This window comes from Brenneria sp. g21c3, from assembly GCF_040240345.1.
Taxonomy (GTDB): Bacteria; Pseudomonadota; Gammaproteobacteria; order Enterobacterales; family Enterobacteriaceae; genus Brenneria.
Genome location: NZ_JBEIAB010000027.1, coordinates 1 through 46,164 on the forward strand (window position 1 = coordinate 1; position 46,164 = coordinate 46,164).

The 46,164-nt window shown below is 53.5% G+C and carries 47 protein-coding genes and 2 pseudogenes; 12 read left to right on the forward strand and 37 right to left on the reverse strand.

The window, feature by feature from the left end:
* The 15 genes and pseudogenes from ABRZ28_RS22785 to fkpA all read right to left on the reverse strand — a co-directional run.
* Positions 1-687 (reverse strand): GTP-binding protein (locus ABRZ28_RS22785; RefSeq protein WP_319611851.1); only part of this gene is annotated, 687 nt, incomplete at its 3' end.
* A 67-nt stretch (positions 688-754) separates the two neighbouring features.
* Positions 755-2,863: an elongation factor G gene (gene fusA, locus ABRZ28_RS22790; protein WP_319606386.1), complete on the reverse strand. Its 2,109-nt coding sequence runs from the start codon at positions 2,861-2,863 to the stop codon at positions 755-757.
* A gap of 95 nt (positions 2,864-2,958) precedes the next feature.
* Positions 2,959-3,429, reverse strand: coding sequence for a 30S ribosomal protein S7 (rpsG, locus tag ABRZ28_RS22795; RefSeq protein ID WP_009111198.1), 471 nt, complete (start codon positions 3,427-3,429; stop codon positions 2,959-2,961).
* 96 nt (positions 3,430-3,525) lie between these two features.
* The gene (gene rpsL, locus ABRZ28_RS22800) at positions 3,526-3,900 is read right to left on the reverse strand and encodes a 30S ribosomal protein S12 (RefSeq protein ID WP_009111197.1); all 375 of its coding nucleotides are present in this window, start codon (positions 3,898-3,900) and stop codon (positions 3,526-3,528) included.
* Positions 3,901-4,031: 131 nt separating this feature from the next.
* A complete protein-coding gene (gene tusB / locus ABRZ28_RS22805) occupies positions 4,032-4,319 on the reverse strand; it encodes a sulfurtransferase complex subunit TusB (protein ID WP_319606385.1) in 288 nt (95 codons plus the stop codon).
* Between the two features lie 17 nt (positions 4,320-4,336).
* Positions 4,337-4,696: a sulfurtransferase complex subunit TusC gene (gene tusC, locus ABRZ28_RS22810; RefSeq protein WP_319606384.1), complete on the reverse strand. Its 360-nt coding sequence runs from the start codon at positions 4,694-4,696 to the stop codon at positions 4,337-4,339.
* Positions 4,697-4,701: 5 nt separating this feature from the next.
* Positions 4,702-5,022: pseudogene (locus ABRZ28_RS22815) on the reverse strand (GTP-binding protein); the annotation flags it as partial.
* A gap of 67 nt (positions 5,023-5,089) precedes the next feature.
* Positions 5,090-7,198: an elongation factor G gene (gene fusA, locus ABRZ28_RS22820; protein WP_319606386.1), complete on the reverse strand. Its 2,109-nt coding sequence runs from the start codon at positions 7,196-7,198 to the stop codon at positions 5,090-5,092.
* Positions 7,199-7,293: 95 nt separating this feature from the next.
* Positions 7,294-7,764, reverse strand: coding sequence for a 30S ribosomal protein S7 (gene rpsG / locus ABRZ28_RS22825; RefSeq protein ID WP_009111198.1), 471 nt, complete (start codon positions 7,762-7,764; stop codon positions 7,294-7,296).
* Positions 7,765-7,860: 96 nt separating this feature from the next.
* Complete coding sequence (gene rpsL / locus ABRZ28_RS22830; RefSeq protein WP_009111197.1) at positions 7,861-8,235, reverse strand: 30S ribosomal protein S12; 375 nt, start codon at positions 8,233-8,235, stop codon at positions 7,861-7,863.
* A 131-nt stretch (positions 8,236-8,366) separates the two neighbouring features.
* Entirely contained in the window at positions 8,367-8,654 is a 288-nt protein-coding gene (tusB, locus tag ABRZ28_RS22835) for a sulfurtransferase complex subunit TusB (RefSeq protein ID WP_319606385.1), read from the reverse strand.
* 17 nt (positions 8,655-8,671) lie between these two features.
* On the reverse strand, positions 8,672-9,031 hold the full coding sequence (tusC, locus tag ABRZ28_RS22840) for a sulfurtransferase complex subunit TusC (protein ID WP_319606384.1): 360 nt from the start codon (positions 9,029-9,031) through the stop codon (positions 8,672-8,674).
* A 20-nt stretch (positions 9,032-9,051) separates the two neighbouring features.
* Positions 9,052-9,441, reverse strand: coding sequence for a sulfurtransferase complex subunit TusD (gene tusD / locus ABRZ28_RS22845; protein ID WP_319606383.1), 390 nt, complete (start codon positions 9,439-9,441; stop codon positions 9,052-9,054).
* Positions 9,441-10,163: a helix-turn-helix transcriptional regulator gene (locus ABRZ28_RS22850; protein ID WP_319606381.1), complete on the reverse strand. Its 723-nt coding sequence runs from the start codon at positions 10,161-10,163 to the stop codon at positions 9,441-9,443. Before ABRZ28_RS22850 ends, tusD begins: the two co-directional genes overlap by 1 nt.
* Positions 10,164-10,354: 191 nt before the next feature.
* Entirely contained in the window at positions 10,355-11,173 is an 819-nt protein-coding gene (gene fkpA, locus ABRZ28_RS22855; RefSeq protein WP_319606380.1) for an FKBP-type peptidyl-prolyl cis-trans isomerase, read from the reverse strand.
* A 305-nt stretch (positions 11,174-11,478) separates the two neighbouring features.
* Here fkpA and ABRZ28_RS22860 point away from each other — a divergent pair, with 305 nt between their 5' ends.
* On the forward strand, positions 11,479-11,697 hold the full coding sequence (locus ABRZ28_RS22860) for a SlyX family protein (protein ID WP_319606379.1): 219 nt from the start codon (positions 11,479-11,481) through the stop codon (positions 11,695-11,697).
* Positions 11,698-11,837: 140 nt separating this feature from the next.
* Here the strand turns inward: ABRZ28_RS22860 and slyD are convergent, their stop codons facing one another.
* The 4 genes from slyD to kefG all read right to left on the reverse strand — a co-directional run bounded on the left by slyD (position 11,838) and on the right by kefG (position 15,140).
* Positions 11,838-12,359 (reverse strand): peptidylprolyl isomerase, encoded by a 522-nt coding sequence (slyD, locus tag ABRZ28_RS22865; protein WP_330521641.1) that lies wholly within the window; start codon positions 12,357-12,359, stop codon positions 11,838-11,840.
* Between the two features lie 196 nt (positions 12,360-12,555).
* Positions 12,556-12,750, reverse strand: coding sequence for a YheV family putative zinc ribbon protein (locus tag ABRZ28_RS22870; protein ID WP_330521642.1), 195 nt, complete (start codon positions 12,748-12,750; stop codon positions 12,556-12,558).
* Between the two features lie 28 nt (positions 12,751-12,778).
* A complete protein-coding gene (gene kefB / locus ABRZ28_RS22875) occupies positions 12,779-14,587 on the reverse strand; it encodes a glutathione-regulated potassium-efflux system protein KefB (RefSeq protein WP_330521643.1) in 1,809 nt (602 codons plus the stop codon).
* Position 14,588: 1 nt separating this feature from the next.
* On the reverse strand, positions 14,589-15,140 hold the full coding sequence (kefG, locus tag ABRZ28_RS22880; RefSeq protein WP_330521677.1) for a glutathione-regulated potassium-efflux system ancillary protein KefG: 552 nt from the start codon (positions 15,138-15,140) through the stop codon (positions 14,589-14,591).
* A gap of 129 nt (positions 15,141-15,269) precedes the next feature.
* On the opposite strand from kefG, the gene ABRZ28_RS22885 reads away from it, so the two are divergent.
* A complete protein-coding gene (locus ABRZ28_RS22885; RefSeq protein ID WP_319606375.1) occupies positions 15,270-17,183 on the forward strand; it encodes an ABC transporter ATP-binding protein in 1,914 nt (637 codons plus the stop codon).
* A gap of 50 nt (positions 17,184-17,233) precedes the next feature.
* Here the strand turns inward: ABRZ28_RS22885 and ABRZ28_RS22890 are convergent, their stop codons facing one another.
* The gene (locus ABRZ28_RS22890; RefSeq protein ID WP_319606374.1) at positions 17,234-17,836 is read right to left on the reverse strand and encodes a LysE family translocator; all 603 of its coding nucleotides are present in this window, start codon (positions 17,834-17,836) and stop codon (positions 17,234-17,236) included.
* A 205-nt stretch (positions 17,837-18,041) separates the two neighbouring features.
* Between ABRZ28_RS22890 and ABRZ28_RS22895 the strand changes: the two genes are divergently transcribed.
* Positions 18,042-18,278, forward strand: a complete 237-nt coding sequence (locus tag ABRZ28_RS22895; RefSeq protein ID WP_319606373.1) for a YheU family protein — start codon at positions 18,042-18,044, stop codon at positions 18,276-18,278.
* A gap of 224 nt (positions 18,279-18,502) precedes the next feature.
* Complete coding sequence (locus ABRZ28_RS22900) at positions 18,503-19,372, forward strand: phosphoribulokinase (protein ID WP_319606372.1); 870 nt, start codon at positions 18,503-18,505, stop codon at positions 19,370-19,372.
* A 65-nt stretch (positions 19,373-19,437) separates the two neighbouring features.
* Here the strand turns inward: ABRZ28_RS22900 and ABRZ28_RS22905 are convergent, their stop codons facing one another.
* Entirely contained in the window at positions 19,438-19,845 is a 408-nt protein-coding gene (locus ABRZ28_RS22905; protein ID WP_319606371.1) for an OsmC family protein, read from the reverse strand.
* Positions 19,846-20,164: 319 nt separating this feature from the next.
* Here ABRZ28_RS22905 and crp point away from each other — a divergent pair, with 319 nt between their 5' ends.
* Positions 20,165-20,797: a cAMP-activated global transcriptional regulator CRP gene (gene crp / locus ABRZ28_RS22910; protein WP_004090925.1), complete on the forward strand. Its 633-nt coding sequence runs from the start codon at positions 20,165-20,167 to the stop codon at positions 20,795-20,797.
* A 171-nt stretch (positions 20,798-20,968) separates the two neighbouring features.
* Here crp and ppiA read toward each other — a convergent pair whose 3' ends face one another.
* On the reverse strand, positions 20,969-21,538 hold the full coding sequence (ppiA, locus tag ABRZ28_RS22915; RefSeq protein ID WP_319606370.1) for a peptidylprolyl isomerase A: 570 nt from the start codon (positions 21,536-21,538) through the stop codon (positions 20,969-20,971).
* A gap of 505 nt (positions 21,539-22,043) precedes the next feature.
* On the opposite strand from ppiA, the gene cysG reads away from it, so the two are divergent.
* Complete coding sequence (gene cysG, locus ABRZ28_RS22920) at positions 22,044-23,423, forward strand: siroheme synthase CysG (protein WP_330521667.1); 1,380 nt, start codon at positions 22,044-22,046, stop codon at positions 23,421-23,423.
* A gap of 105 nt (positions 23,424-23,528) precedes the next feature.
* On the opposite strand, the gene trpS is transcribed toward cysG, so the two are convergent.
* From trpS to pilM, 12 genes are all read right to left on the reverse strand, one after another.
* Positions 23,529-24,533, reverse strand: coding sequence for a tryptophan--tRNA ligase (trpS, locus tag ABRZ28_RS22925; protein ID WP_330521668.1), 1,005 nt, complete (start codon positions 24,531-24,533; stop codon positions 23,529-23,531).
* Complete coding sequence (locus ABRZ28_RS22930; protein ID WP_330521669.1) at positions 24,530-25,234, reverse strand: phosphoglycolate phosphatase; 705 nt, start codon at positions 25,232-25,234, stop codon at positions 24,530-24,532. The genes trpS and ABRZ28_RS22930 overlap by 4 nt, the downstream gene beginning before the upstream one ends.
* Positions 25,227-25,904 carry a ribulose-phosphate 3-epimerase gene (gene rpe, locus ABRZ28_RS22935; RefSeq protein WP_330521670.1) on the reverse strand — a complete coding sequence of 226 codons (678 nt, stop codon included), beginning with the start codon at positions 25,902-25,904 and terminating at the stop codon, positions 25,227-25,229. Before rpe ends, ABRZ28_RS22930 begins: the two co-directional genes overlap by 8 nt.
* Positions 25,905-26,164: 260 nt before the next feature.
* The gene (gene dam / locus ABRZ28_RS22940; protein ID WP_319606365.1) at positions 26,165-26,977 is read right to left on the reverse strand and encodes an adenine-specific DNA-methyltransferase; all 813 of its coding nucleotides are present in this window, start codon (positions 26,975-26,977) and stop codon (positions 26,165-26,167) included.
* Between the two features lie 79 nt (positions 26,978-27,056).
* Positions 27,057-28,028, reverse strand: coding sequence for an SPOR domain-containing protein (locus ABRZ28_RS22945; RefSeq protein WP_330521671.1), 972 nt, complete (start codon positions 28,026-28,028; stop codon positions 27,057-27,059).
* A 147-nt stretch (positions 28,029-28,175) separates the two neighbouring features.
* On the reverse strand, positions 28,176-29,261 hold the full coding sequence (gene aroB / locus ABRZ28_RS22950) for a 3-dehydroquinate synthase (protein ID WP_319606363.1): 1,086 nt from the start codon (positions 29,259-29,261) through the stop codon (positions 28,176-28,178).
* 52 nt (positions 29,262-29,313) lie between these two features.
* Positions 29,314-29,835: a shikimate kinase AroK gene (gene aroK / locus ABRZ28_RS22955; RefSeq protein WP_239784401.1), complete on the reverse strand. Its 522-nt coding sequence runs from the start codon at positions 29,833-29,835 to the stop codon at positions 29,314-29,316.
* Between the two features lie 458 nt (positions 29,836-30,293).
* Positions 30,294-31,541 carry a DNA uptake porin HofQ gene (gene hofQ, locus ABRZ28_RS22960; protein ID WP_413556403.1) on the reverse strand — a complete coding sequence of 416 codons (1,248 nt, stop codon included), beginning with the start codon at positions 31,539-31,541 and terminating at the stop codon, positions 30,294-30,296.
* Between the two features lie 47 nt (positions 31,542-31,588).
* The gene (locus ABRZ28_RS22965; RefSeq protein ID WP_330521672.1) at positions 31,589-32,116 is read right to left on the reverse strand and encodes a HofP DNA utilization family protein; all 528 of its coding nucleotides are present in this window, start codon (positions 32,114-32,116) and stop codon (positions 31,589-31,591) included.
* Positions 32,109-32,660, reverse strand: coding sequence for a hypothetical protein (locus tag ABRZ28_RS22970; RefSeq protein ID WP_330521673.1), 552 nt, complete (start codon positions 32,658-32,660; stop codon positions 32,109-32,111). Before ABRZ28_RS22970 ends, ABRZ28_RS22965 begins: the two co-directional genes overlap by 8 nt.
* Positions 32,650-33,216 carry a PilN domain-containing protein gene (locus ABRZ28_RS22975; RefSeq protein ID WP_319606359.1) on the reverse strand — a complete coding sequence of 189 codons (567 nt, stop codon included), beginning with the start codon at positions 33,214-33,216 and terminating at the stop codon, positions 32,650-32,652. Before ABRZ28_RS22975 ends, ABRZ28_RS22970 begins: the two co-directional genes overlap by 11 nt.
* A 2-nt stretch (positions 33,217-33,218) precedes the next feature.
* On the reverse strand, positions 33,219-34,070 hold the full coding sequence (gene pilM, locus ABRZ28_RS22980; RefSeq protein ID WP_319606358.1) for a pilus assembly protein PilM: 852 nt from the start codon (positions 34,068-34,070) through the stop codon (positions 33,219-33,221).
* A 115-nt stretch (positions 34,071-34,185) separates the two neighbouring features.
* Between pilM and mrcA the strand changes: the two genes are divergently transcribed.
* Positions 34,186-36,744, forward strand: coding sequence for a peptidoglycan glycosyltransferase/peptidoglycan DD-transpeptidase MrcA (gene mrcA, locus ABRZ28_RS22985; protein WP_319606357.1), 2,559 nt, complete (start codon positions 34,186-34,188; stop codon positions 36,742-36,744).
* A gap of 54 nt (positions 36,745-36,798) precedes the next feature.
* On the opposite strand, the gene nudE is transcribed toward mrcA, so the two are convergent.
* A complete protein-coding gene (gene nudE, locus ABRZ28_RS22990) occupies positions 36,799-37,356 on the reverse strand; it encodes an ADP compounds hydrolase NudE (protein WP_319606356.1) in 558 nt (185 codons plus the stop codon).
* 464 nt (positions 37,357-37,820) lie between these two features.
* Between nudE and ABRZ28_RS22995 the strand changes: the two genes are divergently transcribed.
* From ABRZ28_RS22995 to pckA, 5 genes are all read left to right on the forward strand, one after another.
* Positions 37,821-39,968 (forward strand): intracellular growth attenuator family protein, encoded by a 2,148-nt coding sequence (locus ABRZ28_RS22995; protein WP_319606355.1) that lies wholly within the window; start codon positions 37,821-37,823, stop codon positions 39,966-39,968.
* 178 nt (positions 39,969-40,146) lie between these two features.
* The gene (yrfG, locus tag ABRZ28_RS23000) at positions 40,147-40,833 is read left to right on the forward strand and encodes a GMP/IMP nucleotidase (protein WP_330521675.1); all 687 of its coding nucleotides are present in this window, start codon (positions 40,147-40,149) and stop codon (positions 40,831-40,833) included.
* A 12-nt stretch (positions 40,834-40,845) separates the two neighbouring features.
* Positions 40,846-41,256 carry a ribosome-associated heat shock protein Hsp15 gene (gene hslR, locus ABRZ28_RS23005; protein WP_319606353.1) on the forward strand — a complete coding sequence of 137 codons (411 nt, stop codon included), beginning with the start codon at positions 40,846-40,848 and terminating at the stop codon, positions 41,254-41,256.
* 86 nt (positions 41,257-41,342) lie between these two features.
* Entirely contained in the window at positions 41,343-42,215 is an 873-nt protein-coding gene (hslO, locus tag ABRZ28_RS23010) for an Hsp33 family molecular chaperone HslO (RefSeq protein ID WP_319606352.1), read from the forward strand.
* Positions 42,216-42,606: 391 nt separating this feature from the next.
* The gene (gene pckA, locus ABRZ28_RS23015) at positions 42,607-44,226 is read left to right on the forward strand and encodes a phosphoenolpyruvate carboxykinase (ATP) (RefSeq protein ID WP_319606351.1); all 1,620 of its coding nucleotides are present in this window, start codon (positions 42,607-42,609) and stop codon (positions 44,224-44,226) included.
* A gap of 56 nt (positions 44,227-44,282) precedes the next feature.
* Here the strand turns inward: pckA and ABRZ28_RS23020 are convergent, their stop codons facing one another.
* Both ABRZ28_RS23020 and ABRZ28_RS23025 read right to left on the reverse strand, forming a co-directional pair.
* Positions 44,283-45,344, reverse strand: coding sequence for a hypothetical protein (locus tag ABRZ28_RS23020; protein WP_330521676.1), 1,062 nt, complete (start codon positions 45,342-45,344; stop codon positions 44,283-44,285).
* A gap of 5 nt (positions 45,345-45,349) precedes the next feature.
* Positions 45,350-46,164, reverse strand: a pseudogene (locus ABRZ28_RS23025) (hypothetical protein); the annotation flags it as partial.

Here is a 46,164-nt window from a genome sequence, read left to right on the forward strand (position 1 = left end):
GGTCACAACGGTACCACGACCGGAGATGGAGAATACGTCTTCGATAGGCAGCAGGAACGGTTTGTCAATCGCACGCTCCGGTTCCGGGATATAAGAATCCAGCGCTTCAGCCAGTTCGATGATTTTCGCTTCCCACTCAGCTTCGCCTTCCAGCGCTTTCAGCGCGGAACCACGAATGATTGGCGTATCATCGCCCGGGAAATCGTACTGAGACAGCAGTTCACGCACTTCCATCTCAACCAGTTCCAGCAGTTCTTCATCATCAACCATGTCGCATTTGTTCAGGAACACGATGATGTAAGGAACGCCAACCTGGCGGCCCAGCAGGATGTGCTCACGGGTCTGCGGCATCGGGCCGTCAGTCGCGGCAACAACCAGGATCGCGCCGTCCATCTGCGCGGCGCCGGTGATCATGTTTTTCACATAGTCGGCGTGTCCCGGGCAGTCAACGTGCGCGTAGTGGCGAGTCGGGGTATCGTATTCAACGTGAGAAGTGTTGATGGTGATACCACGGGCTTTTTCTTCCGGCGCGTTATCGATCTGATCGAATGCACGGGCGGCGCCGCCGTAGGTTTTAGCCAGAACGGTAGTAATGGCGGCAGTCAGCGTTGTTTTACCATGGTCAACGTGGCCGATAGTACCGACGTTGAGATGGGGTTTTGTACGTTCAAATTTTTCTTTAGACACGGCGATATTCCTTACTCTAATGCTCTCCCCCTATGGAGAGAGCACGGTTCAATGTGTTAAACCCGGATTATTTACCACGGGCTTCAATAACGGCCTGAGCCACGTTGTTCGGCGCTTCAGCGTACTTCAGGAACTCCATGGAGTAAGAAGCACGACCCTGAGTCTGCGAACGCAGATCGGTAGCATACCCAAACATTTCGGATAACGGTACCTGGGCACGAATAGTCTTACCTGTCGCAGTATCTTCCATACCTTCGATGATACCGCGGCGACGGTTCAAGTCACCAATTACGTCGCCCATGTAGTCTTCAGGCGTTTCAACTTCAACTTTCATGACGGGTTCCAGCAGAACCGGCTTAGCGCGTTTAAATGCTTCTTTAAACGCGATAGACGCTGCCAATTTAAACGCCAATTCAGAGGAGTCGACATCGTGGTAAGAACCAAAATGCAAACGTACGCCCAAGTCTACAACCGGATAACCCGCCAGCGGGCCTGATTTCAACTGTTCCTGAACGCCTTTGTCAACAGCCGGGATGTATTCGCCAGGAATTACGCCGCCCTTGATTTCGTTGACAAATTCGTAGCCGGCACCGCCCGGTTCCAGCGGATACATGTCGATAACGACATGACCATACTGACCGCGACCACCAGACTGTTTCGCATGTTTCCCTTCCACGTCCTTAACGGTATCGCGGATGGTTTCACGGTAAGCAACCTGAGGTTTACCGATGTTGGCTTCAACGTTGAACTCACGACGCATACGGTCAACGATGATTTCCAGGTGCAGTTCGCCCATACCGGCGATGATGGTCTGGTTGGATTCTTCGTCGGTCCATACGCGGAAAGACGGGTCTTCTTTTGCCAGACGCCCCAGAGCCAGACCCATTTTTTCCTGGTCGGCTTTGGTTTTCGGTTCTACCGCGATGGAAATAACCGGTTCAGGGAATTCCATACGTTCCAGAATGATCGCATTATCCGGATTACACAGCGTGTCGCCGGTGGTCACATCTTTCAGGCCGATTGCCGCGGCAATATCGCCTGCGCGAACTTCTTTGATTTCTTCACGTTTGTTGGCGTGCATCTGAACGATACGGCCAAAACGCTCGCGCGCGGATTTCACGGAGTTCAGCACCGTGTCGCCAGAGTTCACCACGCCAGAGTAAACGCGGAAGAACGTCAGGTTACCCACGAACGGGTCGGTGGCGATTTTAAATGCCAACGCAGCAAACGGTTCTTTATCGTCGGAATGACGCACCGCCGGCGTATCTTTACCATCGTCCAGAATACCGCTGATTGGCGGAACTTCGGTCGGCGACGGCAGATATTCGATTACGGCATCCAGCAATGCCTGCACGCCTTTGTTCTTGAACGCGGAACCACAGGTAACCAGAATGATTTCGTTGTTCAGAACGCGCTGACGCAATGCTTTTTTGATTTCTTCTTCGGACAGTTCTTCACCGCCCAGGTATTTGTCCATCAGCTCTTCTGAAGCTTCAGCTGCGGACTCAACCAGGTTCTGATGCCATTCTTCAGCCAGATCCTGCATATCAGCCGGGATATCTTCATAAGTGAAGGTGATGCCCTGATCGGCTTCATTCCAGTTGATCGCTTTCATTTTCACCAGATCGACAACGCCGGTGAAATGTTCTTCAGCGCCAATAGCTAACTGAAGCGGTACCGGATTCGCACCCAGACGGGTTTTGATCTGGCTTACCACTTTCAGGAAGTTCGCGCCCATGCGGTCCATTTTGTTAACGAACGCAATGCGCGGCACTTTGTATTTGTTCGCCTGACGCCATACGGTTTCAGACTGCGGCTGAACACCACCAACAGCACAGTAAACCATGACTGCGCCGTCAAGAACACGCATGGAACGTTCTACTTCGATCGTGAAGTCAACGTGTCCCGGGGTGTCGATGATGTTGATACGATGGGGTTCATACTGCTTGGCCATACCTGACCAGAAAGCAGTTGTCGCAGCAGAAGTAATGGTGATCCCACGCTCCTGCTCCTGCGCCATCCAGTCCATGGTGGCCGCGCCGTCATGAACTTCACCGATTTTATGGTTCACACCGGTATAGAACAGAATACGTTCTGTCGTGGTGGTTTTACCGGCATCGATGTGTGCACTGATACCGATATTACGGTAGCGTGCAATAGGTGTTGTACGAGCCATTTGTTTCCTCTATATCCTAGGGCGTTCAATTAGTTAAGCCAAGCGGGTTGGCTTTTTGAAGCGCCCGCCTGGTTAGCATAACTACAGCGAAGGGATTACCAACGGTAGTGAGCGAACGCCTTGTTGGCTTCAGCCATACGGTGAACGTCTTCACGTTTCTTGACAGCAGTACCTTTGTTTTCCGCTGCATCAGAAAGTTCGTTCGCCAGGCGCAAAGCCATGGATTTATCACCGCGTTTACGAGCAGCTTCAACGATCCAACGCATTGCCAGGGCATTACGACGAACCGGACGGACTTCAACTGGTACCTGATAAGTAGAACCACCAACGCGGCGAGACTTAACTTCGACAGTCGGACGAACGTTGTCCAGCGCTACTTCAAAAGCTTCCAGGTGGTCTTTACCTGAACGCTGAGCCAGGGTCTCAAGCGCGGTATAGACGATTGCTTCGGCGGTAGATTTTTTGCCATCTACCATCAGGATATTTACAAATTTGGCCAACAGCTCTGATCCGAACTTAGGATCCGGCAGGATTTTACGTTGACCAATGACGCGACGACGTGGCATGGAAATACTCCGTTGTTAATTCAGGATTGTCCAAAACTCTACGAGTTTAGTTTGACATTTAAGTTAAAACGTTTGGCCTTACTTAACGGAGAACCATTAAGCCTTTGGCTTCTTCACGCCGTATTTGGAACGGGATTGCTTACGGTCTTTAACACCAGAGCAGTCCAGCGCGCCACGAACGGTGTGGTAACGAACACCTGGCAGGTCTTTAACACGACCGCCACGGATCAGGATCACGGAGTGTTCCTGTAGGTTATGACCTTCACCGCCAATATAGGAGGTAACTTCAAAACCGTTGGTTAAACGAACACGGCATACTTTACGCAGCGCGGAGTTCGGTTTTTTCGGGGTGGTGGTATATACGCGAGTACATACGCCACGTTTCTGCGGGCATGCTTCCAGCGCCGGAACGTTGCTTTTAACAACCTTCAGGGCGCGTGGCTTGCGTACCAGCTGGTTAATTGTTGCCATTCAAAAAGCTCCTGGTTTTTGCTTCGTAAACACGTAATAAATCATCTCGTACTTGCGCAGGGCAAAGTATGAGGACGCAGAATTTTAGGGCTGGCCGTGGAAGGAGTCAAGAAATATACAAAAATTCAGCGTTACCACGCCAGCTGTTGCGAATATTGCACCGTCAGTTGAACAAATTGATTATAGCTAATCAATGAAAAGTTGTTTGAAATTTGTGCAGCCAAGCCTCTGGCGTCGGCATCATTTTGCAAAACATACAATGGGATCGACGTATTAAGGAGACGGCTTGCCGTTTCGCTATTCGCCAGCGCGGCGATAACGCCGTCCTGCAACAGCACCAAGGCGTCTTCCGGTCCTAAACAACGTAAAAGCGCATCAATGTCGCAATGATAAGGAGAATGGGAAAGCGTATGCAACATGGGTAAAACACTCGCCGCTAAAATGAAAGTACGGCATGGTAATTCGCCAGCCGCTGTCTTAATGCCTCGGGGGGCAGGAGCGCCACATCCAGAACCCAATCGGTATCTAAAGCAATCCCCCGTTGCTGGAGAGATTCGGCGCAGACATAGCAGTGTTCGATGTCATACAGCGGCAGCACGCCAAACGTCGAAATATAGTCGCGCATTAAAATCTTTTCCGGCTGCTGCCCCGGCAGTAATTGCAATACGCCGTCGCCGATAAAGAAAACGCCGATATCTTCTGTCAACGCGGACATCGCAAGGAGCGCGTCCAGCCCTTCCCGACCGGACGCGCTACCATGAGGCGAGTGAGTAAAAACAAAAGCGACATGCTTCATGACTCGGCAACAACCAGGATCGCGCCGTCCATCTGCGCGGCGCCGGTGATCATGTTTTTCACATAGTCGGCGTGTCCCGGGCAGTCAACGTGCGCGTAGTGGCGAGTCGGGGTATCGTATTCAACGTGAGAAGTGTTGATGGTGATACCACGGGCTTTTTCTTCCGGCGCGTTATCGATCTGATCGAATGCACGGGCGGCGCCGCCGTAGGTTTTAGCCAGAACGGTAGTAATGGCGGCAGTCAGCGTTGTTTTACCATGGTCAACGTGGCCGATAGTACCGACGTTGAGATGGGGTTTTGTACGTTCAAATTTTTCTTTAGACACGGCGATATTCCTTACTCTAATGCTCTCCCCCTATGGAGAGAGCACGGTTCAATGTGTTAAACCCGGATTATTTACCACGGGCTTCAATAACGGCCTGAGCCACGTTGTTCGGCGCTTCAGCGTACTTCAGGAACTCCATGGAGTAAGAAGCACGACCCTGAGTCTGCGAACGCAGATCGGTAGCATACCCAAACATTTCGGATAACGGTACCTGGGCACGAATAGTCTTACCTGTCGCAGTATCTTCCATACCTTCGATGATACCGCGGCGACGGTTCAAGTCACCAATTACGTCGCCCATGTAGTCTTCAGGCGTTTCAACTTCAACTTTCATGACGGGTTCCAGCAGAACCGGCTTAGCGCGTTTAAATGCTTCTTTAAACGCGATAGACGCTGCCAATTTAAACGCCAATTCAGAGGAGTCGACATCGTGGTAAGAACCAAAATGCAAACGTACGCCCAAGTCTACAACCGGATAACCCGCCAGCGGGCCTGATTTCAACTGTTCCTGAACGCCTTTGTCAACAGCCGGGATGTATTCGCCAGGAATTACGCCGCCCTTGATTTCGTTGACAAATTCGTAGCCGGCACCGCCCGGTTCCAGCGGATACATGTCGATAACGACATGACCATACTGACCGCGACCACCAGACTGTTTCGCATGTTTCCCTTCCACGTCCTTAACGGTATCGCGGATGGTTTCACGGTAAGCAACCTGAGGTTTACCGATGTTGGCTTCAACGTTGAACTCACGACGCATACGGTCAACGATGATTTCCAGGTGCAGTTCGCCCATACCGGCGATGATGGTCTGGTTGGATTCTTCGTCGGTCCATACGCGGAAAGACGGGTCTTCTTTTGCCAGACGCCCCAGAGCCAGACCCATTTTTTCCTGGTCGGCTTTGGTTTTCGGTTCTACCGCGATGGAAATAACCGGTTCAGGGAATTCCATACGTTCCAGAATGATCGCATTATCCGGATTACACAGCGTGTCGCCGGTGGTCACATCTTTCAGGCCGATTGCCGCGGCAATATCGCCTGCGCGAACTTCTTTGATTTCTTCACGTTTGTTGGCGTGCATCTGAACGATACGGCCAAAACGCTCGCGCGCGGATTTCACGGAGTTCAGCACCGTGTCGCCAGAGTTCACCACGCCAGAGTAAACGCGGAAGAACGTCAGGTTACCCACGAACGGGTCGGTGGCGATTTTAAATGCCAACGCAGCAAACGGTTCTTTATCGTCGGAATGACGCACCGCCGGCGTATCTTTACCATCGTCCAGAATACCGCTGATTGGCGGAACTTCGGTCGGCGACGGCAGATATTCGATTACGGCATCCAGCAATGCCTGCACGCCTTTGTTCTTGAACGCGGAACCACAGGTAACCAGAATGATTTCGTTGTTCAGAACGCGCTGACGCAATGCTTTTTTGATTTCTTCTTCGGACAGTTCTTCACCGCCCAGGTATTTGTCCATCAGCTCTTCTGAAGCTTCAGCTGCGGACTCAACCAGGTTCTGATGCCATTCTTCAGCCAGATCCTGCATATCAGCCGGGATATCTTCATAAGTGAAGGTGATGCCCTGATCGGCTTCATTCCAGTTGATCGCTTTCATTTTCACCAGATCGACAACGCCGGTGAAATGTTCTTCAGCGCCAATAGCTAACTGAAGCGGTACCGGATTCGCACCCAGACGGGTTTTGATCTGGCTTACCACTTTCAGGAAGTTCGCGCCCATGCGGTCCATTTTGTTAACGAACGCAATGCGCGGCACTTTGTATTTGTTCGCCTGACGCCATACGGTTTCAGACTGCGGCTGAACACCACCAACAGCACAGTAAACCATGACTGCGCCGTCAAGAACACGCATGGAACGTTCTACTTCGATCGTGAAGTCAACGTGTCCCGGGGTGTCGATGATGTTGATACGATGGGGTTCATACTGCTTGGCCATACCTGACCAGAAAGCAGTTGTCGCAGCAGAAGTAATGGTGATCCCACGCTCCTGCTCCTGCGCCATCCAGTCCATGGTGGCCGCGCCGTCATGAACTTCACCGATTTTATGGTTCACACCGGTATAGAACAGAATACGTTCTGTCGTGGTGGTTTTACCGGCATCGATGTGTGCACTGATACCGATATTACGGTAGCGTGCAATAGGTGTTGTACGAGCCATTTGTTTCCTCTATATCCTAGGGCGTTCAATTAGTTAAGCCAAGCGGGTTGGCTTTTTGAAGCGCCCGCCTGGTTAGCATAACTACAGCGAAGGGATTACCAACGGTAGTGAGCGAACGCCTTGTTGGCTTCAGCCATACGGTGAACGTCTTCACGTTTCTTGACAGCAGTACCTTTGTTTTCCGCTGCATCAGAAAGTTCGTTCGCCAGGCGCAAAGCCATGGATTTATCACCGCGTTTACGAGCAGCTTCAACGATCCAACGCATTGCCAGGGCATTACGACGAACCGGACGGACTTCAACTGGTACCTGATAAGTAGAACCACCAACGCGGCGAGACTTAACTTCGACAGTCGGACGAACGTTGTCCAGCGCTACTTCAAAAGCTTCCAGGTGGTCTTTACCTGAACGCTGAGCCAGGGTCTCAAGCGCGGTATAGACGATTGCTTCGGCGGTAGATTTTTTGCCATCTACCATCAGGATATTTACAAATTTGGCCAACAGCTCTGATCCGAACTTAGGATCCGGCAGGATTTTACGTTGACCAATGACGCGACGACGTGGCATGGAAATACTCCGTTGTTAATTCAGGATTGTCCAAAACTCTACGAGTTTAGTTTGACATTTAAGTTAAAACGTTTGGCCTTACTTAACGGAGAACCATTAAGCCTTTGGCTTCTTCACGCCGTATTTGGAACGGGATTGCTTACGGTCTTTAACACCAGAGCAGTCCAGCGCGCCACGAACGGTGTGGTAACGAACACCTGGCAGGTCTTTAACACGACCGCCACGGATCAGGATCACGGAGTGTTCCTGTAGGTTATGACCTTCACCGCCAATATAGGAGGTAACTTCAAAACCGTTGGTTAAACGAACACGGCATACTTTACGCAGCGCGGAGTTCGGTTTTTTCGGGGTGGTGGTATATACGCGAGTACATACGCCACGTTTCTGCGGGCATGCTTCCAGCGCCGGAACGTTGCTTTTAACAACCTTCAGGGCGCGTGGCTTGCGTACCAGCTGGTTAATTGTTGCCATTCAAAAAGCTCCTGGTTTTTGCTTCGTAAACACGTAATAAATCATCTCGTACTTGCGCAGGGCAAAGTATGAGGACGCAGAATTTTAGGGCTGGCCGTGGAAGGAGTCAAGAAATATACAAAAATTCAGCGTTACCACGCCAGCTGTTGCGAATATTGCACCGTCAGTTGAACAAATTGATTATAGCTAATCAATGAAAAGTTGTTTGAAATTTGTGCAGCCAAGCCTCTGGCGTCGGCATCATTTTGCAAAACATACAATGGGATCGACGTATTAAGGAGACGGCTTGCCGTTTCGCTATTCGCCAGCGCGGCGATAACGCCGTCCTGCAACAGCACCAAGGCGTCTTCCGGTCCTAAACAACGTAAAAGCGCATCAATGTCGCAATGATAAGGAGAATGGGAAAGCGTATGCAACATGGGTAAAACACTCGCCGCTAAAATGAAAGTACGGCATGGTAATTCGCCAGCCGCTGTCTTAATGCCTCGGGGGGCAGGAGCGCCACATCCAGAACCCAATCGGTATCTAAAGCAATCCCCCGTTGCTGGAGAGATTCGGCGCAGACATAGCAGTGTTCGATGTCATACAGCGGCAGCACGCCAAACGTCGAAATATAGTCGCGCATTAAAATCTTTTCCGGCTGCTGCCCCGGCAGTAATTGCAATACGCCGTCGCCGATAAAGAAAACGCCGATATCTTCTGTCAACGCGGACATCGCAAGGAGCGCGTCCAGCCCTTCCCGACCGGACGCGCTACCATGAGGCGAGTGAGTAAAAACAAAAGCGACATGCTTCATGACTCTGCCTTAAAATCCGATTAAAACTGGATGACTCGATCGCAGGTCAGAGCGGATCGAGCCAGTTCGCCAAGACCGCTTAAGGTAAAGCCGTCCTGCAAATTCGCAGCCCCCAACTTTAGCTGTTCCGCCTGTTGACGGTCGGTTACCCCACGGCGCAACGCGGCGGCGACACAGACATTTAGCGTCGCCTGATGTTCCCGCGCCAGACGCTGCCAGGCCCGAACCAGATCAAACTCGTCGTTCGCCGGCGAGGTGAGCTGGTTGGCGTTCAGCACGCCTTCACGATAGAAGAACACGCTTTCCAACCGATGACCTTCATCCAGTAAAGCCTGCGCAAACTGCAACGCGCTGCTTGCTTGCTGCGTACCATAAGCGGGGCCGGTAACCAGCAGACAATAGCTCAGCATCAACGATCGTGTCCGCTGAAATCGCCGCTTTTAAACTGGCGGATATAAAGATACACGGTATGTTTGGAGATATTCAGACGCTCGGCGACCTGATTAATCGCGTCTTTGATATCAAAAATGCCTTTCTCATACAGACTCAGAACAATTTGCCGATTTTTCGCATTGTTGGACACATTGCGGTCCGCATTGACTTCTTCAATGGAAAACTCCAGCGTTTGCGCCACCAGATCGTCCACCGACGACGCGAAGTTCACCGAGGACGCGACCTCATGCGTCTCAGGGGGAATAAAGGTCTGCACTATCTGTGAAAAAGGCACATCCAGGTTCATATTGATACAGAGTAATCCAATCACCCGTTGTTCACGGTTACGAATCGCGATAGTGACCGACTTCATCAACACGCCGCTTTTAGCGCGGGTGAAATAAGCTTTCGAAACGCTACTATCTTCACCGGCCATGTCATGCAGCATACGTAATGCAAGATCGGTAATCGGCGAGCCGATTTTCCTGCCGGTATGTTCGCCGTTGGCGATACGCACGGCGGAACATTTCAAATCATCAAGCGAGTGCAGCACGATTTCACAGTGCTCACCGATCAACATGGCCAATCCATCGACCACCGCTTCATACGATTTCAGGATCTCATAATCCGTTTGGCTAAACGGACGTTCATCCAGCAAATCAAGGTCATAAGATTCGCCAGACACAAGCGAACTAGACATGGCAGACACCATCCTCAACGTCATTTATTTGTTGTCTTGACAGGGAACATAGTCTAGCAAATGTCCACACTCTCGTCCCTGAAATTCACGGTTTCGTTTCTGAACGGTGAACTTACTCATCTTTATTGTATAAAAAAACCGCGGGCGCATGGCCCGCGGTTGATATCTCATCAGTTGATGGGACTGATGAATTACTTCGCGCTTTTCTCTTCTGCGGCGGGTTTTGCCGCTTTGGCGTCATCGGCCGCTTTCACATCAGCTGCTGATTTGATATCCAGCAGCTCAACGTCGAACACCAGCGTGGAGTTGGCCGGGATCCCCGGCACGCCGTTTTCGCCGTAAGCCAGCGTCGGCGGGATAACCAGCTTGATCTTGCCGCCTTTCTTGACGTGTTTTAACCCTTCCGTCCAGCCGGGAATCACCCCGTCAAGTTGGAAAGACAACGGCTCGCCGCGTTTGTAGGAGTTGTCGAATTCGCTACCGTCAACCAGCGTGCCTTTGTAGTTAACGACAACCGTATCGCTGTCTTTCGGCGCGCTGCCGTTGCCTTCTTTCTCAACCTGATACAGCAGACCGGATTCAGTTTTCTTCACGCCTTTTTCTTTGGCGAAAGCATCACGATATTTCGTGCCTTTATCCGCATTGTCTTTGGCGTCCTGCTTCATTTTGGTTTCAGCCGCCGCTTTTACCCGGCCTTCGAAGCCTTGCAGCGTTTTTTCAATTTCTTCGTCAGTCAGTTTGCTCTTATCGGCAAACGCGTCCTGAACACCGGCAATCAACTGATCCTTATCCAGCTTAATACCCAGTTTTTCTTGTTCTTTGAGGGAGTTATCCATGTAACGCCCCAGCGATGCGCCTAACGCATAAGCCGCGGCCTGCTCATCATTCTTGAATTTGGCCGTCGCAGCCGTATCAGAGGCCTGCGCCGTTTCCGCCGCCAGAGCCTGGCCTGCGTTCAGAGTCAGAGCCATCGTTGTTGCTAACAGCGTTACTTTAAACAGTGATTTCATCCATTTCTCCAGCATCTGGAGCTACGCGCTCCAGCCATCATTAAAAATACATTCGCGACTACTATAACTGCGCGCACGAAGACAACACAACGACACACGCGACAATCCTTTGATAAAAAACATTTCATCGTTTTTTAACGCCGTTCTCGACGGCCGGACCGCATAGCCCGAAAGGCGAGCCTCGGAAATAGTGTGAGCTGAACCTGCTCAGATCGCTTATTGCGCCTTATTCCGACCGTTTTTACTACCAGAAGTTTCTGCTTTCTGACAAACTTATGGGTAATAGGCTGTAAGCTGTAGGGGGAATGCCAGTGTCATCGCTTGAAGAACGGCTCGAACTATTGGAAAGCCGTCAGGCTTTTCAGGAAGTGACGATAGAAGAGTTGAACCAAACGCTTATTCAACACGAAAGGGAAATCAGTCGGCTACGCGAGCAGGTACGCCTGTTGACGGAGAGGTTACGCACCCAGCAAACGTCGTTAATCGCGCCGCAGTCGGAAGAAACGCCGCCGCCGCACTATTGAATCATCTCACGTTATCGGAGATCGCCGGACCGGCATAAAACGCATCAGGGCGGAAGCGAACGCCTCTGCCCTGATGCTATTACCGAATAAGCCGACGACGATTCGCGCCAACAGCCGGCGTTCGCCTCAGCTCAAACGGATTAGTGGCAACCGCATCCGCCGTTGCCGCAGCAGCCGTCGCCGTGTTCATGATCGTGTTCGCCGTGAACGTGACCATGCTCCAGCTCTTCTTCCGTCGCTTCGCGAATGGCCACGACTTCAACGTTAAAGCTCAGATTTTGACCGGCCAGCATATGGTTGCCGTCAACCACGACGTGATCGTCTTCCACTTCAGTAATTTCAACCGGCACCGGCCCCTGATCGGTTTCAGCCAGGAAACGCATGCCGACCTGAAGTTCGTCCACGCCCATAAATACGTCTTTAGGCACGCGTTGAACCAGGTTTTCATCATAACTGCCATAAGCATCGTTAGACGCGATATTAACGTCAAAATGGTCGCCCACCGCACGGCCTTCCAGCGCATTTTCCAGACCGGAAATCAAAGAGCCATGACCATGCAGATAGTCCAACGGCGCACTCACCGGAGACTCATCAACCAATACACCGTCTTCTGTTCGTACCTGATAGGCCAGACTGACCACCAGATCTTTTGTTACTTTCATGATATCTCCTACCGTTGGAAATCAAACTGGCGCAAATTGTAGCTGAAAAAAATCCCGATGTACCGCCCACAATAAAAAAACGTCGGGAACGTTTTTCAACGTCACGCAGTGACGGCCCAGCGGGCAAGTCCCATGGATGGGACGCGTCAAAAAACGTCGGGAACGTTTTCCCGTGAGGGGGATAACATCGCCATGCCTATTTAGGATGAAAAATGCCGATAATCTCATCCGCCGATCGCCCGGCGGCCCGCCGCGGCTGATCCGGACGCGTCTGTCGATAGCCGCACTTAACGCATACCACCACTTCCGTTTGATCTTCATACCCGACGGCCAAGGTATCCTGCGTCCGACATTCAGGGCAGATCGCCCCGGCGATAAAGCGTTTACGCATCTTATCCCGACCTATTTCAGCTTAGACATTATTCAAATTCATCCCAATCGTCCTGCCGACGACGCTCATGCAGCATTTCCCGTTGAAAGATATCTTCCAGCTCGCGCCGGGCTTCTTTCACCCGGGAGATATGCGCCCCGTCGTTCTGCAACTGCGGCATCAGTTCCCGCAACATGCGCATATCCAGACGACGAAAGTGCTGCTGGGCGCGATAGGCCTGATGAGGATGCATCCCCAGCGATATCAGCGCCTTGCGGCCCAACTCCAGCGAGCTGGAGAAGGTTTCACGGGAAAAATGCTTAACCCCCGCCAGCAACAGTTCATGCGCTTCGACGCGGCCGCGCGCCCGGGCCAGAATTTCCAGATGCGGGAAATGCAGCTGGCACAAATGCACTATCGCCATGGTATCTTCCGGCGTATTGCTGGTGATAACGATGGACTGCGCTTTCTCCGCGCCCGCCGAACGCAATAGTTCCAGCTCCGTCGCATCACCATAGTATACTTTATAACCATAACCGCGCATCAGACTGACTGCGCTGATATCGCGTTCCAGCACCGTAATGCGCATTTTATTCGCCATCAGCAAGCGGCCGATCACCTGCCCGAAGCGCCCGAATCCCACCACGATCACCTGCGGCTCATCGTCGGCGACATAGGGTTTCTCGTCAGGCGCTTCCAGGGGGTTATAGCGCCGAATCAGGATCCGATCGATAAGCTGCATTAACAGCGGCGTGGTCATCATCGACAGCGTTACCGTCACCAACAGCAGCGGCAGTTGATCGCCCTGCAAAACCTTGTACGTCGAAGCGGCGGAAAACAGCACAAACGCAAACTCACCGCCCTGGCTCAATACGCCGGCAAATTGTAAACGCTCCGAGCGGCGCATGCGGTTAATACGGGCCAGCACATAAAGCACCGTGCCTTTTACGGCTACCAGCGCCAGTACGGCAATCAGCACTTCCACGATATGGACATAGAGAACGCCCAGATTTAACGCCATCCCGACGGAGATGAAGAACAACCCGAGCAGCAGTCCTTTAAACGGCTCAATGGCGATTTCCAGCTCATGCCGATACTCGCTTTCAGCCAACAGCACGCCGGCGATAAACGTCCCCAGCGCCATTGAAAATCCTAACGCTTCCATAAAAAGCGCCGATCCCAGCACCAGCAGCAAAGCCGCCGCGGTAAAAACTTCCCGCACGCCGGAAGCGGCGATAAAACGGAATAGCGGACGCACCAGATAACGGCCGCCTATCAGCATACCGGCGAACGCCGCGACCTTGAGCGCGACCTGACTCCAGTCATCAATCTCGCCCTGAACCCCCGCCAAAATAGGCACCAGGGCGAGGGCCGGAATCACCGCCAGATCCTGAAACAGCAGGACGGAAAATCCCAATTGTCCGGACTCGTTGCGATTCATTCCCTTTTCACGCATCAGTTGCAACGCCATCGCCGTCGACGACATCGCCAACCCTACCCCGCCGATCAACGCCGACTGCCAGGAGAAGTTCATCAGATACAGCGCGCCCCCCAGAAGCAGCGTGCTCAACCCGACCTGCGCGGCGCCGACGCCGAAAATGGAGCGCCGCAGCGTCCACAGTTTTTTCGGGTTCAGTTCCAGTCCGATGATAAACATCAGAAAAACGACGCCAAGCTCGGAAAAGTGCAGAATAGCGTCAACATCGCGGATAAAACCCAATCCCCAGGGGCCGATGGCAATCCCGGCGATCAGATAACCCAGCACGGCGCCAATGCCGATTCGCGCCGCAATCGGCACGGCGAGCACCGCCACAAACAAAAACAGAACGCCTGCGGTAAGCAGCGTAGAGCTTTCCATATCAGCGTTCCTCGTGAGCGAAAGGAGAAGCCAGCCATTGGGCATAAGCCAGTTCATAACCGGACAAAACATCTGGGGGCAGACGGCGCGCCCAATAAACGATCATGGGTTTAATCCAGTGCATACGGCACAGAGACGCGGTCATCTCAAACGGACGCAGAAAATCCTCCATCGGATAGCGGCTCTTGCCCCCGGCCCGGTAGGCTTCCTCCGGTTCGCCGGTGGTAATCACCGATCGCCAGTATTTTCCCGCCAGCGCGTTGCCGCCGGCCCCGTTGGCGAAACCGCGCGATAACACCCGGTCAAACCACTCTTTTAACAAGGCCGGGCAACTGTAGGTATAAAACGGGTGTTGAAACACAATGACCTGATGTTCGCGCAGCAACTGCTGCTCATGATAAATATCGATAAAAAAATCAGGATAATGCGCATACAGATCGTGTACGGTGACATTATCCAACTGTTGTGCCGGTTGCAGTAAAACCCGGTTTGCTACCGAATCTTGTGATTCCGGATGGGCATACAGCAGCAGAATCTTGGGTGGCTGCGACATCATTCCCCTCCAAAGCGTCGTCATGGTTGTCATTTTCCGCTACCATGCAGCGCTACGACTAAAAAGCAGGGCATAATCGCTCCTGATATCAAGTCAATAATTTAACATACTCTGAACATACGGCGCTTTATGATTGTTTTCTCCTCGCTGCAAATTCGACGTGGTGTACATGTTCTGCTGGATAACGCGACGGCGACCATTAACCCCGGCCAGAAAGTGGGGCTGGTGGGCAAGAACGGCTGTGGTAAATCTACCCTGTTGGCATTACTGAAAGGTGAAATCAGCGCCGACGGCGGCAGCGCCACGTTCCCGCAGGGATGGGCGCTGGCCTGGGTGAATCAGGAAACGCCGGCGCTGGACGTACCGGCGCTTGATTACGTCATTGATGGCGACCGGGAATTCCGCCAGCTTGAGACGGCGCTGCAACTCGCCAACGACGACAATGACGGCCATGCCATTGCGACGCTGCACGGCAAACTGGACGCCATTCAGGCCTGGACGATTCAGGCCAGAGCCGCCAGTTTACTTAACGGGCTCGGTTTCTCGCAGGATCAGTTACAGCAACCGGTCAGCGCCTTTTCCGGCGGCTGGCGCATGCGCCTCAATCTGGCTCAGGCGCTCATTTGCCGCTCCGATCTGCTGTTGCTCGACGAACCCACCAACCACCTCGATCTGGATGCGGTGATCTGGCTGGAGAAATGGCTGAAAAGCTATCCGGGGACGCTGGTGCTGATTTCGCACGACCGTGATTTTCTCGATCCCATCGTCAATAAGATTTTGCACATCGAGCAACAAACGCTTAACGAGTACACCGGCAATTACAGCTCTTTCGAACGGCAGCGGGCCACGCGGCTGGCGCAGCAGCAATCGCTGTATGAACATCAGCAGGAGCGGGTCGCGCATCTGCAACATTACATCGACCGTTTCCGCGCCAAAGCGACCAAAGCCAAACAGGCGCAAAGCCGGATAAAAATGCTGGAGCGCATGGAAATGATTGCGCCGGCGCATGTGGACAACCCCTTCCGCTTCAGCTTCCGGGCGCCGGAGTCGCTGCCCAACCCCTTGCTGCGCATGGAGAAAGTCAGCGCCGGTTATGGCGACAAGCTGATTTTGGAATCGATCAAACTGAATCTGGTGCCGGGGTCGCGCATCGGCCTGCTGGGGCATAACGGCGCGGGGAAATCGACGCTGATCAAGCTGCTGGCGGGAACGCTGGAACCGATTCAGGGGGAAATCGGGCTGGCGAAAGGCGTGAAGCTGGGCTACTTCGCCCAGCATCAGTTGGAATTCCTGCGCGCCGATGAATCGCCGTTACAGCATATGGTGCGTCTGGCGGAACGGGAAACCGAGCAGCAACTGCGCGATTACCTCGGCGGCTTCGGTTTTCAGGGCGACAAAGTCACGGAAATCACCGAGCGTTTCTCCGGAGGAGAAAAAGCCCGGCTGGTGCTGGCGCTTGTCGTCTGGCAGCGCCCGAATCTGTTGCTGCTCGACGAACCCACCAACCACCTGGATCTCGATATGCGGCAGGCGCTGACAGAAGCGTTGATCGATTTCGAGGGCGCGCTGGTGGTGGTATCGCACGATCGGCACCTGATTCGCTCAACAACCGATGACCTCTATCTGGTTCACGATCGCAAGGTCGAGCCTTTCGACGGCGATCTGGAGGATTACCAGCAGTGGCTGACGGACAGACAGCGCCAGGACAGCGCCGCCGACGAAACGCCCAAAGAAAACGCCGCCAACAGCGCTCAGGCCAGAAAAGAGCAAAAGCGGCGGGAAGCCGAACTGAGAGCACAGACGCAACCGCTGCGCAAACAAATCGCCCGGCTCGAACAGCAGATGGAAAAACTGGGCGCGGCGCTGGAAGCCGTTGAGGCCAGGCTGGCGGATACCGGGCTTTACGATATCAGCCGTAAAGCCGAACTCACGGACTGCCTACAGCAGCAGATAAAGGCGAAAACGGATTTGGAAGAAACTGAAATGGCGTGGCTTGAGGCGCAGGAACAGCTAGAGCAAATGAATCAGCAGCTCTCGTCTTAGCCTTTCTCTGGCGCGGACCGATAGGCAGATTATCGGTCCGCGCCGAATGACTAATGCCAAATCAGCAAGACACAGGCGGCCGTCAGCAATCCCATCGAGACGTTGAAGATAATCCAGGCTTTTTTACTGCGCAACAAACGGCCGATCAGAGTGCCGAATCCGAGCCATATCGCGCCGGCGACCAGATTCACCAGTACGATGCCAAGACTTATCGCCGCCACCGAGTGATGATATTCCCTCCCCGGCAGGCTAAAACTGGCTACCGCCCCCAACGCCATCAGCCAGGCTTTGGGATTGAGGAATTGCAGCAGCCACCCTTGATAAAACCGAATCGGCCGCGGCGGCGCGTCCAGGGTTTCCAGCTTTTCGTAAGCGGCGGTGGCGACTTTCCACGCCAGCCAAAGCAGATACAAGCTGCCAAGCACTTTCAGCATGAAATGCAAAGAGGGATAGATGAGGATCAGGCTGCCTACGCCAAATGCCACCAGCAATAAAATGCTCTGCATGCCAAACATGATGCCAATCATCAACCACAAAGAGCGGAAAAAACCAAAATTGGCGCCGGACGTGGTCAGCAACATATTGTTCGGGCCTGGCGTAATGGCGGCAACCCAGAGAAAACCTAACATCGACAGAAACAAGCTCAGTTCCATGTAACGGGTGCCCCTCACCCTGAAGCGTTTTTGCGGTATAGTTGGTCACGAATGCATTGTTAAGCGGCAGCATTGAAGCTAACAGTGTGATATTAATCGCACAAGTTCGGATACCAATATTTTTATTCATATTACGTATGACGCTTTCCGCCCGGCTTGAGAAGCGCATTCCAGCCTGGCTTACTCAATTTCTGGACAAACAATCGTGATTATTCCCTGGCAACAACTCGAACCCGAAACACTGGAAAATCTCATCGAATCTTTCGTTCTCCGGGAAGGAACGGATTACGGCGAGCAAGAACGGACGCTGCAACAGAAAGTCGCTGATGTGCGCCGGCAGTTGGAATCAGGCGAGGTCGTGCTGGTATGGTCTGAGTTGCATGAAACAATTAACATCATGCCGCGCCGTCAGTTTAATGCGGGCGGGCATCCCCCTCACTAAGCGCTGGCAAAGCACTAAAAGAAGATGTATCTGTATTACAGACCATGCTAACAACGATGAAAACAGCCTGAGGTTGACGACATTCCCTATCGCAGCCAGACCGAGATGAACCGCCGGGCGGCAGAGCGACAGATCCCGGCGGGGTTCGTCGCGGAGGTCGGCCCCGTCTGATACCTTTTCTTTTTTGATGGCGTATTCGCCACCATGACGGAGTAAATCGTCTTATGTCGCATAAGCATCCGATTATTGCCGTGACCGGCTCCAGCGGCGCGGGAACCACAACAACCAGTCTGGCCTTTCACAAGATCTTTCATCAACTGAACATGCGCCCCGCCCAGCTTGAAGGTGATAGCTTTCACCGTTATACCCGGCCGGAAATGGATATGGAAATTCGCAAGGCGCGAGATCTTGGCCGTCATATCAGCTATTTCGGCCCGGAGGCCAATGATTTCAGCCTGCTGGAGCAATCCTTCATCGAATATGGTCGGCACGGGCGAGGGAAAACGCGTAAATATCTTCATACCTATGATGAAGCCATTCCCTACAATCAGGTACCCGGTACATTCACGCCGTGGGAACCCATGCCCGAACCGACCGACGTGCTGTTTTATGAAGGACTGCACGGCGGCGTGGTGACCGACCAGCACAACGTGGCGCAGCATGTCGACTTACTGGTCGGCGTGGTGCCTATCGTCAACCTGGAATGGATTCAAAAACTGATCCGTGATGTGAATGAACGCGGCCACTCGCGCGAAGCGGTCATGGATTCGGTCGTCCGTTCGATGGATGATTACATCTCGTACATTACGCCGCAGTTTTCACGTACCCATATCAACTTCCAGCGGGTTCCCACCGTGGACACCTCCAACCCCTTCGCGGCCAAATCCATCCCTTCGCTGGACGAGAGCTTTGTGGTGATCCATTTTCAGGGGCTGGACAATATTGATTATCCCTATCTGCTGGCGATGTTGCAGGGATCGTTTATTTCCCATATCAACACGCTGGTCGTGCCGGGCGGGAAGATGGGTCTGGCGATGGAATTAATTATGGCGCCATTGGTTCAGCGTTTGCTGGAAGGGAAGAAAATCGAATAGTCGCTCGAAAAAAAGCACGGCGGCAGAAACCAGGTCGCTACCGTGCCTGCTCCGGTTCAACGCGGTTATGCCAATTCCCGGACCTCATGGCTGTGGGTCACCTCTACCGCTTTAGCCAGCATCAGCGCCACGGAGCAATAGCGCTCCGCAGACAGCGCGACCGCGCGTTCTACGGCTTTCTCGGTCAACCCTTTGCCGGAGACGATAAAATGCAGGTTGATATGGGTAAACAGACGCGGCGCCTCCGCTTTCCGCTGCGACGTGAGTTTAACCTCGCAGTCGGCAACATCGTTGCGCCCTTTTTGCAATATGGACACCACATCAATCGCGCTGCATCCGCCCACCGACATCAATACCATTTCCATTGGACTTGGCGCTTTATCCCCCGAATTTCCATCCATTAAAATCTGATGTCCGGAAGATGATTCGCCAAGGAATGTTAAGCCTTCAACCCACTTCACTCGAGCCTGCATGGTACCCTCCGCTAAAAAATTTTTGAAAATTTATATCGTTACTGTACAAAATCATCTGATAACCAGAGCTTTATCATGCTGAAGTGAGACAACACAAGACACGTCCTTCAAGCTGTGTTAAAAACAAGAACAGTATCTGCCTTATTCTGGACAAACTCAGATGCCGGGGAGATGATGACGTCGCCAAATAAAGGCTCCAGTATATTCCCTGACGTCGTTCTGCCTACACTGAATTTGAACTTTTAACAGTAAATACGCCGTACAGGGAACTCTGAGCCCTGTGAATTGCGCAGTGACTGACAACAGAGGATGATATCGAATGGTTCTCGGCAAACCGCAAACAGACCCGACTCTTGAATGGTTCCTTTCTCATTGCCATATCCACAAGTACCCATCGAAGAGTACGCTTATTCACCAAGGTGAAAAAGCAGAGACGCTTTACTACATCGTGAAAGGCTCCGTCGCCGTGCTGATCAAAGATGAAGAAGGCAAGGAAATGATTCTTTCTTATCTGAATCAGGGCGATTTTATCGGCGAACTCGGCCTGTTTGAGGAAGGTCAGGAGCGCAGCGCCTGGGTGCGGGCGAAAACAGCGTGTGAAGTTGCTGAAATTTCTTATAAAAAATTCCGACAACTGATCCAGGTTAACCCCGATATCCTGATGCGCCTGTCGGCTCAGATGGCCAGCAGACTGCAAGTGACTTCAGAAAAAGTCGGCAATTTGGCTTTCCTCGACGTAACGGGGCGTATTGCTCAGACCTTGTTGAACCTGGCGAAACAACCGGATGCCATGACCCACCCGGACGGCATGCAAATAAAAATCACGCGTCAGGAAATCGGCCAGATTGTCGGCTGTTCACGCGAGACCGTAGGGCGGATACTTAAAATGTTAGAAGACCAAAATTTGATCTCCGCACATGGTAAAACCATTGTGGTTTACGGCACTCGCTAAACCACAATAATTACCCGACGACAAAAAAGCGTGAGATTTTCTCACGCTTTTTTTTATCCGATATATTTATCAACGATAATATTATTATTCAAAAATAAACAATCCCAATTCAATTGAGCGAATTTATCAAATCCGCTCAATATGAGAAGGGAGGCTGGTTCGGGAATCCAATCAGGGCAGGACTTTCGCTGACTGGATTACAATCGGTTTGGCGGGCACATTTTGATACGGGCCGACGTTTTCAGTCTGCACCTGGGCAATTTTATCCGCCACCTCCATGCCTTTGACTACCTTGCCGAACACCGCATAGCCGAAATCGCGCTGACCGTGATCGAGAAACGCATTGTCTGCCACGTTGATAAAGAATTGACTGGTGGCGCTGTCTTTTTCCGCCGTACGCGCCATCGAAATAGTGCCGCGCAGATTGCGTAACCCATTATCCGCTTCGTTAACGATCGCCGCGTTGGTCGCTTTCTGCTTCATATCGCTGGTGAAACCGCCCCCTTGAATCATGAAGCCGGGGATAACCCGATGAAACGTCGTCCCGTTATAAAAACCGCTATTAACGTACTCGACAAAATTCTTCACCGAAACCGGTGCTTTTTGATTATCCAACGCCAGTTCAATATTTCCTGCCGATGTGGTCAGTAAAACATGCGTGGTGCCGGAAGCAGCAAACGCTGGAGAAAAAGCAGTGAGTGATATAAAGGCTGCTGCCGCAACCAGAGTACGTTTGAGCATGAGAATTCCTTTTTGAAGAAATCGACTACAGAAAGCGTAGTGATTGTATGTATCCGCACTCCTTAGCGCCACCCATTTACTTTTTTTTACGTATGGCCGGCATACCGTAACCCATTGTTAAATACCGTGCGGCGTTATGCCGACCTTATCGCATGAGAAAGAAGCGGCATGTCTGCCGGTGATGTCGCCTGAACAGGTATTTCGAATAATAGAACGCCTTTCGGTTCAATCCGCGGCCATGCTGGGATACCGATACCAACGTCCAGTGAATTATTGGTCACCAGCCCATTGAAAAAACAGCAATTTCGCCTATATGATGGTCGCGGCCTGCAAAATGAGTCCCCACCCGCCGCAGATGAGGACATCCAGGTTAACAACGGCAGTGTGTCACTGAAACCTTATCCATCGCTGACGGCGGATAAACTATCACCATCGACATCGCTCCTCCGTATTCCGTCCCGACGGCAGGCGGTTTTATCAACCTAAATTTACCAAGAGGCACCACATGGATTTCCTGCCAATATTCTGTCAGTTACGCGATAAGCCTTGTTTATTGGTGGGCGGTGGAGAAGTGGCCGAACGTAAAGCCAGGTTATTATTGGATGCCGGCGCCATTCTTACGGTGAACGCCATCAGTTTCAACGAGAAATTTATCCGCTGGCAGGACCAAAAGCGGGTGACGCTGGCGCAGGGTTGCTTTGATCCCAAACTGTTAACCGGCACATGGCTGGTGATTGCCGCCACTGACGATCGTGAAACCAATCAACAAGTTTACGACTACGCCAGTCAGCAACAAATTTTCTGCAACAGCGTGGATGACGTTCAGAGCGCCAGCTTCATTATGCCTTCCATTATTGACCGTTCTCCCCTGATGGTCGCCGTATCGTCCGGAGGAAGCGCGCCGGTACTGGCGCGGATATTGCGTGAAAAACTGGAAAGCCTCCTGCCGCTGCATCTGGGTCAGTTGGCCGCCTTTGCCGGGAAACTGCGTCAACGCGTGCAAAACCGCTTCAGAAAATCGGATACCCGCCGGCGTTTCTGGGAAAAACTGTTTATCCACGATCGGCTGATGCAATCGCTGGCCAATAACGATACCGCCAGCGTCCAGCAGCTCACCGAGCAGTTGTTCTCCGAACCGCTCGATGACAGAGGCGAAGTGACGCTGGTGGGCGCCGGTCCTGGCGATGCCGGTCTGTTAACGCTGAAAGGCTTACAGAAACTGCAACAGGCCGATATCGTGGTTTACGATCGTCTGGTGTCGCAAGGCGTGCTTAACCTGATCAGGCGCGATGCCGAGCGTATTTTTGTCGGTAAACAGTTGGGGCATCACTGCATTCCCCAGGAACAGATTAATCAGCTATTGCAGGAAAAAGCGCTGGCGGGAAAACGGGTTGTACGCTTGAAAGGCGGCGATCCGTTCATATTCGGCCGCGGCGGCGAAGAGCTGGAACATCTGCAACAAGCCGGGATCCCGTTCTCGGTGGTGCCGGGAATTACCGCCGCATCCGGTTGTTCAGCCTATAGCGGCATTCCATTGACGCACCGCAATTACTCGCAAGGCGTACGGTTAATCACCGGCCACGTCCAACATAACACCGAGCTCGATTGGGCTAGCCTGGCAGCCGAAAGACAAACGCTGGTGTTTTACATGGGGCTTCAGCAGGCTGATTATATTCAGCGGAAATTGATAGAACAGAAACTCCCGGAGACCGTACCGGTGGCGCTGGTCGAAAACGGCACTTCCGCGACGCAGAGGGTGTTCACCGGACAGCTTTCCCAACTTGGGGAACTGGCAAAACAGGCCGTCAGTCCGAGCTTGATCATTGTCGGCGACGTTGTCGGTCTGAGAGAGAAACTGAACTGGTTTACTCAGCGTTCGGAATGAACCCCATCCCGGATGGATGTGTTCCCGCCGCTGCCGCGGTAATGGGAGAAAAGCGAAAGGGCTGGAGAATATCGCCAGCCCTTTTTTAGCCTTCAGCGCGAGGGGTTACGGGCGGCCGACAAACCCAACCGCTTCATACACTTTCTTCAACGTTTCCAGCGCGCGCGCGCTGGCCTTTTCCGCCCCGTCACGCATGATTTGTTGTAATAAGGCCTCGTCATTGCGGAAGTGGTGATAACGCGCCTGCAAGTCCGTCAGCATGCCGGATACCGCATCGGCGACCGCGCCTTTGAGGTGGCCGTACATCTGGCCGCTGAATTCCTGCTCCAGTTCGGCAATGGTTTTACCGGTTACCGCAGACAGGATATCCAGCAGGTTGGAAACCCCCGCTTTATTCACCACGTCATAACGCACGACGGGCGGCTCATCCGAGTCCGTCACCGCGCGTTTGATTTTCTTCACCACCGATTTAGGATCTTCCAGCAGGCCGATAACGTTATTGCGGTTATCGTCCGATTTGGACATCTTTTTGGTCGGTTCCAGCAAAGACATCACCCTAGCGCCCGACTTCGGAATAAACGGCTCGGGAACCCGGAAAATATCGCCGTAAAGCGAGTTAAAGCGCTGGGCGATATCACGGCTCAGCTCCAGATGCTGTTTCTGGTCTTCGCCCACCGGCACCTGCGCGGTTTGATATAACAGAATATCCGCCGCCATCAGCACCGGGTAATCAAACAGACCGGCATTGATATTTTCGGCATAGCGCGAAGATTTATCCTTAAACTGCGTCATACGGCTCAGTTCGCCGAAGTAGGTGTAGCAGTTCAGCACCCAGCTCAGTTGGGTATGCTCAGGGACATGCGACTGAACGAAGATGGTGCTCTTTTGCGGATCGATGCCGCAGGCCAGATACAACGCCAGCGTATCCAGCGAGGCTTTTCTCAACTGTTGCGCATCCTGACGCACGGTGATGGCGTGCAGGTCGACGATACAGTAGATGCAATCGTAGTCATCCTGCATATTGACCCACTGACGCAACGCACCCATGTAGTTACCAATGGTCAGTTCACCAGACGGTTGTGCTCCGCTAAATACAATGGGCTTGCTCATACTAATGCTTCCTGATTTTTTGAAGATGACGACCCGACGAGGGGCAATAAATCGGCAAAACGGTCCAGCACAATATCCGGATGACTCAACTCGATCGCTTCACCATAGTTATATCCATAGGTCATGCCGACGCATGGGCAGCCGGCAGCCTGGGATGCCTGAATATCATTACGAGAATCGCCGACGAACAGCAATTCGCTCGCGCGCAATCCCAACTTGCCCAATACCAGATACAGGGGAGCCGGATGCGGCTTTTTAGCGATGACATCATCACCGCCGATAATAAGGGAAAAATACGCGTCAATGCCCAACGATGCCAGTAACGGCGCAACAAACGGCGTCGGTTTATTGGTCACGATCGCCATCGGCAATTGTTGCGCGGCCAGTTGAGCCAGCGTCTCTTTCACCTGGGGAAACAGCTCGCTGCCGCTGTCGACCGTTTGCGCATAATAGCTATCGAACATCTCGCGGGTAGTACGGATGCGCTGCGGCGTCGGCTCCACGCCGGCCCAGGTGAGCGCGCGCTCCACCATAATATCCGCGCCGTTGCCGATCCAGGCGGCGACCCGCGCTTCACCCGCGGCGGGAAGGGATTGCGCCTGCAACGCTAAATCGATCGCGGCGGCCAGGCCCGGCACGCTGTTGATCAACGTGCCATCCAGGTCAAACGCCAGCCCCCGAATGGACAAAGTATTATTCATGCGCCACCTTCGCCAGTTCGCCGCGCATCTGGTCAATCACCGCGCGATAGTCAGGCTGGTTGAAAATCGCGGAGCCCGCGACAAACATATCGGCGCCCGCCGCCGCAATCGCACCGATATTGTCGACCTTCACGCCGCCATCCACTTCCAGACGGATGTCATAGCCGCCGTCGTCAATCAGCTTGCGCACCTGACGCAATTTATCGAACGTGGACGGAATGAATGACTGCCCGCCAAATCCGGGGTTAACCGACATCAGCAAAATAATGTCCAGCTTATCCATCACGTAATCAAGGTAGCTGAGCGGCGTGGCGGGGTTGAACACCAGACCGGCCTTACAGCCGTGATCTTTGATCAGTTGCAGGGAACGATCGACATGCTCAGAAGCTTCCGGGTGAAACGTAATGAAACTGGCGCCCGCCTGGGCGAAGTCGGGAATAATCCGGTCAACCGGCTTTACCATCAAATGCACGTCGATCGGCGCCGTGATGCCGTAATCCCGCAGTGATTTCAACACCTGCGGCCCCATCGTCAGATTGGGTACATAGTGGTTATCCATCACATCGAAGTGAACCACGTCGGCGCCTGCCGACAGTGCGTTAGCGGTATCTTCGCCAAGCCGGGCAAAGTCGGCCGACAGAATAGACGGGGCGATTAAAAACGGTTTCATTCGCTTCTCCAAACGATAAAGTCTGAATTCCTGCTGCCTGAGATGCCTGTTTAATCATCCCGTTCAGCGAGGTTCTTTAAACTATACCCGCATTTTCCAGGCCGCTAGCGTATCAGTCCGACCGCACAGCTTGAAGTCCACCGGGTATGCGCGCTGTTGAACAACCTGCTTCCAGTCGATCTTTTTATCTCGTTATCACTCTACTCAGCTTACAACCGGTTGCGATCCGATTCACATAACCACGATCAACAATACCGTTATCAACAATATAAGGCTAAAAGCTCGTTTACTTTACTCCGCCCCAGAATATTGCGGCTAATCGTCCGGCGCGCTTTTACCACATAGAGAGACGCTTCCTGATACCACTCGCGCGTCAGCAGCGTATCGTGATTGGAAATCAGCACCGGGATCTGATTCTCAACCGACAGACGATGCGCCAGGCGCGCCAGATTCTGCTGATCGGCGGTATTGAAATTATTGGTATGATAAGCCGTAAAATTCGCGGTCGCGGATAATGGCGCATAGGGAGGATCGCAATAAACCACCGAACCGGGCGCAGCGTTGATCAAGGTCTGCTGATAATGCTCACAAACAAACGTCGCGCTTCTGGCCTTAAAAGCAAACCAGCGAATTTCCTCTTCCGGGAAATAAGGTTTTTTATAGCGGCCGAACGGCACGTTAAATTCGCCGCGCATGTTGTAACGACACAGACCGTTATAACAGTGCCGGTTTAGATAAAGGAACAGCACCGCACGCCGATAGGCGTCAGTGCAAAGATTAAACTCTTGGCGCAGCAAATAGAAAGTCTCTGACGTATTCACTTCATCAGTAAAAAGCTTGCGGGAGTCGCGAATAAAATCGTCTGCATTTGACTTGACGATGTTATAAAGATTAATAAGGTCGCTATTAATATCAGCCAATATATAGTTGTCGTACTCTGTATTCAGAAAGACAGAGCCCGCACCAACAAACGGCTCAATCAGGCAGTCTCCTGCGGGTAAATAGCGACGAATCTCTTCCACCAGCGGATATTTACCACCAGCCCATTTTAAAAAAGCGCGGTTTTTTTTCATGCCGTCGTTAGTTACTCATACTTTTCAGAGCCGCGGATTGTACTCTGTGTCAGACAGCACATCAGGGCTAAAATTGGCGTTACTTATTCAAGTCCTGCTTCACCTGACGGATCGGCTTAACCCATGGTTTTTTCGCTTGCACATCAGCAGGCAGCGTTGCTATCGCCCGCTTTGCTTCCGTAGAAGAAGCATAGACTCCATTCACTAACACATACCAGGATTTTCCGTCGCGTTTAGTTTCATAAACCCACGAATGGGCCAAATTATGTTGTTGCGCGTAAGCCCTCAGCGTATCCGGTCGAGAAGCGCCGCTCAGTTGCAAAGTAAAGTGGCTGGCCGGCGCATTTTGAATCGAACTCCCTGCCCCGGCGGGGCCGGCAGCCGCGGGCTTATTCGCCGCGGTTGATGCGGCGGCTTTCGGCGCCGCCGGTTTACTCGCCGCATGCGTCGCATGGCCGCTGTGCGCGGCGGAATTGCCGCCGTTGCCGTGCGCCGGCTTGCCGACCGGCGCTTTGGCCGCCGGCGCTACCGTCGCCGGCGCCGTCGGCAGCGTTGAGGCGCCTGCCGCGCCCTGAGAAAATTCATTAACACGCCCCTGCTGCTGCGCAAGCGCGTCGGTGATATTGCCAGGCAACTCAATACGTTGTTGACCGCTTACCGGAGGTTGGGGCTGAGCTTCCGTCGGCGTACCGGAAATAGGCGGCGCGCTCAACGTTTGCGGCTGCTGTCCGGCGGCGTTTGAAACGGTATCGACAGGCGTTGGCGTTTCCGCACCCTGCGTCATGGGCGTCGATGAAGAGAGATCGATGCTCTTTTCGCCGGCGGATGGGCTCTGAGGCTGAGAAGACTGCGGATGAGAAGGCGCCCGCAAGGCGGAACCAATACCCACGATCAACAACAGCAATACCAGCACCCCGATACCAATCATCAGGTGTTGTCTGGAAAGCGTGATTTTCGGTACGGAAAAACTGCTGCTTCTTTTTTGCTGACGTGTTGGTCGACGGTCGCTGGTATCAGGCTTCAGCTCATCTTCCGGCTTAAACTCATCCATCTAAAACCCCCCAACTGAAAGGCTAAAATTCGCAACCTCATCCCCGGCGCGAATTATCAATTCATAACGCATTGTATTTTATTAACCATAAACCATCAGCACTTATCTGTCGTTAACACATTCACCGTTAACAATAAAGAAAAGCGCCTATGCAAGACAATCAGTTATAGACGCCAGCACCAGATCGTGCGCCAAGCCGCCGCGGATCTCAGCCTGACCGATGGATGTCGGCAGCACAAGACGTAACTCGCCGTTCAGCACCTTCTTATCACGCAACATGTGGGGAAGATAAGATTCCGGCGACATCTGCGCCGGCCCGCTGACAGGCAGGCCGGCCCGAACCAACAGAGAGGTGACGCGCGCAATATCGTCGGCCGAAAACTGACCGAGACGCCGGGCGGCATGCGCGGCCATCACCATCCCCGCGGCGACCGCTTCGCCATGCAACCAGTTGCCGTATCCCATTTCCGTTTCAATGGCATGCCCATAGGTATGCCCGAGGTTGAGCAACGCCCGCATGCCGCCTTCGCGTTCATCGGCGGCAACCACCGCGGCTTTCAATTCACAGCAACGGCGAATGCAGTAAGCCAGCGCATCATGATCCAAGGCGCGCAGGGCTTCAATATGTTCTTCCAGCCAGAGAAAGAAATCGCGATCCAGAATAATGCCGTACTTGATGACTTCCGCCAGACCGGAGGATAATTCGCGCGCGGGCAACGTTTTCAGACAATTTAAATCGACCACAACCGATGCCGGCTGGTAAAAAGCGCCGATCATGTTTTTACCCAGCGGATGATTCACCGCGGTTTTACCGCCGACGGAAGAGTCGACCTGCGCCAGCAGCGTGGTCGGCACCTGGATAAAGCGCACGCCGCGTTGATAGCTCGCCGCGGCGAACCCCGCCAAATCGCCGATCACGCCGCCGCCTAACGCGACAATCGTCGTATCGCGGCCATGGGGTTTAGTCAGCAACGCGGTAAAAACCTGATCCAGCACGGCCAGGGATTTATATTTCTCGCCGTCTGGCAAAACAACCTGATCGACATGCACGCCGTTTTGCTCAAGCACGCGGCGAACATGTTCAAGATAGAGAGGAGCCAATGTCTGGTTGGTCACCAGCATGGCCTGTTCCCCTGTTTTCAACGGCATAAAAGAAGCCGAATCATTAAACAATCCGGCGGCTATCGTGATCGGATAACTTCGTTCGGCTAATGTTACGGTAATTCTTTCCATGCTCGTTTAATAACCTGTTCAAAACCTGCGCAATGCAGATGATGTATTACTTTCAGTTACTTTCCAGCATATTGATAATCTGGTTAGCAACGACTTTAGCGCTTTGTTCATCGGTTCGAATGGTGATATCGGCGATCTCCTCGTACAACGGATTCCGCTCTCTCGCCAACTCTTCCAGAACAGCGCGCGGAGGCGCTTCAACTTGAAGTAACGGACGTTTCTTATCGCGCTGCGTGCGGGCCAGTTGTTTCTCAATCGTCGTTTCCAGATAAACGACTACCCCACGCGCCGAAAGACGGTTGCGTGTCTCGCGTGATTTGACGGAACCACCGCCTGTCGCCAGCACGATGCCTTGCTTTTCCGTCAATTCATTAATGACTTTCTCTTCACGATCGCGGAAGCCTTCTTCGCCTTCCACATCGAATACCCAGCCCACATCAGCCCCGGTGCGTCGCTCAATTTCTTGATCGGAGTCGAAAAACTCCATATTGAGTTGCTGAGCTAACTGACGGCCAATAGTGCTTTTGCCGGCACCCATAGGCCCAACCAGAAAGATATTGCGTTTCTCTGCCATGTTTTTTGGTATTACTAAGACAATTCGTTAATGATAACCCGCCCCGCCAATCAACCCAGCGACGGGACCTAAACTGAAACCTCATGAGCGATAGTGCGAGAATCAGACAAAAAATTATCTCAATACTCAGGGTAGTTTGGCAACCGAATAAAATGCCACACGCCCCATCGCGGGGGAATATACCGCCATTATTCAAGTCGCATTCCTTTCGGCTTCACGCTCTCACGCCAGACGCATCGCGTACTCAGCGTCTGAGGCTCGTTTTGTTCGCCGCCAGGCTGCAACATCAATTATTTCGAATATAACGTATGTTTTATCGACATTTTCGGTGGAACAACACTTCTGTGCTCAATTCGCTAACCCTTGTAAGCTAAATCTGTCGCAGCGTCAAACTTAGAAGACACGAATTAATTAAAATATCGCGCCGTTATGATGAAAATTCTGCTACTTTTTACCGTTTAGCTTGGTGGAATCAAGGTCGGCGTAATAAAGATAACCAATTCCCGCCGGGTATCCTGCCGCGTACTATTTTTGAACAAATGTCCGAGTACGGGAATATCGCCTAACGCCGGAACCTGGCTGTCGGTACGCTTTTTCTGCTGCTGAAAGATCCCGCCCAACACGATGGTTTCGCCATCAGCGACGGTAACCTGGGTTTGTATTTCCTGTTTATCGATCGCCAGCGCCTCGCCGTTATCGCTCTGCTTGATCGTCTGTCCCGGCATGTTTTGACTGATCTTCAGATTCATCGTGATGCGCCCCGCCCGCAGAATGCTGGGCGTCACCTCCATCCCCAATACCGCTTCCTTGAATTCAATCGAGGTGGAGCCACTGGCGCCGCTGGAAACCTGATAGGGAATTTCCGTCCCCTGCTTAATACTGGCGGTCTGCTTATGAGCCGTCAGCAAACGGGGACTGGCAATGATTTCCACCTGATTTTCCTGCTCTAACGCCATCAGCTCCAGCTCAAGCAGACGGCCGTTAAGCCGCGCCAGATGGAAACCCGCGTTGATGGCGGGCGTCTCTACCGGCAAGCTGATATTAAAATTATTCAATCGCAATGCTTTATTGGTCTCATCGCCCGTCCCCAGCCCCCAGTTGACCCCCAAATCCCGCAAGTTTCCGCTGCTGATCGTCACGATATGCGCCGCAAGCTGCACTTGCGATAGCGGCAAATCCAGTTCGCTCACCCACGACGTTAACTGTTCCAGCGCTGCGGCCGTATCGCGGATCAGTAACGTATTGGTTCGTTTATCCACGGTGACGCTCCCGCGCTCGGTAAGCAAAGCGCCGTGCTGAGCTTGCATGCTGGCGGCTATCTCCGCCGCATCGGCGTACTGCAACGCAACGGAAAGGTTCTGTAATGGCTGCCTTTGCGCCTGTTCGACGACGCGCTCCTCTTTTTGTTGCCGCAATGCTTCAAGGTGAGACGCGGGATAAACCAGCAGGACATTACCGTCCCGTTCGACGCCAAGCTGTCCCATACGCAACACGATATCCAGCGCCTGCCGCCAGGGTACGTCCGTCAACCGCAGGCTGATCGATCCCTCCACGCCCGGCGCCATCACCATATTTAGCTGCTGATGATCCGCCAAAGCCTGCAATACCCGCTGTATAGGCGAATCCTCAAATGCCATGGAGACCGGCGCGTCGTTCTTCGCCTGCGCCGCGATGCTGATAATCAGCAGCAAAGCCGGGATCGGCATTTTCTTTATTTGCATCGTCGTCATACTCCTCGTCCTGAGACGTTTTTCTAATGCGCGTCGGTTTTTTGATGACAGGCTTCCTGCCCGTCACCCTTCGGGCCGTCGCAAGCGACGTTGAAAAACGCTCCCGGCGTTTTTTTATGACAGGCTTCCTGCCCATCACCCTGCGGGCCGTCGCAAGCGACGTTGAAAAACGCTCCCGGCGTTTTTTTAATGAAGGGCGACGCCATGGAAATCTCCGCCGGCGCGCCGTCGCAGCGCTCATTTCGATCAACCGCCGTCAATGTCGCGCCGGATTTATCCAGATGGCTGACCTGCCAGTTTCCCGGCGGGATCACCGTTCCCGGCGTTAACCGCCGCCAGCGGTTTTCCGCTTCAGCCAACCAGCCCACCCATGTTTGACCGACGCCAATCACGCCTTTTAACTGCCAGCGCCGCATAACCTGACTTTGCGCGCAAGACGCGGCGAATACCGGCTGGAAGGGATCCCGGCGGCCTGTTTCCGCATCGGTGGCGGCGATAGCGGATAAGGCGATAAATGCCGAAATGAAGCAGCCTGACGCCGTTCTATTCAATCTCCGCCCTCCGCTCCGCCGTCGCTTTCAGCAGATGCATATCAATATGCAAAACCCCCTCTACCGACGTCATCGTCAACCGCTCAATTCGCAGCACGTGCGGCAACGCGATAAATTTACGCAGCACGAGCAACAGCCCCTGATAGTCGGCGCTAAGGGTTAATAACCAGGCTTGATGGTTATCCTGATGCGCCGCCGGCTGCCAGGAAAGCAGTACTGCCCCGGATTTTGACAGCGGCGCGCTGACCAGCAGCGACGGCATATCTGCATGGAATGACGGTTTTTCGCTTTTCCGCTCCGCTAACCGCACCTGCAACGCGGCAAAAGAAGGCAATGAATCGAGCTGCCGCCGAAGGTGTCGTATCGCGGCGCGTTGCTCCATAATCATTTGATTCACCTGCAAGATTTGCTGCCGCTCCGCGTTCAAAACCAGCACACTGCCAAGCAGTGAAAAAGCGCCGATCAATACCACCTGCGCCGCCGCCAATATCCAGCGCGGTTTACTCCCCCACCCCGGCCAATCAAGTATCAGGTTAATCACCATCCCGCCCGTCCTTTATTGAACTGGCGAGCACCCAATCCGCCTGAAGCGAAAAGCGCAACAACCTTCGGTCGTTCTGCCGCCGCGCCTGAAGCACCCGCACCCGCGCCAGATCGGGGTGGCGGGTCAGTGAACGATTCAGATCGACGATGTCGGTATAGTTTTCGCTCAGCCCGGAAATCAATAGGTGATCGCCCCGATCGGCGAGATCCGTCAGCCAGAGACGTCGGGGCATCATCGATGCCATCTGTTCCAGCAGAGTCAGGTAGCGCTGATTGTGGCGCAGCGCCGCCTCATCGGCATCACGCTGCGCCTGATAATCCCGCAGTTGATGCCACATCCGACGGGTTTGCTGGTATTGCTGCGTCAATTGCCGTTGCTGCGCCGACAGCCCGTCCAGCTCTCGTTGCAACATCAGCCGTTGCTGGTGCCAGTGCCAATAGAAACCGGCGAGCGCGACGGCGACCAATATCAATTGCAGCAGCAATAGCGCCAGCCAGCGGCGCGCTCGCCGACGCAACCGCTGCCTGCGCCAGGGCAGGAGGTTAATCAGCAGCATGTTCAGGCATCCTCGGGGCGCAAAGCCAGACCGCCGGCGATAACAAAGGCAGAAGGAAAATCCGGCAAGGGCGGCTGCATTTGGTCGAACGCCGCCAGCGGCGACCACAGCAAGAGAGCGTCGGAACGCTGACCGGCGGATTCAGGCAGCGTGCTGCTGTAGTAGGCGACGCCATCGGCAACATCAGGATAGCGAGCGCTTACCACCGCCAAGAGATCGTCTTCAGCGCGCAATTCATCCGGATGTATCACTCCGCACTGAAAAGCCTGGTTCAGCGGGGAGATCCATAGCCAGCCGTCCGTCAGGCGATGCAGAAAAAGCCGATCGCGCTGAAGCCCGGCGGACTGCGCCATACAACGAATAGCGCAGGTTGAAACATCAATAACCTCAGGCTGTAAATCCGCACGATGCAAACAGCCTAGCCAGTTATCCAGCTCACGTCGCCGGGCCGCAGTAACCAATAGCGTATCCGGCGTATGCGGATCTTCACGGTAGTCCATCGCCAGGGAATCGCTGCTTACCGGCAGCTTACGGGCGGCCATCGCCTCGATGTATTCATGCCGTCCTGCGCCTTGCAGCCGGCGATCCGGCGCCGGAAAACGCTGTTGCAATATCAACTGCGCGGGAAAGCCGACCCGCAGCGAAATATGGCGGGGCAATAACCGGCGCCATTTCAGTAAAGCCTCACAAAGCGCCTCAGTATGGTGTAGACTACCCGCGCGTAACGTATCGCCCGGCAGCGGAAACTGCCACCAGCAGCGAAGCTGCCAGCCACAGCGACGACGTTGCGCCGCCAGTGCGCGCATAAAGCCGTTTTGTATATCCAACCCAACCCGCCAGATGTGATAAGCCATGTTCAACCCGATTTCCTTATCAATTAAAAGAACGTATCCACAGTGCCGGCTTACCTTTATACTAGCGCGCGATTGTTTATAAACCGTCCAAACGCTACTGAATGGAAAATCTCAGGTGAAGTTCGTAAAGTATCTACTCATCCTTGCAGTCACTTGCATCCTGCTGGGAGCAGCCTCGATATACGGTCTGTACCGTTATATCGAACCACAGCTACCCGATGTCGCCGCGCTAAAAGACATCAGGTTGCAGACGCCCATGCAGGTATACAGCGCCGAGGGTGAACTGATTGCCCAATTCGGCGAACACCGGCGTCTTCCGCTGAAGCTGGATCAAATCCCGCCGGTAATGGTGCGGGCGTTTATCGCCACTGAAGACAGCCGCTTCTATGAGCACCACGGCGTCGATCCAATAGGGATCATTCGCGCCGCGTCGATTGCGTTAACCTCCGGTCATGCTTCCCAGGGAGCCAGCACCATTACGCAACAGCTGGCCAGAAACTTTTTCCTTAGCCCGGAACGCACCCTGATGCGTAAAATAAAGGAAGTGTTCCTGGCTATCCGTATCGAGCAACTCCTGACCAAAGATGAAATTCTTGAACTGTATCTGAACAAAATTTATCTTGGTTATCGCGCTTATGGCGTAGGCGCGGCCGCCCACGTTTACTTTGGCCGTCCTGTCGATCAGCTTACGCTGAGTGAGATGGCCATGATCGCCGGTTTGCCGAAGGCGCCCTCCACCTTTAACCCGCTCTATTCATACGACCGCGCCATAGCCCGACGTAACGTGGTTCTGGCTCGCATGAAAGATGAGAACTACATCACTCAGGCTCAATATGATCAGGCGCGGAGTGAAAAGCTGGAAGCAGACTACCACGCGCCGAAGATTGCGTTTTCCGCGCCTTATGTGGCGGAAATGGTGCGGCAGGAAATGATCGCGCGTTATGGCGATAACGCCTATAACGATGGCTACAAGGTCTACACCACCATTACCAGAAAATTGCAATTGGCCGCGCAGGATGCGTTGCGTAACAACGTTCTCGCCTATGATATGCGTCACGGCTACCGCGGCCCGACCGCCGTGCTGTGGAAAGTCGGCGAAGGCGCCTGGGATCGGGTAAAAATCATCGCCGAGTTGAAAAAGCTGCCGGTTTACGGTCCGCTGTTCCCGGCGGTCATCACCGATACCGATAGCGAGAAAGCCATTGCGATGATGGCCGACGGCAGCAATATTTCATTGCCGATGGCGGGCATGCGCTGGGCGCGCCCTTATCGTTCCGATACGCAGCAAGGGCCGACGCCCAGACGGGTGACCGACGTGGTGCAAACCGGCCAGCAGGTGTGGGTGCGGAAAGTGGAAAACGACTGGTGGCTGGCCCAGGTTCCGGACGTCAACTCGGCGCTGGTGTCGCTCAATCCCAACAACGGCGCCATTGAAGCGCTGGTCGGCGGGTTCGACTTCAATCAGAGTAAGTTTAACCGTGCGACGCAGGCGCTGCGCCAACTGGGCTCCAACATCAAGCCGTTCCTCTATACCGCCGCGATGGACAAAGGCCTGACGCTCGCCACCATCCTCAATGACGTGCCGATTACGCGCTGGGATCCAGGCGCCGGTTCAGACTGGCGGCCGAAAAACTCACCGGCGACTTACGACGGCCCTATCCGCTTGCGCCAGGGATTGGGACAGTCCAAAAACGTGGTGATGGTGCGCGCCATGCGGGCAATGGGCGTAGATTACGCCGCGGAATATTTGCAGCGCTTCGGCTTCCCGAAACAAAACATCGTGCCGACGGAATCGCTGGCGCTGGGGGCGGCGTCCTTCACCCCGCTACAGGTGGTTCGCGGCTATGCGGTCATGGCTAACGGGGGCTATCTGGTCGATCCCTATATCATTAGCAAAATAGAGACGGAAACCGGCGGCCCGGTCTTTACCGCCGCGCCGAAAGTGGTTTGCGATACCTGCAACTTGCCGTTGGTGTACGGCGAAATGCGGCGTGACACGGTACTGTCCGCGGACAGTATGGAAAATGTCGCGACATCCAGAGAAAACCCGGCGCCGGGTACGTTGCCGCAACCCCAGTTGGAACCCGTTACGCCGCCGCTCGCACAACAAAATGCCGTACAGCCTTATGCGCCGCATGTCATCAGCACCCCGCTGTCCTTCCTGATTAAAGATGCGCTTAACAGCAATATCTTTGGCGAGCCGGGCTGGATGGGTACAGGCTGGCGAGCGGGAAAAGTGCTGAAACGTCATGACATCGGCGGCAAAACCGGGACGACAAACAGTTCCAAAGATGCCTGGTTCTCTGGCTATGGCCCGAATCTGGTGACTTCGGTCTGGATCGGTTTTGACGACCATCGGCGAAATTTAGGCACCAGCAGCGCATCCGGCGTGATTAAAGATCAGATATCCGGATATGAAGGCGGCGCAAAAACGGCTCAGCCGGCCTGGGATGACTTTATGAAGGTCGCGCTGGACGGCGTGCCGGAACAGCCGCTGACGCCGCCGCCCGGCATTGTCAGCGTGACGATCGACCGCAGCAGCGGCAAACTGTCTAACGGCGGGGGCAACAGTCGTTCCGAGTTTTTCATCGAAGGCACCCAGCCGACGGAATACGAAGTGCATGAAGTCGGCACGACATTGATGGATAACGGACAAAGCGAAGAGCTATTCTGATAACGTGGTCGTCACCCGCGTATGTAAAAGGCGCCCATTGCGGCGCCTTTTTCTTTATCCCGCCGCGCGGCGCAACCAATCCTGGGTTAAAAACAACGCGCTGACGTTGCGCGCTTCGCGGAAATCGGGCTCTTGCAACAGCGACATCATATCCGCCAGCGGCCAATGCACCTTGGGCAACGGTTCCGGCTCATCGCCTTCACGGCTCTGCGGATACAGTCCTCGCGCGACGACAATATTCATCTGGCTGGAGAAATAGGACGGCGCCAGCGTCAGCGTCGCCAGCAGATCGAGCTGCTCCGCGCCAAACCCCGCCTCTTCCATCAGTTCCCGGTTGGCGGCCTCAAAGACCGTCTCGCCAGGGTCAATCAGCCCTTTGGGAAAGCCAAGTTCATATTGCTCAATGCCGACGGCATACTCACGGATCAGCACCAGTTCATCATCGATGATCGGCACTATCATCACAGCTTCCCGTCCGCTTGGACGCATGCGCTCGTATACCCGGCGAACGCCGTTGCTGAACTCCAAATCAATGGACTCAACATTGAATAAACGTGAACGCGCAACCGTTTCGACCTTAAGGATTTTGGGCTTTTGCAGGTTATGACTCATAATGGCCTCATCGAGAAATTACGACCAGAACGACAACTTAGCCCAACCTGGATGATGATCATACTTACCCTCACCATAGATACGGCGTGTCGCTGAATGAAAGCGATCGTTAATGTTCTTTTTTGACTTGCTGAGATTTTTGATGTTGCTCACATTGTGCGTTAACAGCGCGCTCCGCTGCAACCATCGCAATTATTAATTTACTTGTTAATAACATTAGATCCACATTATCAGTATTGAGCGTCTAAATAAAAAATAAAAAGTCAATAATACGCCCCAAAAATCAGATTTTCCTCATTTTAGACACGCAGGCCGATTGTTACCATTCTCTCCTTACGTAGATAATCTCTGTTACTTTTTAGTTATTAAATTAATAAACGGAACCATGCAGGTTATCATCGATTGTACCAGTTTGTTAAAATCCGATGCGCACAGGGAGTACGTCACATTGGGATGGAGATGACATGAGCACAATATTTACCATATTGGCTATATTGCTTGCCTGTCTGCTCGCTATCGGAGGTTTCATTGTCTACCGTGCGCGCCGGCGCCTGCCATTCGTCGCTCCCTTGCCTGTGGAACCTGCTTTACTTCGCCAACTGACCGCCGAAGAGCGCAACGCCGTCGAGCATTACCTGGCTCAGGAACATAGCCAGTTGCCGACGCCGCTTGACATACCGATTACCCAACCCAGAATGCCCCGCTCATTGCAAAGCAATCGGGTCTATCCCATCACCCACACCATCACGCGTTATGGCCTGAGCAGCGATGCCCAGAATAAGTGGCGATACTATATCGACACGCAGGAAATTCACCTGCCCCCCTGTTGGGAACAGCATATTACGGAAAACAACACCGTCGAATTGATTAAAACCGACTCTATTCCGTTGGTTATTTCGCTGAACGGGCACTCACTGGTGGAGTGCGTCAATCACCAACACCATCAGTTGGTCGCCGTGACCGACGCCCCCATGCCGAACGCGTCCATTCGCCATGAAGAGAATGAGCATGTGGAACTGGTGAACATTCGAAAGGAAACCAGGGAAGAACATGCTCTGCATCGCGCGAAGGGACTGAAAGAAGCCGGCGTGTTATGTTTGTCGTTTCTGCTGCTGTTTATCAGCATTAATAGCCCGATAGCGCTGCTTCCCTGGCTTATCAGCACGGCCTTGCTGCTCGCCGCCTGGAGCCTCTGGCAGCTTTTCCGCTCCCCGTCGAAACAGGAACTGCAAGACGTCCACTGTCTTTCCGGCGTACCGCAGGGCCTCGGCCTTTTCGGCGAATCGAATCAAGGGCAGTTCGGCAACGTCTCGCTCGGCAATATCGATCTGATTTATCCCCCCTATTGGCATCCGTACATTACGTTTGATTTAGGGAAAAAAACCGATGTCGATATTTACCTAAACCATCAGGTCGTCCGCCAGGGGAAATACCTGTCGCTGCATGACGAAGTCAAACAGTTCCCTCCGCAACGCTGGGGAAAAAACCTGATGCTGTCTTCCGGCGCCCTGCTCAGCCTGATCCTCTTATTGGTCTATGTTCCTCTTGAATTGCCGCTAAAGCTCAGCATGGCCTGGTTGCAAGGCGCGCAACATGTTCAGGTCAGTCAGGTTGATGAACTGGAAAAAACCCCGCTGCAAATCGGCGATACTCTGAAGGTTCAGGGGGCGGGGATGTGCTATGTTCCGGCGAATATCCACATCGCGGATAACTCGCCCGCCTATGCCTTCACCCCTTTTGATTGCTCGGCCATCTACTGGAATAAGGCCGCCTCGTTGCCGCTGCCGGAATCCGAGACCATTGAAAAAAGCTCGGCATTGCTTAAGACGGTGAATAATCAACTGCACCCGCAGACCGACGCCGAGGGCCAGGTCAATGCACAGCTTGCTTCAGCCATTCAGAAGTCAGGCATGATTCTGTTGAATGACTTTTCGGATATCGTGCTGAAAACGCAAGATCTCTGCGAACAGGAGAAAGACTGCGTTCGCCTGAAAAATGCCCTGGTCAACCTGGGCAATGTGAAAAACTGGGATACGCTGGTAAAGCAGGCCCGCACGGGAACGCTTAAAGGAATGAACGTGCTGCTGCGGCCGGTAAGCGCAGAGACGCTGGAGTCGCTCGTCGACAGCGCCACGGACTATTTCTTCCAACAGGAAGTCAACAACGCGGCGGATTCGCTCAATAGCCCACCGCCCGGCGGATTTTTAATCCGCAGCGAGGAAGGCCGCCAGTTTGTCAGCTATCCATTACCGATTATACCGCTGAATGAATACCACGCCGCCGACCAGTGGAAAGAGCTACAGCGGCTATCGTCGATGTTATTGCACACGCCGTTCAGCGCATCGGGCGTCATCACCAATCTCAGCATCGATGCCAACGGCACGCAACATATCAGCCTGCATAGCGAACCTGACGTCATCACCCTGTGGCGCTATCTGGGCAGTTGCCTGCTGCTGCTGCTTTTTTCCATCACGCTGCTGGTCAACCTTGCGCTGTTGGCAATAAAAATAGGCAAGAGCAAACAACGGATGGCCAGCATTCAACAATATTACGCCTCCCTTTTCGGCTCCACGCCGTCGCTGGCGGACCACCGTACACGCTCGTTGCGATAATCGCGGCGCTACGCGTGATTATGTTATTCTGACGGGGCTGCGGTATTTAGACGCCATAGACCGCAAGGGGTTGGTTAATATTCCCCTGCGACCTGAAGAATGACCGCTAGACGTCCTTATCAAATCAATCTTATCCACTCGTTCGGTAACGGGGCATCCATCTGTATCTGGAGTATTTATGAGTCCTCACTTTAACTGGCGCGACATTGATACCGTCCTATTGGATATGGATGGCACGCTGCTTGATCTGGCCTTCGATAACTATTTTTGGCTACAGCTCGTACCGCAGTCGCTCAGCGATAAGCGCGGCATCAGTCTTGACGTGGCCCGACAACTCATAGCCGTGGAATATCAGGCGGTGCAGCATACGCTGAACTGGTACTGTTTCGATTACTGGAGTGAAAAGCTGGGATTGGACATCTATAAGATGACCACGGATATCGGCCACCGCGCCCGTCTGAGAGCGGATAGCGAACCCTTTCTGAACGCCCTGCGCGACAGCGGGAAACGCACGATCCTGCTGACGAATGCGCATCCGCACAGTCTGGCGGTTAAAATTGAACATACCAGGTTAGACAAACACCTTGATTTATTACTTTCCACCCATACTTATGGGTATCCGAAAGAAAATCAGCGGTTATGGCGGGCCGTGCAGCGGCAAACCGGTTTCGATCCGGCCAGGACGCTATTCGTCGATGATAGCGAAGCCATTCTGGACGCCGCCAAAACCTTCGGCATCCGTTACTGCCTGGGCGTCAGTAATCCTGATTCCAGTCAGCAGGAAAAATCATTCCGGCAACATCCGTCAATGAATGATTATCTTGAGCTGTTACCGTCATTACATCAGTCGGTAAACCGCCGTTAAGCAGAAGGAGTCATGATGAAAGCAACCGAGAACGCCGGCGATGCTGTCCGTCTGGACAAGTGGCTTTGGGCCGCCCGCTTCTATAAAACCCGGGCCATTGCCCGCGAAATGGTTGATGGCGGCAAAGTGCATTACAACGGACAACGCAGCAAGCCCAGCAAACTGGTGGAGCTGAATGCCGAAATCAAGCTCCGTCAGGGGAACGACGAACGCACCATCATTGTCTGCGCAATCAGCGGGCAACGCAGAACGGCGACGGAAGCACAGGCGTTATACCGGGAAACCGCCGACAGTGTCGAGAAGCGGGAAAAGCTGGCGCTGGCGCGAAAAATGAATGCGTTGACCATGCCGCATCCGGATCGTCGTCCTGACAAGAAAGAGCGACGGGATCTGATTAAATTTAAATACAGCGATCAGGAATAAGCCCGAGAGATTTCAAGATACAGACGGCCGCCGCGCCGGCGACTTGAAAATGAAGGCAATCACTGTCACCACAGCGAGAGAAAATTATGTCCATCCATGACCAACTACATCGTTACCTGTTTGAAAATCATGCCGTGCGCGGCGAGTTGGTGACAGTCAGCGACACCTGCCAACACATTCTGGCGAATCATGACTATCCAGAACCGGTGCAAAATCTGCTGGGCGAGATGCTTGTCGCCACCAGCCTGCTGACGGCCACGTTGAAGTTCAGCGGCGATATTACCGTTCAGCTTCAGGGAGACGGCCCGCTGAAACTGGCCGTGATCAACGGCAACCATCAGCAACAGATGCGCGGCGTGGCCCGTTTGCAAGGCGAGATAGCGCCGGACAGCTCGCTCAAAGAGATGGTTGGCAGCGGTTATCTGGTCATCACCATTACCCCGACGGAAGGCGAACGTTATCAGGGCGTGGTCGGTTTAGAAGGGGACTGCGTTGCCGATTGTCTGGAAAGTTATTTCCTGCAATCCGAGCAACTCCCCACCCGTCTATTTATCCGCACCGGTCAGCATGACGGACGGATGGCGGCGGCGGGTATGCTGTTACAGGTGTTGCCTGCACAAAACGCCGCGCGAGATGATTTTGATCACCTGGCGCAACTCACCGCCACGGTCAAGGCCGAGGAGTTATTTACGCTGACGGCGAACGATGTGCTCTATCGTCTTTACCATCAGGAAGAAGTCACGGTATACGAACCGCAGTCGGTCACGTTCCAATGCCATTGTTCGCGCGAGCGTTGCGCAGCGGCGTTAATGACGCTTGCCGATCAAGAAGTCAATGACATGCTGGAACAAGACGGCGAAATCGATATGCATTGTGATTACTGCGGAAATCACTATGTATTCAACGCCGGGGAAGTCCAGGCGCTCAAACAGCACTCATCCAATAATCTGCTGCATTAATGCCGCCGCGGGTACGGTCTCGTACCCGTTTCTTCCCCCATCACGACCGCAGCGTTTTATCCCGCACCGCCGTACAACGTACTGAATAAGCAAAGTTATTATTTAATTTATTTAATTTTATGATTGCTATCGCGGTTAAAATAAACTCACACACTACAATAATAAGCAGTACAACTCTCATTTACCCGATAGATTTCAAGATGCAGACAGGCGGTAACTGAACAGCACCTCGAAAGCTTAATCAACCAAGTCACTGAGGTAGTCAGAAACAGATCTGAACGCTGCTTGCAGCGGCCCCAAAAGGGCGAATCCCAGGAAGGGATCGAGTCATTCAAGGAACCCGATTGCTGTACTCGAAAAATAAGGGAAATAACCATTGAGGAGTAGCAACATGCAGATCAGAAGTATCACCCCAGAGCTTCTTGCGTCTTATGGGATCCAGGATATCGGCGATATTGTCTACAATCCCGGCTATGACTTGCTTTTTCAAGAAGAAATCTCCCCAACTCTACAAGGTTATGAACGCGGCATAGAAACCCGATTGGGCGCAGTGGCCGTCGATACCGGCATTTTTACCGGCCGCTCCCCGAAAGATAAATACATCGTGCGCGATGACGTCACCCGCGACAGCGTTTGGTGGTCGGATCAGGGGAAAGGTAAAAATGATAATCATCCCCTGAGTCAGGAAACCTGGACGCATCTCAAACAGCTGGTCACCACACAACTTTCCGGTAAACGCCTGTTTATCGTTGACGCGTTCTGCGGCGCCAACCCGGATAGCCGGCTGAAAGTCCGTTTTATTACCGAAGTTGCCTGGCAGGCACACTTTGTGAAAAACATGTTTATTCGCCCAAACGATGAGGAATTACAGGATTTCGAGCCTGATTTCATCGTGATGAACGGCGCTAAATGCACCAATCCGCAATGGCGGGAACAGGGGCTGAACTCTGAAAACTTCATCGCCTTTAACCTGACGGAACGTATTCAGCTGATTGGCGGCACCTGGTACGGCGGTGAAATGAAAAAAGGGATGTTCTCTATCATGAACTACCTGCTGCCGCTGAAAGGCATCGCTTCCATGCACTGTTCGGCCAACGTGGGCGAGCGCGGCGATGTCGCCATCTTTTTCGGCCTTTCCGGTACGGGCAAAACCACGCTATCCACCGATCCCAAGCGCCAGTTGATTGGCGACGATGAGCACGGCTGGGACGATGACGGCGTCTTTAACTTTGAAGGCGGCTGTTACGCTAAAACCATCAAGCTGTCCAAAGAGGCGGAACCGGATATTTATGGCGCGATCAAGCGCGATGCGCTGCTGGAAAACGTCGTGGTATTGGCTGACGGCACGGTCGATTTCAACGACGGTTCAAAAACCGAAAATACCCGCGTTTCTTATCCGATCTATCACATCCATAATATCGTCAAACCCGTATCCAAAGCCGGTCATGCCACCAAAGTGATATTCCTGACGGCGGACGCCTTCGGCGTATTGCCGCCGGTATCTCGTCTGACGTCAGATCAAACGCAATACCATTTCCTGTCCGGCTTCACCGCAAAACTGGCGGGTACGGAACGTGGGGTCACAGAACCGACGCCGACGTTCTCCGCCTGCTTTGGCGCGGCCTTCCTGTCGCTGCATCCTACGCAATACGCCGAAGTGCTGGTAAAACGCATGCAGGCGGCTGGCGCTCAGGCCTATCTGGTCAATACCGGCTGGAACGGCACCGGCAAACGTATCTCGCTTAAAGATACGCGCGGGATTATCGATGCCATCCTGAACGGCAGCATCGAAGATGCGGAAATGCAAACGCTGCCGATCTTCGATCTGGCGATCCCTAAGGCGTTGCCGGGCGTGGATCCCAACATCCTCGATCCGCGCGATACCTACGCCGAACTGGCTCAATGGCAGGCGAAAGCGGAGGATTTGGCGCAGCGGTTTATCACCAATTTTGATAAATACACCGATACGCCCGCGGGCGCCGCACTGGTTAAGGCGGGTCCCAGACTGTAACTTCACGTTAGTCACAATAAAGGCGCGGATCCCGCGCCTTTATCCTCCTCTCGCCATCAGTTCTCCCCGGCAAACAATACGCTGCCGCCGTCGTCGCGCTCCAGCAGCGTCCAGTGGATAACCCTTTTCTGCGTCGCGCTGTCCTGCCACTGCGGCAAAATATCGCCTTGCGCGAAGTGTTGCCGTTCAATGCGCCCGGCCTGATAGGTGCTCCAGACTCCGCCGTACGGGCAGACCGTGCCGCTCAGCAACGTCAGATGGGTTTGCCGGCCGGCCAGCAATGCCTGCTCCCGTTCCGGCCAGCGATACAGCTCGTCCGGGTGCGCCGCGGGGAAAAAACCCTGCGGCGGCACCGGAATAAATTCATTCTCCACCCGGCGGATCAGCGTCCAGGTGGCCGGCACGTTTTCGATTTTCTCCCAACCATAATCGCGTTCCCCTTCGTCCGTAACAAAATCACTTCTGACCTTTCCCTGCGGAGCGACATGCGGCAAATAGCTGAAGGGATGAAAAAACTGCGCGCAGGCATATTCCACATCCGGCAGGTAAATCCCGGTCACCGTCACCGGGTCATTCGGTCCCAGCACCACGGACGTATCCAACCGGTAACGGGGAATTTGCGCGGGTAAATCCAACGGACCAAAGGCGCTTTCATCATATAAATAAGTTAATAATCCTTCATCCCAGTTTGAACTGACGGTGCCATCCACCATCGTATCGTACATACTGCCCAGGCTGAACAGATCGGAATAGCGTTGCAGCGCTGGCGGGCTCATCCAGCGCTCCGGCCAGTAATCGGTCAGCCCTTTGTTGTCGCTGTTGACCCCTCCGCCGGTAATATAGGCATTGGGGTCGTTATGCTGCCGTTCAATATAGCTGTCGGCTAACCCGGACAGCGTGCCGCGAATATTGGGCAGCACCCGGTTCTGCCAGATAATATCGATCTGCTCCCAGGCCGGACGGCGGCGGAGGTCGGCGGGCAGGTTGTGCATAAACAGCTCCACCTGCTGCTCGCAGTGCTCGACAAAGGCGTTGTAGGCCTCCCAGCGCCGTCGGTAATAGTCGACGCTGGTATAGCGCTCCAGTAAATAACACTCCTGCGGGTGTAGTATCGCCATCTTGTTTACTCCTTGTTGTCGCCGTACCAGTTGGTTTGTAGCCTTGGCACGCCGACAAAGCTGTTGCCTTCGTCATTCAGATCGCTGTAGCCCCAGCCGGTTTTCCGGCGCGGTCCCATCGCCTCCCGGCGTAAATCTCCGGGAAAAATCAGCAACTGATTGCCGCCGCCCTCCAGCGATACCTTGTCTTTGGTTTTGATAAATTCACCGGTTTTCGGGTCTTTGATTTTGACGTCGATTTTCTGGGTAGCCGCCGGCCCTTCCCACAGCTTGATGCGCTGGCCGGGCGGCACGGTATAAATGACATATTCGCCGTTCTCGTTCCAGTTTTTCCATACCGCGCATTTTTTACGCCACTCGGCCTTGCTTTGCAGCGCCAGAAAGTCCTTCTCCCGCAGCCAGTAGGCGCCGTTATCAAGGGAATCACTGGCTGGATCCAGCACCCGGTACAATCGCTCGCCCGGTTCGGCATAGGCGGCATTCATAATATGAAAAGTCTTTTGTCTTCCTTTTAAAAAACTATTTTCCAGGTCCGGCCAGCCATTCTTCATGGCTTTTCTATGCGTTTTAGAAAGTTTGTTGATCCCTTTATACTTCGCAACCGCATTCACATCCACCCAGTCGGGACGTTTGAACAACAATAGCTCTGCCTCCTCGATCTCCCGCAGTTTACGCAGCTTATGCACATTCACTCCGCGATAGGTGTGATAGAGCGTATTGCCTTCGATATGCAGCCGCACCGCCAGCGCCTCCAGAAATTGATTGACCGGCGACAGCGCTTTGCCCAGCATGCCGTCCGCCTTGTCACGCACCGACGTCA

Coding starts and splice junctions, on each gene's coding strand:
- rpsG (WP_009111198.1), bottom strand. CDS start 7,764: ATGCCACGTCGTCGCGTCATTGGTCAACGTAAAATCCTGCCGGATCCT.
- pilM (WP_319606358.1), bottom strand. CDS start 34,070: ATGGCTTATCACATCTGGCGGGTTGGGTTGGATATACAAAACGGCTTT.
- ABRZ28_RS22850 (WP_319606381.1), bottom strand. CDS start 10,163: ATGTCTAGTTCGCTTGTGTCTGGCGAATCTTATGACCTTGATTTGCTG.
- tusB (WP_319606385.1), bottom strand. CDS start 8,654: ATGTTGCATACGCTTTCCCATTCTCCTTATCATTGCGACATTGATGCG.
- ABRZ28_RS22930 (WP_330521669.1), bottom strand. CDS start 25,234: ATGAATAATACTTTGTCCATTCGGGGGCTGGCGTTTGACCTGGATGGC.
- fkpA (WP_319606380.1), bottom strand. CDS start 11,173: ATGAAATCACTGTTTAAAGTAACGCTGTTAGCAACAACGATGGCTCTG.
- hofQ (WP_413556403.1), bottom strand. CDS start 31,541: ATGCCGATCCCGGCTTTGCTGCTGATTATCAGCATCGCGGCGCAGGCG.
- pckA (WP_319606351.1), top strand. CDS start 42,607: ATGCAGATCAGAAGTATCACCCCAGAGCTTCTTGCGTCTTATGGGATC.
- aroB (WP_319606363.1), bottom strand. CDS start 29,261: ATGGAAAGAATTACCGTAACATTAGCCGAACGAAGTTATCCGATCACG.
- dam (WP_319606365.1), bottom strand. CDS start 26,977: ATGAAAAAAAACCGCGCTTTTTTAAAATGGGCTGGTGGTAAATATCCG.
- tusC (WP_319606384.1), bottom strand. CDS start 4,696: ATGAAGCATGTCGCTTTTGTTTTTACTCACTCGCCTCATGGTAGCGCG.
- fusA (WP_319606386.1), bottom strand. CDS start 2,863: ATGGCTCGTACAACACCTATTGCACGCTACCGTAATATCGGTATCAGT.
- ABRZ28_RS22905 (WP_319606371.1), bottom strand. CDS start 19,845: ATGCAGGCTCGAGTGAAGTGGGTTGAAGGCTTAACATTCCTTGGCGAA.
- ABRZ28_RS23020 (WP_330521676.1), bottom strand. CDS start 45,344: ATGGCGATACTACACCCGCAGGAGTGTTATTTACTGGAGCGCTATACC.
- ABRZ28_RS22885 (WP_319606375.1), top strand. CDS start 15,270: ATGATTGTTTTCTCCTCGCTGCAAATTCGACGTGGTGTACATGTTCTG.
- ABRZ28_RS22870 (WP_330521642.1), bottom strand. CDS start 12,750: ATGCGTAAACGCTTTATCGCCGGGGCGATCTGCCCTGAATGTCGGACG.
- tusB (WP_319606385.1), bottom strand. CDS start 4,319: ATGTTGCATACGCTTTCCCATTCTCCTTATCATTGCGACATTGATGCG.
- fusA (WP_319606386.1), bottom strand. CDS start 7,198: ATGGCTCGTACAACACCTATTGCACGCTACCGTAATATCGGTATCAGT.
- tusD (WP_319606383.1), bottom strand. CDS start 9,441: ATGCTGAGCTATTGTCTGCTGGTTACCGGCCCCGCTTATGGTACGCAG.
- kefB (WP_330521643.1), bottom strand. CDS start 14,587: ATGGAAAGCTCTACGCTGCTTACCGCAGGCGTTCTGTTTTTGTTTGTG.
- trpS (WP_330521668.1), bottom strand. CDS start 24,533: ATGAGCAAGCCCATTGTATTTAGCGGAGCACAACCGTCTGGTGAACTG.
- aroK (WP_239784401.1), bottom strand. CDS start 29,835: ATGGCAGAGAAACGCAATATCTTTCTGGTTGGGCCTATGGGTGCCGGC.
- yrfG (WP_330521675.1), top strand. CDS start 40,147: ATGAGTCCTCACTTTAACTGGCGCGACATTGATACCGTCCTATTGGAT.
- nudE (WP_319606356.1), bottom strand. CDS start 37,356: ATGAGTCATAACCTGCAAAAGCCCAAAATCCTTAAGGTCGAAACGGTT.
- ABRZ28_RS22975 (WP_319606359.1), bottom strand. CDS start 33,216: ATGCTGCTGATTAACCTCCTGCCCTGGCGCAGGCAGCGGTTGCGTCGG.
- ABRZ28_RS22900 (WP_319606372.1), top strand. CDS start 18,503: ATGTCGCATAAGCATCCGATTATTGCCGTGACCGGCTCCAGCGGCGCG.
- rpsL (WP_009111197.1), bottom strand. CDS start 3,900: ATGGCAACAATTAACCAGCTGGTACGCAAGCCACGCGCCCTGAAGGTT.
- rpsG (WP_009111198.1), bottom strand. CDS start 3,429: ATGCCACGTCGTCGCGTCATTGGTCAACGTAAAATCCTGCCGGATCCT.
- rpsL (WP_009111197.1), bottom strand. CDS start 8,235: ATGGCAACAATTAACCAGCTGGTACGCAAGCCACGCGCCCTGAAGGTT.
- hslO (WP_319606352.1), top strand. CDS start 41,343: ATGTCCATCCATGACCAACTACATCGTTACCTGTTTGAAAATCATGCC.
- kefG (WP_330521677.1), bottom strand. CDS start 15,140: ATGTCGCAGCCACCCAAGATTCTGCTGCTGTATGCCCATCCGGAATCA.
- hslR (WP_319606353.1), top strand. CDS start 40,846: ATGATGAAAGCAACCGAGAACGCCGGCGATGCTGTCCGTCTGGACAAG.
- tusC (WP_319606384.1), bottom strand. CDS start 9,031: ATGAAGCATGTCGCTTTTGTTTTTACTCACTCGCCTCATGGTAGCGCG.
- rpe (WP_330521670.1), bottom strand. CDS start 25,904: ATGAAACCGTTTTTAATCGCCCCGTCTATTCTGTCGGCCGACTTTGCC.
- ppiA (WP_319606370.1), bottom strand. CDS start 21,538: ATGCTCAAACGTACTCTGGTTGCGGCAGCAGCCTTTATATCACTCACT.
- ABRZ28_RS22860 (WP_319606379.1), top strand. CDS start 11,479: ATGCCAGTGTCATCGCTTGAAGAACGGCTCGAACTATTGGAAAGCCGT.
- crp (WP_004090925.1), top strand. CDS start 20,165: ATGGTTCTCGGCAAACCGCAAACAGACCCGACTCTTGAATGGTTCCTT.
- slyD (WP_330521641.1), bottom strand. CDS start 12,359: ATGAAAGTAACAAAAGATCTGGTGGTCAGTCTGGCCTATCAGGTACGA.
- ABRZ28_RS22945 (WP_330521671.1), bottom strand. CDS start 28,028: ATGGATGAGTTTAAGCCGGAAGATGAGCTGAAGCCTGATACCAGCGAC.
- cysG (WP_330521667.1), top strand. CDS start 22,044: ATGGATTTCCTGCCAATATTCTGTCAGTTACGCGATAAGCCTTGTTTA.
- ABRZ28_RS22890 (WP_319606374.1), bottom strand. CDS start 17,836: ATGGAACTGAGCTTGTTTCTGTCGATGTTAGGTTTTCTCTGGGTTGCC.
- ABRZ28_RS22970 (WP_330521673.1), bottom strand. CDS start 32,660: ATGGTGATTAACCTGATACTTGATTGGCCGGGGTGGGGGAGTAAACCG.
- ABRZ28_RS22995 (WP_319606355.1), top strand. CDS start 37,821: ATGAGCACAATATTTACCATATTGGCTATATTGCTTGCCTGTCTGCTC.